This is a genomic window from Paenibacillus sp. SEL3 (genome assembly GCF_054602585.1).
Map to the genome: position 1 here is coordinate 1,500,172 of NZ_CM137725.1, position 57,671 is coordinate 1,557,842.

Consider the following 57,671-nt stretch of genomic DNA (forward strand, 5'->3'; position numbering starts at 1 on the left):
CTTGTTATAGAAGAAGGTATGGTGCGGAATGCATAGACAAAACCGCAGGCGTATTCCCTGCGGTTTTTTGATTTATATACTCCCCCTCCTTCTAGCTCTTGCCCTGACATGAAATACAATTTCATGAAGGAGTGTTTGAACGTGCAACACAGAGCAACATCTGACGGAACCTTGCGTAAAAGTCTCAAAGCCCGCCATATGACGATGATCGCCCTCGGCGGTTCTATCGGAACAGGTCTGTTCCTCGCCAGTGGAGGCGCAGTTGCCGAAGCTGGACCCGGTGGTGCCCTGCTGGCTTATGCAGCAGTTGGCCTCATGGTCTACTTCCTTATGACCAGCCTCGGTGAGTTGGCTACATTTATGCCTGAATCCGGCTCTTTTAACACCTATGCAGGTCGCTTCGTCGATCCGGCTTTTGGTTTCGCCATGGGCTGGAACTTCTGGTACAACTGGGCGGTGACGATTGCTGCCGAATTGGCAGCAGCGACCGTGCTGATCAAATACTGGTTCCCGGAAAGTCACTCTGCCTGGTGGAGTCTGTTATTCCTGGCCGTAATCTTCGCACTGAACGCGTTGACCGTCAAAGGCTACGGTGAGTCTGAATACTGGTTCGCCATGATTAAAATTGTGACTGTGGTCATCTTTTTGACTGTAGGTGTGCTGATGATCTTCGGCATTATGGGTGGTCCTGCGGTCGGCTTTGCCAACTTCACGGTAGGAGACGCCCCGTTCCATGGTGGATTCTTTGCTGTACTGGGTGTATTCATGGCAGCGGGCTTTTCCTTTCAGGGAACGGAGCTGATTGGGGTAGCCGCAGGAGAGAGCGAAAATCCGCGTGAAAATGTGCCGCGCGCCATCCGTCAAATCTTTTGGCGCATCCTGTTCTTTTATATTCTCGCAATTCTCGTGATTGGATTGATCATTCCGTACACCAATCCGAATCTGCTGCGTGGAGATATCAGTGATATCGGGGTCAGCCCGTTCACGCTCGTATTTGAAAAAGCAGGGCTTGCGATTGCTGCCTCTGTTATGAACGCCGTTATTTTGACTTCCGTATTGTCGGCAGGTAACTCGGGTATGTACGCGGCCACTCGGGTACTGTACGCTTTGGCACGAGAAGGTAAAGCCCCGCGTTTCCTCGGACGTATCAATAGACGCGGCATTCCTATGAACGCGCTGCTGATCACGACCGCTGTCGGTATGCTAGCCTTTCTCGCCTCCCTGTATGGAGACGGTGTAGTCTATAACTGGCTGCTGAATGCTTCTGGAATGTGCGGATTTATTACGTGGGTCGGAATTGCAGTCAGCCATTATCGTTTCCGCCGTGCCTTTAATGCACAGGGTCACAGTCTGAGTGAGCTTCCATACAAAGCCCGTTGGTTCCCATTTGGCCCGTTGTTCGCCTTCGCTCTGTGTATCATTGTCATTATCGGGCAAGGGGCGGATGCCTTCACCGGACAGGAGATTGACTGGAAAACGATGATCGCTACGTACATGAGTGTGCCGCTATTCCTTCTGCTGTGGCTCGGCTACAAATGGACCAAACGTACTAAAATCGTGCCATTAAAAGAATGTGATTTGAGCCCGGATGCTTCTTCGGATAAATAATAGAAGACATTAAAAAAAGCCCGTCTCCACATATCAGGGAGAACACGCTGGTAAACCTGGTCCAAGACTGTTTATCCGCATGTTCACCTGTATATGCCCGGAGACGGGCCTTTTCTTTTTCTATTTCTTTTTCTGTTTATTTGGAAGAAGCAGCTACTTCAGCTGATAAAGACATAGATAAGGCACGACGACTAAAAATACCGTATATGACAGCAATCAGCGTCAACCCTGCTGAAAACAAGTACAAATTAACGATACCCAAATGATCTGCAATCCAGCCCATTAAAAGCAGCGAAATACAAAACGTTAGGCTTGTCAGCGTAGCCTGGGCGGACAGCACCTTAGGCAAATCATGTACAGACACACTCATTTGCATCATCGTACGGCGGGATACGACGGACATTTCCGCAGGTAGTCCCATCAACAGCACGATAAGCAGCGTTAGTGGCGGTAATGTGTTCAGTGCATACCAAGCTGTCAGCAGCCCATAACCTGCCATCCCCGCCAACATGGCGGGCAGCAGTCTGCGCTGCAAATACTTGACGCAGGCGAGGACCACGATACCGCCGCCAATCGCTCCTGCAAAATACGCTGCATTGATGTATCCCCACCATGCCTCACTTTTGTGCAAGACCTGCTGAGCGAAAGCAAGCGTGAACGCGCCTACCCAAACCGAACCCCCTAGAAGGTCAATCATATCCATAAAAATAAGAGCTTTCAGTCTGCGACTGGCTCCGATGAGGCTCCAGCCTTCACGAAGTATTTCCTTTTTACGCTTGGGAGGTAGTGTGGGGCTCTCAGATTCCGGGCCATATAGTGTATCTTCCAACTGTGCAGGAGGCAAGTCATGATGCCCTTGCCCGGGTTCAGTTAGAGCTTCGAAAACTGAGACATCTCCACCTCGCACCCTTGTTCCAGGTTGCAGCAAATAATGAGCTTTGCCCTCTAGTGGATCTCGAATCAGGCTGGTGAAGATCATGGCTATCATATATAATCCGCCAGCAACCAGTAGTGTTTTTTCCGAACCTAGCATGGCTACGAGCACACCACTAAGCCCCCACCCCGCTAATTGCACCGTCTGATCGCTGACCGATACCAGACTGTTTGCCCGCATAAGTCCTTCCCCGGACGCAAGGCGAGGAATCAGCGCATTACGCGCAGGCGTAGTCCATCCGTCCAGAAAGGACATGGCTGCCACCAACGTAAACACAATCACCCATATCGGCTCCGTGCCTGCTGACCACAAGTGGCCCAGCAGAACAGCAAAGAAAGCCAGTTGCCCGAACTGAGAAACGAATAAAATAAAAGGAAGCTGGAATCGGGCCAAAATGAGCGGTGCTAAAAAGCCGCTGATCATCTGTGCCCCCATTCGCAGCAACGGAACGAGCACCGAAGAGAAGATGGAGTCTGTTTCATGAAAAACCAAAGACACAAGTGCCATAATATAAAGAATGTCGGCCGCATTGGACATGGTCTGCGTGCCAAGCAAATAGGTAAAGGAACGCCTGTGCATATAAATAAAATACTCCTTTGTTAATGTAGCTTTTTACAGCAGATGATTAGGTCCATTTCAGGGTTACCCGAAGATTGCCGGTACTTCCAAGGTCCGTAATCTGATAAGAAATGGATTTTAAGCCGAGTTGATATAAGGACTGTAAATCCTCCTTGAGACTTCGCTCTGTTCCCTGATAGGCGAAGGTAAGCGTCGTCCCTCCCTTATTTACAATCTTACGCACCTGTTCCTTGATGTCGGCGGATGATTTAACCAGACCCTTACCATCTTGCAGCGGATATTCGAGGGTATTGTACAGTTTTTGATACACAGCAGCCTTTGATCCTCCGGCAGCTACCAGTGCTGATAAGGTTTCCCGATACGATGTATTCGCCTGAGGATACGGTTTCACCCATGAGTGATCCCGCCGCATTTCGGTATCCGTCAGCAGATAATATGAAGTGCTTACTTCGTTCGCGCGATCTGGGGTTGGATCATCCCATGTCGTATCCATGTGATACCATCGACCATCTAATAAAACAAGATTCCATGCATGCAGCTGTCCCCCTGCTCTACCTTCCACAATCCGATTCGTAATGCCTGCACGTTCCAGCATTTTATAGGCTAGCAGTGAATAACCCTGGCAGACCGTGCTTCCCGTTTTCAGGCCATCGTAGGCTGTGTACTTTTGCTGTGCTTCATCATACTTCAGGCGAACGACGATCCAATCATGGATGGCCTTCACCTTCTCATGATCCGTCATTCCCTTCGTAATAATATCCCCCAGCACCGCTTTAACTGTGCTATCCACATAAGCTGTCTGTTCCTTCGTCTCCCGGTAGCTTAAACGAATCGTAACCTGAGCGGAGGTCGTTGTGCCTGTATAGCTGAATGCGTAGCTTTTGATCGTATAATTCACATACGGATCGCTCTCCATGGCCTGTTGGATGGCCGTCTGTAATTGCTGTTTGAGACCGTTCACTCGCCCTTGATATGTAAAGGTCAGCGTTTCACTCCGCGTAGCCATTGCCTGTAAAAGCTTGTTCTGAAGCTGCTGCGATGATACCGATGGAGCCGGCTTGATCGACGCCGCATACACATTGCTGCCCCACTCCACAGCCTGCGGCAGCAACACAGCCAGCGCTGCACCCGCAACCAGACATTTTACAAGCCTAACCCCGATTTTTCTGTTCATACAGAGCGTTCCTGCCCTTCTTAGCATAGTTATAAACAGCTCTATCTTACCATAAAAACAGTTGCCCCAAACGCTCTAGTTTTGTCGGTTGCAGACGAGTAATGGGACCGTTAAAAAGACAGGTTGCGACACACATACTCGGCGATATAACAGATGGGAGCAAGGGGCAAACATGTCGTTCGCAGCGAATTTTATCACAGCAATCTAAGTATCCTCATGATATGGTACTGGCATCGGAAGTAAATGATATTGATTCTCATTCTAGATCAGAAAGGCTGAACACCATGCCAGAATGTATTTCACTTCTTCGTACGCCACTAGGTCAGACTGTGCGTTTGCAATCCCTTGACCCTCTTCATCCCTCATTGCGCCGCCGCTTGACAGACATGGGCATCAACGAAGGTTCCATCATACGCTTAAAAAAAATCAGTTTATTGGGCGGCCCGATCGTCATTGAATGCAACGGCCAACTGGTCGGCCTCCGTCAAAATCAAGTGAAACAACTGGAGGTCGTTCCGACATGGACATGATCGCTCTATTTGGCAATCCCAATACAGGAAAAACCTCATTATTCAACAAGCTGACTCGTACGTATGCAGAAGTAGGGAACTGGTCCGGCGTCACCGTGGAAAAGAAAACAGGGCTCCTGCGTGACAAGTCTGCCGTATTGGTGGATTTGCCAGGTGCCTACTCTTTACTCCCTCTTTCGCTGGATGAAGGTGTCGCAACCCGATATTTGCTGGAAGAGCCGCCTGCGGCCCTGATCAATATCGTGGATGCCTCCCAGCTCCAGCGTAATCTCTATCTGACCGTACAACTACTGGAATATGGCCGTCCCCTTGTACTTGGCTTAAACATGACTGACGTAGCTGATGCCACGGGTCTTCGCGTAAACAAGGAATTGTTGGCTGAACAATTGAACGTTCCCATCATTCCTATGGTGGCGCGCACAGGTAGTGGAAGTAAGCAAATGCTCGCATCTCTTCGAGAAGTAAGACATGCATCCAATACTTTTCAACTGGATTACGGCCCTGCCGTCGAAGCGGCTATTCATGATATTTGCAACTTACTGCCGGATGCATCTGTACCGCAACTCCGGTGGGCCGCACTGCAATGTCTGGAAAACAATCCTGTCGTCATGGAATGGATGACAGATGAGGTGCAGCGTGAACAAGTAACTGCGCGTATTCGCCATTGCGAAGAAGACCTGCTCAGTGAAGGCTGTGCCATCACGCCTGCTCAGCATATTCGTTCTGTACGAACAGCATGGATTGCTGATCTGTGTACCAAGGCACTCGACACCTCCAAGCTCAAGCCGCACAGCCTAACGGATAGGCTAGATGCACTATTAACTCACCGGTATCTGGGGATTCCGATCTTTTTGCTGCTGATGTACGCTACCTTCAAGTTCACCTTCGATTGGGCGGGTACGATCCTTTCAGATATGCTGGATGGATTTTTTTCAGGTGCACTCAGCAGTTGGATTTCTGAATTACTCGTTCACTTGAACGCGTCTGCCTTTACGCAAAGTCTAGTCGTGGACGGCATCGTGGCTGGAGTCGGGGGTGTGCTTGTTTTTCTGCCTCAAATTGCTATTTTATTTCTGATTATCTCGGTGATCGAAGACTCCGGGTATATGGCACGGGTCACGATACTAATGGATCGTCTGATGCAAGCCGTGGGCTTGAACGGGAAAAGCTTCATTCCCTTCATCATCGGATTTGGCTGCAATGTCCCTGCGATTATGGCAGCACGCACCATTGAACAGCCCAGAGAGCGTCTCATTACCACGTTGCTGGTGCCCTTTATGTCGTGTTCGGCCCGCCTGCCGGTATATGCGTTGTTTGCGGGTGTGTTTTTCCCAACACATGCGGCAAGCATCATCATGCTGATGTATGTGTTAGGAATCGTCGTTTCACTTATACTTGCCAAAATTTTTTCCAAAGTATCCATTTTGTCGGGTGAGCCCTCCCTCTTCATCGTGGAACTTCCTCCCTATCGAGTGCCGCAGGCTCTTACACTATTCCGCAGCACATGGGAGAAGGTTAAAGGCTTCGTCCGTAAAGCCGGAACCATTATTCTTGCAGGTTCCGTTGGCATCTGGCTCTTGTCCAATTTCGGTCCGCAGGGCTTCGGGGTAGAAATGGATGACAGCCTGCTTGCCACCGTTGGAGGTTGGTTCGCTCCATTACTGGCCCCTCTCGGTTTTGGCACCTGGCAAGCAGGCGCTTCCCTGCTCACAGGCTTTATGGCCAAGGAAGTTGTCGTATCAACGATGAATATTATTTACCACGTTCCTGATATGCAGGGACTTGAACTACAAGTCAGACATGCCTTTACACCGCTTGCCTCTTTTAGCTTTATGGTGTTCATTCTGTTGTATGTTCCGTGTCTGGCTACGGTAGCGGTCATTCGTAAAGAAACCCTTTCGTGGCGTTGGACCGCATTTTCTGTGATCTATCCTTTGACCGTCGCATATATCATCGCCGTCTTGATCTATCAGTGTGGCAGATTATTAGGTTGGGGTTAAGTCAGGCCCTACAGTAAATAAAAGGAAGTGGATTTCATGATCAATATCATCATTTTATTGGCGATCCTCGGTTATAGTGCGTGGGTGCTGGTACGATTTTTGCGAAAAAGCCGTCAAGGCGCCTGTGCGGGGTGTTCGTCGAGCAAGTCATGTCCGGGTTGTGCGGCGAGCTCTATGCATGAAGATTATGCGAAAATCAAGAAAAGTATTTAATTCCAACTCATCATCACATGAAAAGCGGCTTCGGGGGTTTCTTACACCCGAAGCCGCTTCTTATTTACGCTTAAAGCTCACCGTATTCAGCGATACACTGCCAAATGCTCATTTAGCTCTCGCGTGTGCAAGTAAACTTCACGATACAGCTCGTATAGGCCTTCATACTGTGCCACACGGTCCGGGTTCGGCGAATATCTCGCTGCTTCACGCAGAAATGCTTCAGCACACGCTTGCAGAGATTCAAACCAGCCACTACCATAAGCAGCCAGCATGGCCGCCCCCAAGGCAGGTCCCTGCTCGCTTTCCAGCTTGATGATATCCGCGTTAAGAATATCTGCCTGCATTTGCAGCCATGCCTCATTACGCGCACCGCCGCCGATGGAAATCACTTCATTCACCGTTTTGCCCGTCCCTCTAAGAATATCTATAGATTCCTTGAGCGAAAACGTTATTCCTTCCAGTACCGCTCGTGTAAAATGCGCAAGCTTATGCCCCGCATCCATCCCGATAAAGCTGCCTCGAATGGTTGCATCTGGATGAGGTGTACGCTCGCCGACGATATAAGGCGTGAACAGTAGCCCTCGGCTGCCTGGCTCAATAGAGTTCACATCTGCCAATAGTGCATCAAAAGAATGCTGTGGTGCAAAGGTATCCTTAAACCAAGTCAAGCTGTATCCGGCCGCGAGCGTAACCCCCATAATATAATAAGCATCCTGCTCACTATGATTAAAAAAATGCGCCCGCCCCTGCACATCAATATCCTTGCGTTCCTCATAAGAAAGTACAACCCCTGAGGTGCCGATGCTGCATAGGGTGCGGCCTTCACTCAAAATGCCGGCACCAATCGCGCCACATGCGTTGTCCGCACCACCTGCAAAGACCTTCGTTTCAGGCGAAAGCCCGCTCTGCTCCGCAATCTCCGGCAATAGCGTACCCGTCTGATCAAAGGATTCCACCAGCGATGGGAACAGCGACAACGGAAGATCAAACGCGGCAGCGATCTCTTCGCTCCACTGCTTGTTCGCTATATCCAGCAGCAGCGTGCCCGCCGCATCCGAATACTCCGTCGCCAGCTCTCCTGTCAGACAGTAGCGCACATAATCCTTGGGTAGCATAAAATGTGCCGCACGGGCCAGCACGTCTGGCTCATGCTCCTGCACCCACAGCAGCTTGGGCAGCGTGAAGCCTTCCAGCGCGCGATTACGTGCGATATTCAGCAGGTCCGACCCGAGCTGTTCTTCAATACGACGGCATTGTGCTGTCGTACGCGTGTCATTCCACAGAATAGCCGGACGAAGCACTTGGCCTTCCTTGTCAGTCAGCACAAGCCCGTGCATCTGTCCCGAAAAGCTAATACCGTCTACGGCATCTGTGCCGCCGATTCCGGCCTTCTCCACAAGCTGTTTCAGTGATGCTAACGTGCCACTGACCCAGTCCTCAGGATGCTGTTCGCTATATCCTGCCTTCGGCTGATGGAGTGGATAAGACTGGGAGGTTTCATAAGCCACCTGACCCTTGAGGTTAACCAGCACCGTTTTGACCGCGCTGGTACCCAAATCTACGCCGATGACATAGCGTTCCTGCTCCTGATTTAGCTTCTCCTGCATCGGAGTTCCTCCTTCCCTGTTATCGTGTATTCCTTATTTTATATATGCTTAGTCAGCCAAAATGTATTGATTTAATGTTGCTTTCAGATATTCCTGGCGACCGGATACGTTTTTACGTGGTGTTTCGTTCGCCAGAGCATATTCAGCCAGAGAAGCAAGCGTTGCTTTTCCGGATACGATGTCTGCTCCAATACCTTCTTTAAAGCTGCTGTAGCGCTTCTCAATAAAGTCCTCAAACACACGATCCTCGATCAGTTTGGCAGCTACCTTCAGCCCCTTCGCATACGTATCCATACCTGCGATGTGCGCGAGGAACAAGTCTTCTGGCTCAAACGATGCTCTGCGTACCTTGGCATCAAAGTTGATACCACCACGGCCCAAGCCTTCATTTTGCAGCACTTCATACATCGTCAGGGTCGCATCATACAGATCAACTGGGAATTCGTCCGTATCCCAGCCCAGCAGCAAATCTCCCTGATTTGCATCCAGTGATCCCAGCATGCCGTTAATCCGTGCTACACGCACTTCATGATCAAAAGTATGACCCGCCAAAGTGGCATGATTAGCTTCCAGATTAAGCTTGAAATGTTGATCCAGATCATATTTTTGCAGGAAAGCAATCGTCGTCGCAGCATCAAAATCATACTGATGCTTCGTTGGCTCCTTCGGTTTTGGCTCAATCAGGAACTGAGCGTCAAAGCCAATTTCACGCGCATAGTCTACGGCCATATGGAACATACGTCCCAAATTGTCCTGCTCCAGCTTCAAATCCGTGTTCAGCAGTGTTTCGTAGCCTTCACGGCCTCCCCAGAAAACATAGTTATCTGCGCCCAGACGTTTGCCCACTTCCAGTCCTTTTTTAATCTGAGCAGCTGCGTGTGCGTATACATCTGCATTGCAAGTCGAGGCAGCACCATGCAAATAACGTGGATGGCTAAACATGTTCGCCGTGTTCCACAGCAGTTTTTTCCCCGTAGCTTTCATATGGTCCTCAATCAGATCCACGATGGTATCCAGATTGCTGTAAAATTCCTTCAATGACGCGCCTTCCGGTGCAATATCCACATCGTGGAAAGCGAAATAAGGTAAATTCAGCTTATCCAGCAGTTCAAAGGCAGCTTCCACACGTGCCTTCGCCAAATCCAGCCCGGTAAACTTGGACCATGGACGTTCCGCTGTTTCTACACCAAAAGGATCGGAGCCGCCTGCAACCAGTGTATGCCAGTAGGCCATGCTAAAACGTAAATGCTCCTCCATCGTTTTTCCCGCTACAATTTCCTGTGGATTATAAAATTTGAACGCAAAAGGATTGTCGGATTGCTTGCCCTCAAAGTTAATTTTAGATACCTGTTCGAAATAAGCCATTATAAGTTCCTCCTTTATAGTAAACGTTTACAAAAACGATTCTAGCACAGCCAAAAGACTTTGTCTATTGCTTAAACTAAGTTTGTTTTTATGATATAATATCAGGAATTACACCAACAGGAAGTGAATGAACCATGAATGTCACTGGCGATCAGGCGCTTGTCAAAAAGCTGAATAAATCCATTGTGCTGGAGCGTATTCGCCTTCATGCTCCGCTATCCCGGGCACAGTTATCCAGTCAAACTGGATTAAACAAGGCAACCGTTTCCAATCTGGTGGCAGAGCTCATTACCGATGGATTGGTGTATGAGACAGGATTAGGAGAATCCAGCGGTGGGCGTAAGCCTTTAATGCTGCTGTTCAATAGCCGTGCAGGCTTTGTACTCGGTATTGAGGTCAGCGTACAGTACATCAAGGGCGCTCTGACCGATCTGGCAGGTACCATTGAAACGGAGCTTACCTTTTCTCTAACCCAGCATGATCCCGCCTTTGTTATGGAACAGATTCGAAAGCTCGTTCAGGAGCTTATGCAGGTCACTCCTCCCTCCCCTCATGGTATTGTCGGCATTGGACTGGGGGTACCGGGTATGGTGGATGAGACCGGAACCGTGCTGTTCGCACCCAATCTGGGCTGGGAAGGGGTTCCGCTGCGGCAGCAGCTTGAGGCTGAGCTAGGTCTGCCCGTCGTAGTAGATAACGAAGCCAACGTCGGCGCGCAGGGCGAGTTGTACTATGGTATGGACGGCGATCACCGACAGCTGGTGCGGGATCTGGTCTACATCAGTGCAGGGTCTGGAATCGGGGCCGGGATTATCATTGACGGCAAACCGTATCAAGGAGCTTGGGGGTACGCCGGAGAGACGGGTCATATGACTATTGATTGGAACGGACGACTCTGCTCCTGCGGTAGTCGCGGTTGCTGGGAGCTGTATGCTTCAGAGAAGGCGTATGTAGCATCCACATTGAAACTACCTGCACATAATACAGCGGAATTACTGCCGTTTGCTCAGCAAGGTGAAGTAAGTACATTAAGCGTCCTTGATGATATTGGGCGATATTTGGGTGTGGGTATTACCAACATTGTGAACAGCCTCAACCCCGGAATGCTTATCATTGGCGGTCCACTGGCGGAAGCCAGACCTTGGTTGGAGCAAAGTATGCGTGAAGTGATTGACGAACGTGCCTTGCCCTATCACCGTCGGCAACTACAGATTCGTTTCTCCACGCTTGGCAGCCGTTCGACGATGCTAGGCGCCGCCTATGCAGCAACCGCTCCTTTTCTCGGGCGTGTACGCGTGTCCTTATAAGTAAAAAGGCCCCCATTGCAGTATGTAGCTGCGATAGGAGCCTTTTCTTAACCATATAACGATCATAGGACCGTCGTCTGCTGTTAGGTTGGATTAAGCGTTCAACACTTTTTCAAACTTGGTTTTGTTCATACCGGAAATACGTTCTTCCCCGATCAAAGTCAATGGAACGGCACGAATGCCCATATCCCAAACCTCTTGAGCAAAAGCTTCATTGGTTTCAATGTTGCGTTCTTCGTACTCCACGCCTTTTTCACTCAAGTAGCTTTTTACTTGACGGCAATGCGGGCAGTTTGTAGATGTGTATACGATTGCTTTTTCCATGAATATCACCTCATCATTTATTTTGTTACATCATATTTATTCAAACTTGCGTGGATCATTACAGGGCCAGTGCGCTGTGCTCCAGGCTTTCGATGTATTTCTCGCTGTCCATAGCAGCCATGCAGCCACTACCTGCTGCGGTAATTGCTTGTCTGTAGCGTGTATCCTGTACGTCGCCACAAGCGAATACGCCAGGCACGTTTGTTTCGGAAGTACCCGGATTTACGACGATATAACCGTTCGCATCCGTTGTAATTTGTCCTTCGAGGAAGCCCGTATTCGGATGATGACCAATCGCCACGAATACGCCGCTAACTGTAATGATTTCCTCTTCACCTGTTGCATTATTCAGTACTTTCAAGCCAGTGACTCCGTTCTCGTCCGCAATCACTTCTACAGGAGTACGATTAAGCGCCCATTCAATTTTGTTGTTCGCACGAGCACGATCCTGCATAATTTTGGAGGCGCGCATTTCTTCACGACGATGCACCAACGTTACTTTAGAGGCAAAACGAGTCAGGAAATTGGCTTCTTCCAGTGCAGAGTCTCCGCCGCCGATGACAACAATTTCTTTGCCACGGAAAAAGAAGCCGTCGCATGTTGCGCAAGTGCTTACGCCACGTCCGATATTATCCTGTTCACCGGGAATACCCAGGTACTTGGCAGTCGCTCCTGTGGAAATAATCAGCGTATCGGTAACCAGTTCACCCAAACCCTCTACATCCAAAGTAAATGGACGAGCAGTTGTGTCTACTTTGTTTACCCAGCCTGTGCGGAATTCAGCGCCAAAACGCTCCGCTTGCTTACGCATATTATCCATCAAATCGGGTCCCATGATTCCTTCCGGAAAACCTGGGAAATTTTCAACTTCCGTAGTCGTAGTTAATTGTCCGCCTGGCTGTGGTCCTTCGATCACCAGTGGGCTCATGTTAGCGCGTGCCAGATAAATTGCAGCGGTCAAACCGGCAGGGCCGGTACCTATAATAATGGACTTGTACATATCTTGGTTCCTCCTAAAATATCATAAGTATTATATAACGAGTTTTCGGAACCGGGCGCTGGGCAACTGCATATACTCTAAAAGTAATTCCGCCAGAAGCTTATCCCAAAATGTGGACACCCGGATATTACAAAAACGAATCACTTGTTTTGTAGCTTTTTATGACTTAGACTGATTCTAAATCCTAATTTCATTATGCGGAAATAGCTGTAAACAGTCAAATGAAGTTTTCATGAAGCGAAGCTTAAAGATAAATCAGGTATGGAGGGATTATCCCGATTATGAATGACGTTTTTGTAGGTAGCTTTATTTCTGCCCTGTCCACTGGACTCGGCGCCGTGCCCATACTGTTTATGCGTAATATCACGCATCGGCTTCGCGATGTTCTGTTGGCTTATGCCGCAGGAATTATGACCTCTGCCTCCGTGTATAACCTCATTCCCGAAGCGATCCAGCATTCCAATTGGTTCGTGCTGACTGCGGGAATTCTGCTCGGCTGCCTCGTATTACTGGTGATGGAGATGTACATTCCCCATGCGGATTTGGAGGACCCAGATTCCAAGACCTTTCAACTGGAATCCAAATCTTTTCTCATCATCGCAGCTATTACATTGCACAATTTACCGGAAGGACTCTCTGTTGGGGTCAGCTATGCGAGTGAGACTCACAATCTCGGCAATCTGATCGCCTTCTCTATCGGCCTGCAAAATGCCCCGGAAGGCTTTATCGTAGCGTTGTTCCTTGTGAATCAAAACATCGGCCGTTTCAAGGCCTTGGGCATTGCTACCCTCACCGGAGCTGTGGAAATCATTACGAGTCTGATCGGCTTTTATTTGAGTAGCTGGGTGAACGGACTGGTACCTTACGGCCTTGCTTTTGCCGCCGGAGCCATGATGTTTATCGTCTACAAGGAACTGATTCCCGAGAGTCACGGGGATGGCAACCAGCGGATCGCCACATTCTCTTTTATTCTCGGCTTAATTACGATGATTGGGCTAACCGAATGGCTATAGCCGAGCAACACAAAAAGGCCGCCTTCTGCCTGTAATCCAGACAGATAAGCAGCCTTTTTGGCGTGTTCACATGGAGATACCTCATTTTTTTTGGTTCATGGAGCGCAATGCTTCACGATACTGCTCGTCCTCACTTTTGTGAGTCTCCTTCTCTCCATTGGATATTGGGGAATGTCTTTCCTTTTCTTCGTCCTTTTTGGCAAAACCACGTAAAGCCGCACGATAATCCTGATCTCCGTATGCATCTTTAATATTCTCGCGATCTTTTTCCACCTTCTTATCCGTCTGGATATCAGGCACCTTGTGTTGTTCCTCCGCATGATGCTCTTCGACATCGATATCCTTAGGAGGCGTCTCTTGCGCAGGATCTATCCATTCACGCGCCTCGGGTTCCACCTGTACAGGATAAGGACGTTTGCTTCTTTGCCGTGAGTCCTCTTCGGTAGAGCGAGTCTTGGAAGAGGACTTGCGCGTCATCTTCGTATTAAATACCAGCAAAAAAATAAAGGCAACCGCAGCTACTACGATAAAAGCAATGGTCATCGGTAGCCTCCTATTCTCTTTCAGCGCTACGGTACCGTCCCGCTATTTCAGCGACCCGTTTGCCCAAAGAGCGGCCTAGTGCAAGATCATCACCCGTTGGAAGATTAGGTGGTCCATTGGGGTCAGTCTCCACCGGACATGTTATCCCTACGCCGTAATAGGAGCCGTATAATGCATTTTCCGTAATATTGGCGGGCAGTCCTACAATAATCATGCCTTGATGAAGCATTGGAGTAATCAAATTCAGAAGTGTGGATTCCAATCCACCATGAACGGTAGCGGTTGTGCAAAACACAGCGCCGATTTTGTCCACCAGCTTGCCCTGCGCCCACAGATACCCCAGCTTATCAATCCAGCTTTTCAGACCGCTGCTGATCGTACCAAAATGCCCCGGACAACCCCATAGGATCGCATCCACACTCACTAGCTCATTCACATCGGCCTCATTTACATGCTTTAACAACACTTCCGTGTGCTCAAGGTGTGCTCCTTCTGCAATTGAGCGTGCGAGACGTTCGGTATGCCCATTTTCACTGTCATATACAATCATGATTCTGGTCGTCGTCATTATGCGCATCATCCTTTGTCAGCAAAATCATCCTTTTCGCATGCGCTCTTAACCTTGCCCAAAATCCATCTGAATATTATGAATCGTTTGACGCATACTTTGAAAATCCAAGAACTAGGGAGGCATGTTAACACATGAATTCACGCGCCATATTAGTCAACTTGCTAGTTATTATCATTATTCTGGCAGGAGGTGGAGCCGCCGCCTATTACTACAATCAATCCGCCAACTACATAAAAACCGATAATGCCCAAGTGAGTGGACAAGCGGTTACCGTTGCCTCTCCAGGCGCTGGCAAGCTCACAGGCTGGAATGCTGAAGTTGGTAAAACCTACACCGCTGGAAGCACACTGGGTAATGTAGAAGGAGGCGGAAGCCGAATTAGCGTTACGATTCCAACCGATGGTACCATCGTGCAGCAATCTGCGGTCAACAACTCAATTGTTGGGGCAGGCACGCCTTTAGCGAAGGCTTTTGATCTAAACAATTTATGGATTACCGCCAATATAGACGAAACGGCTGTACAGGATCTTCAAGTAGGACAAACCGTAGATGTATATATTGATGCTTACCCGGATACGTCCCTGAGCGGTAAACTCGAAAAGATCGGCCTGGCGACCGCATCGACTTTTTCACTACTGCCCACTTCCAACACCACTGCCAACTATACCAAGGTGACGCAGGTCGTGCCTGTCAATATTTCCATTCAAGGTTACAAGGGGCTGGGTATTATCCCGGGAATGAGTGCGACTATCAGAGTTCACAAGTAGGGGGCTGTCATGGATCAAAAAATGTCCGTCGGACGTATTCTGTCCGTGCTGCTGCTAGGCGCCTTCATTTCGATTTTGAATCAAACGCTGCTTAACGTGGCCATTCCACACTTAATGAATGATTTCAATGTGTCTGCCACAACCGTTCAATGGCTTTCCACCGGATATATGCTAACCAACGGGATTTTGATTCCTATCACTGCTTTTCTGATTGAGTCCTTCGGAACACGTGCGCTGTTCATCTCCGCGATGGGGTTATTTACTGCCGGGTCTGTCGTCTGTGCTGCCAGTACCGGCTTTGCGCCTATGCTGGTTGGACGTGTTATCCAGGCCAGCGGAGCAGGCATCATCATGCCTGTGGTGATGAACGTGTTCCTGACTGTGTTTCCTCCAGAAAAACGGGGCGCTGCCATGGGTACTATGGGAATCGCCATGATGTTTGCCCCGGCGATTGGACCAACTTTATCCGGCTATATTGTGGAGCATTACAGCTGGCGGCTGCTATTTTTACTTGTTATTCCGCTGGCGGTCATTGATATTCTGTTTGCCATACGCTGGCTCAAAAATGTATCCAAGCTAACGAAACCGAACTTTGACCTGCTGGGAACCGTCTTTTCCACCCTTGGGTTTGGCTTCCTGCTGTATGGCTTTAGTTCAGCTGGGGACAAAGGCTGGGGTAGCAATACAGTAATACTCACACTCGCTGCCGGGATTGTGTTTATTGTATTGTTTATCGTGCGCGAGCTGAACATGCTACAGCCGATGCTGGAGTTCCGTGTGTTTAAATATGATATTTTTACTGTATCAACCTTAGTCGGGGCTACCGTCAACATGACGATGTTTGGCGGTATGCTGCTGCTGCCAATCTATTTGCAAAATATACGCGGCTTTACACCGTTGCAATCCGGTCTGCTGCTGTTGCCGGGTGCACTGCTGATGGGTGTGATGTCACCCATATCAGGGGCAGTATTTGACCGTATAGGCGCAAGGCCGTTGGCGATCATTGGGCTGATCATTACGGCAGTCACGACATGGGAGTTCAGTCTGCTAACCGACGCCACCACCTACGGACATATTATGATCATCTATACGATTCGCAGCTTCGGAATGTCACTGCTGATGATGTCCGTCCAGACGGAAGGGCTAAACCAGTTGCCTCCCCATCTCGGTAGCCATGGTACAGCCATGTCCAATACAGTACGGCAAATTGCCGGGTCTATCGGTACCGCTTGGCTCATTACTGTAATGAGCAGCCGGACCACGATTCATGTAGCGGATTATGCGAATGTCGCTACCACCGCCAATGTTCCTTTAACCGAAGGGGTAGCACAGTTGGGACAAACCCTCGCGCAAACGGCGGGTATTTCAACAGAAAGTGGTTCATCGTTGGCGCTACAACAGGTGTACCGAAATGCTGTTACGGAATCGACGATCCATGGCATTAATGATGCCTTTATCATTGCTACAGGGATTGCGCTGGCAGGGCTATTGTTTTCCTTGTTCTTACGACGGTCTACGCCACGCCGAAGATAGACGTACAGCGTTGCGAGGCTGCAAAAGAAGGAGCATTCACCCCTTGAATTTTTAAGAGGATGAATGCTCCTTCTTGTGATTATTAGCCCTATGACCGTAATAAGCGCAGGCCATTCAAAATAACCAGTAATGTGCTACCTTCATGCCCAATAACCCCAAATGGCAGGGCTATATCTTGCACAAAGTTGCTGATCACAAGCAGCAAAATGACACTTACCGCAAAGATCATATTTTGTTTAACCACCCGCTGCGCCTTGCGGGCCAGTGCTACCGTCGGAGCAATCTCCTCGATTCCATCGTTCATCAGCACAACGTCTGCGACCTCCAGTGCGGCTCCGCTGCCATGCATCCCCATGCCTAGTCCTACGGTTGCCGCTGTCAACGCAGGAGCGTCGTTCACACCGTCGCCGACCATGACGACATGCCCGTACTGCTCCCGCAGCATGCGAATATGGCTGACTTTGTCCTCCGGCATTAAGCCAGCATACACGGCGTCAACTCCGGCCTGCGCCGCGATCACAGCGGCCGTTTCTGGACGGTCCCCGGTTAGCATGACAACCCGGATACCCTGCGCTTGCAGTCGTTTCACGGACTCTTGGGCCTGCGGACGCAGCTCGTCGCGTAGTGCCAGCATTCCGGCAATCCGATCATTCGCGAGGATGATGGATACGGTTTTGCCCTCAGCTTCCAGCCGGGCCCGACTCTCCATCCACTTTGGCTCTGCCAGAGAACCAGGTTCATCCAGTACATTTGTACGCCCAATTTTCCACTTCACCCCACCTATGATGCCTTCCATTCCCCATCCGGTGAGTGCCTGCACTTCTTCGGTTGGAAGAAGATCTCTCTGTCCCAAATCAGCTTCGGCTTTGGCTACAATCGCTCGCGCCAGTGGATGCAAAGAATAGCTTTCAATTGTGGCGACCATATGCAATAACTCATCGGCATCGTATTCTGCGGCGGTAATCCAATCCGTGACGACAGGTGACCCCATCGTTAACGTGCCTGTTTTGTCAAAAGCAACAACAGAAGTCAATGCCATATTCTCCACATGTGCACCACCTTTGAACAGGATGCCCCGTCGGGCACGGTTGGAAATGGCCGATAGCATTACTGGCATAATGGATGATACGAGCGCACAGGGGGAGGCCACGACGAGGAACACCATAGCCTTGTAAAACGCTGCTGCCCACGTCCAGCCTAATGCTATGGGTGCACCGGCAATGACGATCAGCGTGACAGCAACAACAATTCGAGCGTACACCGATTCGAACGTTTTAATAAAACGCTGGGAATCAGGAACTTCGGTCTGAGCCTCTTCCACCATACGAATGATTTTCGAAAATAAAGTGTTCTCTGAGGACTGACTAACCTCCACATATAGCACCCCTTCTCCATTAATGGTGCCCGCATATACCTCGTCACCTTCCACCTTATTTACCGGAATAGATTCACCGGTAATCGATGCCTGATTCACTGCCGAAACGCCCTTAGAGATTCGGCCGTCCGCCGGAATCAGTTCGCCCGGCTTCACCAGCAGCAGGTCGCCTGGCAACAGCTGCTCAATGCCGACCGTTTCGGTCCCCTCGCGAGACAAGCGCAAAGCCGTTTCCGGCTTCAACGCCATAAGCTCAGAAATATCCTTACTACTACGCTCGGTGGTATAGCTCTCCAGCGCACCGCTGAGTGCAAAAATAAAGATCAGCATGGCTCCTTCATTCCAATAGCCAATGGCCGCAGCTCCTAGGGAGGCAGCAATCATGAGCAGGTTAACATCCAGATCATGTTCTCGGATCAGTGTTTCGACTCCTTCCCTGGCTTTGGACCAGCCCCCAAGGGCATAGGACACCACATACAGAATGACCGATAGCCATTGCCACCAATGTGAGACTCCCCATGCCATCAACATCAGCAATCCACTACCTAGAGCAGCTTGCATCTCCTTGTTTTTCAGCATACTTTTAAGCTGAAATTGCGGCTTACGATTCGGACCGGGTCGTCCGCTGCCACTGTTTTTTGAAAGGGTTCGGTTAGAGGGAGACAATGTATCTTGTAATCGTTGAACAGCTTGCATCATGTCACGTTCCTTTCCATATTTTGTTCCTTGTACTAGCATCTCATTGAGAATGATATCCATTGTTAAGTGCCTTAAAATAGCACATGCTGCTTCGGGAAGCCCGAAGCAGCATGTTTAGCAAATGAGAATGATAATCATTTTTGCATCTATACAATTATTTTGGTTTAGAGAAACTTTTGTTTTATTATATACCTTTTCTTTTCCACTTGTAAACCAGCAATAGTCTAAATAAAAAAAGATACCCGCGCAAACACCACAGGTATCCTCCATATTTAGAGCATCCGATTCAGGATTTGCAAAAATCGATTCCAGTCGCTCCAAAGTGCAATATATAGACGAACTAGACCATTTCGATCTATATTTTGTTCCTTGAAAATCGCTTATTGGATTTTTGCAAAATCCTCTATTACATGAATTCAGGTTATCTTCAGGCTAAAGGAAACTTCCACGCATGGTTGTGTGCAGTCCCAGAAGTGTGCTGACGATCTGCGGGCTGTTGCAGTTCCAAACGCGCAGCTGCAAGGCGTGCGGCGGGAATTGCTGTGTCCGGGCAAATGACCCCCGTCAGCTCATTCTCCCAGATCGAAATCCCATCCAGAGACTGGTTAATTTCATCTATTGCTATCCATAAAGGAAGCTCGGGCTTTACACGTCGAACAGCTTCCATTATGCATTTTATCGTATCACTAGTATTCTCATGACCATCGACACCGGGTGGAATCAACTGATCCTCAGTCCTAATATCATCGGATGGAGTTGGCATGACTTCTAAAATGACCGTATCGGCAAAACGTGTCAGATCTGCAGCTTGAGCCACCTGCTTGATCTGTCGTGCACCCACTTTGGATATGTTATTGGGGTTGGCTGACTCCTCCGACCGCGCGGCTTCCTTGTTCCATGTTGGGCTTATGTTAGGCACCAAAGACGGGGCAACTGTCAAAAGCACGCCTACCCGATATGGAATGCACCGAAGACGTCCGCATAAGGTCTGCTCCGCAACGCCGTCAATCCAGTCTCGGGTTGCCCGGAATTCGTCCACGTCAGCCGGATTGCGTACCATAATCTCCAGCTTGGGTTCTCCCCCCTGCCGCACGCTCCGCAACGCCGCACGCAGTAATGCCTCCAGCTGCATATCTTGCAAGCTGCCAATACCCACTGCATTGTTCTGCTCCATTAGGGCGACAGTGAGTGGCGATCCGTTCAGAGACTCGAATAAGCCTTCATACTCTGTTTCCAGCAAGCTGATGATTCGGCGGGACAAATGCTCACACAATCCAGGCAGGCCAGATGCCTGGTTAAAGGTTTTGTACGTGTCAGATGCACGAGAGCCGGGAATAAGGATGGGGTCGGGCTCCCCGTCAGGGGCATGAATCGTCTGTCCAGACTCAGCTACGTCCAGATAGGCATAGCATAATTCCCCCACGCGGCCAGAGGCCTGTGACAAGGGGCCATGCAGAAGACTATAACCGTCGAAACTGCCTATTTCTGTTGCTGTCTCTGTACTTATACGACTCATACTTGTAGGAGCATCGGCATAAATCCGTATGAAGGTACGTCTGTATTCATCGCTCCATTTTAGGAGTGTACCCATTGCTTGCCCAATATCGTTGCCGCTATTCAGCATCGTTTCCCCAAGTAATTCGGGATTCGCAGCCATCAAAGCCTCCGCTCGGCTGATTACGCCCTGCTCAGCTAAACCAACCAGCCAGCCCAACGGATCTTCCTCCTGCGTAGCAGATACTTCATGGCTGCCTGCCCTTAGCGTCTCCATAGCCAACCTCTGTGCAGCAGTCTCCATACCCGACTCTGGATCTTTGAGATCCCGGCTGTTTTTGCCGCCCAACAGCTCTGCGAATACATGCATCAGTTTAGCCTCCATGCTATTAATCCATCCTTTCTTCCGTCAGCAAGTTGGCACACACGAATTTGAGTACCCCTCCAATTAAGGAAAACGCTTACTCATAATGGAGCAACCGAATCTTACATGGGCCTTACTTGTAAAGCCCCTACCTTAACGTATTAGGCACGCCACACATTTATACATCTGGGCACAGCTACCCTACAACCCACAAGTAATCTCTATACTGCTGGTACAAGACCACTCGAAAAAGGAACTTATAAAATAAACACCCCCGGTTTTCACAGGATGCCTACATCCTATGTTAACCCGGGGGTACTTATTTTTACTCGTAAGAACGAACCTTCAATACACGCATCACATTCAATACGGCTAGCAATGTTACACCTACATCGGAAAATACAGCCTCCCACATCGTAGCAATACCGAATGCTCCCAGCGTAAGAAACACAGCTTTGACACCTAGTGCAAATATGATGTTTTGCCATACGATACGACGCGTGCGCTTGGCGATATGGATGGCCGTAACCAGCCTTGAAGGCTCGTCGTTCATGATTACGATATCTGCCGCCTCAATCGCAGCGTCCGAACCCAAGCCACCCATCGCTACACCGACATCTGCCAGCGCCAGTACGGGTGTATCATTGATTCCATCGCCCACGAACAAAATTTTGTCGCTCGTTTTTTTACTTGCAGACAACTGCTCGATGGCTTCGGCTTTGTGCTGAGGTAACAGCTCTGCCCTTACTTCATCCAAACCCAGCTGTCGTCCTACAGCCTCGGCAACTGTCCGATTGTCACCCGTCAGCATGATGGTTTTCACCACACCCAACTTTTTCAGTGAAGTAACCGTTTGGGCTGCGTCTTCCTTAACCTCATCTGAAATCAGAATGCACCCGGCATACGTTCCGTCTACCGCCACATGTACGACCGTTCCTTCATCCAGCGTCCCTGCTTGCTGCGCCACGTTAAAAGCAACATGTTCCCGCTCCATCAGCTTGGCGTTCCCGGCCGATACCAGACGACCATCTATTTGTGCCTGAATCCCGTGACCGGATATTTCACTATACTGCTGAACCCGTTCTGCTCTGAGTTCTTTACCGTAGGATTCACGCAAAGATGCAGCAATAGGATGTGTCGAATGCAGCTCCGCCAAAGTGGCGGTTTCGAGCAGGGTTTCGTTTGTAAAATCCCCGGCAGGATAAATCCCTGTTACACGGAAAACACCTTTGGTGAGTGTGCCTGTTTTATCAAAAACAGCGTATTTTACATGATTCAGAGCTTCAAGATAATTCCCGCCCTTGATCAGAATACCTGAACGGGAGGCTGCCCCGATTCCCCCAAAGAAGCCCAATGGAATAGATACTACCAGCGCACATGGACAAGAAATAACGAGGAAAACAAGCGCACGGTACACCCAATCTGCAAATTGTGCACCTGGCACAACAAGCGGTGGAACAACCGCCAACAACAGCGCTACAATAACCACTACGGGAGTATAGTATCTGGAAAATTTCGTGATAAACTTTTCAGTCGGCGCTTTTTTGGCACTCGCATTTTGCACTAATTCCAAAATTTTAGAGACCGCGGATTCACTAAACTCTTTGCTAACCTCTACCGTTAGAAGTCCGTTCGTATTGATAAATCCACTCAACACGTTGCTTCCCGGCTCTACGGTACGAGGCACGGATTCACCAGTCAACGCAGAGGTATCCACATGCGATTTACCATCTACAACTTTACCGTCCAGCGGGATCTTCTCGCCCGGCTTAATTACAATCAAATCCCCAATGCGAACGTCTTCTGGAGACACTCTCCGTACGGACTCAGCCGTCTTCAAGTTCGCATAGTCCGGTCTAATATCCATCAGATCACTGATGGACTTACGTGAACGGTTAACTGCGATGCCTTGAAACAGCTCTCCGATTTGATAAAAGAACATGACAGCTACGCCTTCCGGGTATTCCCCAATCGCAAATGCACCAACAGTAGCCAGCGTCATCAGGAAGTATTCGTCAAAGGCCATTCCACGCACCAGACTGCGTGCAGCCTGCAAGACAACATCACCGCCAACGATGATATATGCCAGTAAAAATAAAGCCAGCTTGCCTACACCTTCAACAGGTAACCACCAGGCAACAGCCGCAACGACCGCACCAATAGCCAAACGCGCAATCATGCGGCGCATACCGTCCGTACCGTGATCATGCGTATGCCCAGCGTGGCTATCATCTCCATGCGAATGTGAATGAGCATGGGTGGATTCACCATGTTTGTGCTCTGCATGGTGGTTGTGATGCTCGTGTGTATGCCCTTCACCTTCATCATTATGCTCATGACCGCATGCACAATCCTCTACGCTATCTGATTGTACTGCACCAGCATGGCTTCGACTGTCTTCATGTAGGTGGCCACGGGCACTTTTTACCACCATCCGAACATGTGGCTCAAGTCTATGAACCTTCCGTTCCGTCTGGCGAAAAACCTCTTCTTTTTGATCCGAACTTGTGGTCATCGTCAACGTTTTCGTAACAAAATTGACCGAGCAATCCATAACCCCTTCTATTTTACTGACTCCATTTTCAATCTTGAGCGCACAGTTGGCGCAATCCAAACCTTCCAAAATCCATTCATGCCGTTCCGTTCTTTTTAGAGCATCCATAATCATTGGCCTCCAATTAACTATATATGAGCAACTGTTCATATATTATTTATTAAGGTCATTATATTCAGGATCAGGGTCAAAAGTCAATGACATCTAGCCCTTTTTAACAAAAAAATCGACTTCAACGGACAAACGCCAAAAGAGCGCCAATCGCTTGGCGCCCTCTGTTGTTTTATCCCAAAAGATTATTGATGTGATATGTGTTGATGGGTTTGCAAAAAGATCTGCTCCACATGATTATCATCCAGTGAATAAAACACCGTTTTGCCTTCTTTGCGTCGTTTGACAATACGCAGGTTGCGCAAATAACGAAGCTGGTGGGATACCGCAGATTGTCCCATATTGAGCACCTGGGTCAGATCATGAACACACAGTTCTTTTTGTGCCAGGGCATAAATCAGCTTGATTCGTGTCGGGTCACCCAAAGCTTTAAACAGCTCCGACATTTTGTATGCGATGGAATCCTCAACAAGGGAAGATTTTATGCGCTCGATTTCCTGATCTGAACCGTGACAAGCCGGCTCGCAATCCAAAGCTTCCGTTTCAGAATTCATCCTTTTCACCCCGTGTATTTCGACTTGATGCTCCTATTATAGCAAATTCGTAGAGTTTACGAATAGCTTATATTACAGCTTGCCCTGTAACAGAAGACTTCCAAGTCTCAAATGCTTGCCTAACGCTATAGCTTTACACTACATAGAGCTTAATAAAGCTTAATTCAACGTTTTTAATACTTCATCACTGTAAGGAATAATTTCTTCTATTTGTTGATCACGTAACTTCATCGCAAACGCTGGATCAACCAGCAAAGCACGCCCAACCGCAACCAGATCAGCTTCCTCTCGTTCTACTTGCCCCACGAGTTGTTCTAATCTTGCCTCTACACTACTGGATTGTTCGGTTTGACGATTATTATTTTTTTCAAAATCACTCAAAAATGCCTTCTCCAAGCCAATGGAGCCTACGGTAATAACTGGCTTACCTGTTACCTTTTTCGTCCAAGCTGCCAGGTTTAGATCGGACCCTTCAAATTCCGGTTCCCAAAAACGGCGGCTTGAGCAATGGAATACATCCACTCCTGCCTTCACTAATGGAGCGAGAAACTGTTCAAGTTCCTGAGGTGTCTGTGCCAGCTTTTCTTCATAGTGGTACATCTTCCACTGGGAGAATCGCAGTATAATTGGGAAATCCGGCCCTACTGCACGCCGACAAGCCTCAATGACCTCCACCGCAAATCGAGTACGCTGGACCAAATTGCCTCCATATTGATCGGTACGCTTATTCGTTTTGTCCCAGAAAAACTGATCGATTAAATAGCCATGTGCCCCATGAAGCTCAATGCCGTCAAAACCCACTCGCTGGGCATCGGCAGCAGCCTGAGCATAAGCGGAGATGATATTCGCAATCTCGGTCTCGGTCAACGGCTCAACTACCTTTTCACCGGCAGGAGAAATACCGGACGGACCGACAGGCAATGCCTCGGGATTCGGTTGGTTATCCGCACCTATTTGGCGAGCTGTACCCACATGCCAGAGCTGCGGTATAATCTTGCCACCTACCGCATGAACCTCCTCGACTACCTTGGCCCACCCCTTTAATCCCTCACCATAAAAATTAGGAATGCTGGTGTGCTCTACAGCTGCGGGATGATTAATAGCAGTTCCCTCCGTAATAATCAAACCAACCGCATTTTCTGCACGCCGACGATAATACATCGCCACGTCAGACCCTGGGATACCTTGAGGAGAAAAATTTCGTGTCATTGGCGCCATAACAATCCGATTGGGAAGAGATAAATTACCTGCCTTAAAAGGTTTAAACAGTAATTCTGTGTTCATTACTTTTCCCTCCGCTCTCCACTAGTATTATCGTTTTCACTCTACTGTTATACAATTCCATTTTACACATACGTAAACTTGAGTTCAAGAAACCACAGTTTTAATTTTAATAAGCTACACAAAAAAAAGAAGAAGCGGTTCTAAGTCCGCTCCTTCTTTCCTAATTAGTTTGTACTTGTGTGATTTTTAGTGTGCTACCATGTTGTATTCCATAATCCATACTGAACCACCAACGACGGTCAACAGGATCACTACACCAAGAATCAAGGTCATAACATTCCAACGTGGTCCATTGCTTTCACGGATGTGCATGAAGAAGAAAAGCTGAACCAGAAATTGCAGCACTGCCGCGGCTAAAATAACAACCATGGTCGAAGTGCGGCTCAACATATGATTCATCACCACGAAGAGAGGAATGATGGTCAGTACGATGGACAGAATAAACCCGATAACATAGGATTTCACTGAACCGTGAGAATCATCATGACCATGCGAACCCGCTCCTGATTGATGCTGTGCCATCTACATCACCCCCATCAAATAGACGACTGTCAGCAAGAAGATCCAGACAGCGTCCAAAAAGTGCCAATACAAGCTCAATGCCGAAACTTTCCCCTTCGTCTCTGGTGTAAGCCCGCGTTTTTTCAACTGGAACATGAGTCCAATCATCCAAACCAGACCTAACGAAACGTGAAGTCCGTGCGTTCCGACTAGAGTGAAGAATGCCGACAAGAACGCACTGGTTCCAAAATTGGCTCCTTCGTGTACCATTTCAACAAACTCGTAAACTTCAAAACCGATAAAACCAAGACCCAGGATCGCTGTTACGATTAACCAGCTGATTAATCCCTTCATGCTTCCTTTGTTCATAGCCAACACAGCCAGACCACTTGTGAAGCTGCTCGTGAGCAAGAGGAACGTTTCAATAATAACGCCCGTCATGTTAAACAGCTCTGCGCCACCTGGTCCTCCGGCTGTGTTATTCCGAAGGACAACGAAGGTTGCGAACAAGGTACTGAACAGGATTACGTCCGTTACGAGGAAGATCCAAAAACCAAGCATCTTCAGCTCTTGCGGATCGTGATGCCCGTGGTCATGATCATGGCTGTGATGTGCTGCAGCTTGTGCCATTATACAGACCCCCTTATTGCCGCTTCCGTGCGTTTTACTTCATCCGCAGGGATATAGTAGTCGCCATCATAGGAGAAGAACGAACGGCAAATCATACAAATTGCCACACCGATCAGCCCTGGAATATAGAAGAACGACCATCCGAATACGAAACCGAAACCTGCAATGAAAAAGAATACCGACATAATGAATGGAATCGCCGAGTTTTTCGGCATATGAATCGCTTCAATTGGCGGTTGCTTTCTGAAAATACCTTTTGCACGTTTATCTTTTTCTGCCCACCAGTCATCACGTTCTTCTACTTGTGGAATGGTAGCAAAATTGTATTCCGGTGCAGGTGAAGGAATCGACCATTCCAACGTATGGCCACCCCAAGGGTCACCTGTTGTATCCTTCAGCTTGCGGTAATTCTTGATGCCCAGAAGAATTTGAAGAACCTGGAACAAGAACCCAATCCCCATCAGGAATGCCCCAACGGTCGAAACGAGGTTAAGCGGCTGCCAGCCGGTATCCCAGCCATAAGTGCTCAGACGACGCGTCATACCCATCAGACCGAGAGAATATTGTGGAATAAAACATACATAGAAACCGATGTTCCAGAACCAGAAAGCCCATTTACCAGGCGTTTCAGGCAATGTGAAACCGAACATTTTAGGCCACCAATAGTACAGACCTGCCAAGTAACCGAACACTACACCACCAATCAGAGCGGAGTGAAAGTGAGCGATCAAGAAGTAACTGTTATGGAACTGGAAGTCAGCAGGCGCTACAGACAACATGACGCCCGTTAAACCAGCAATCAAGAAGTTCGGAATAAAAGCAATTGACCACATCATAGGGGTTTTGAATGTAATCTTACCCCGATACATCGTGAACAGCCAGTTAAATACTTTAACCCCTGTCGGTATAGCGATAACCATCGTCGAAATCGCAAAGAATGCATTAACATCTGCGCCTGATCCCATCGTGAAGAAGTGATGCGCCCAGGTGAAGAAGGACAGGATCGCAATCATGAACATAGCGTAAACCATGGATTTGTAGCCAAACAATTTCTTTTTGGAGAATACACTGATGACCTCGGAATAAATACCGAAGGCAGGCAAAACTACAATGTATACCTCAGGGTGACCCCACATCCAGATCAAGTTGATATACATCATCGGGTTACCGCCGAAATCAAGCGTAAAGAAGTGTCCTCCTCCAAAGCGGTCAAGGAACAGCAATGCCAAAGTAACCGTCAGAATCGGGAATGCGAAAATGATAATAACACATGACGAAAATACGGACCACGTAAAGACAGGCATTTTCATCCAAGTCATACCAGGTGCACGCATTTTAATAATGGTCACAATAAAGTTGATCCCCGTAGCCAATGAACCTATACCAGAAATCTGAATACCCCAGATATAGAAGTTCTGACCGACGCCTGGACTAAATTGCAGTTCTGAAAGCGGTGGATAACTCAACCACCCTGCATCTGGCGAACCGCCGATAACAAAGGACAAGTTGAACAACATCGCTCCCATAAAGAAAAGCCAAAAGCTCAATGCGTTCAGGAAAGGAAACGCAACGTCGCGCGCACCAATTTGAAGGGGTACGGCGATATTAAACAAACCAAACATCAACGGCATCGCCATAAACAGGATCATGATCGTGCCGTGAGTTGTGAAAATCTGATTGTAATGCTCAGGATGCAGAAGTGTCACATCCGGTGTAGCCAGTTGAACACGCATCAATAATGCATCCACGCCTCCGCGGAATAACATCAAGATGGCCGCAAGAATATACATAATACCGACTTTTTTATGGTCAACAGTAGTCAACCAGTTTTTCCAAAGCCAGCCCCATTTTTTGAAATAAGTGAGCACAAACACGATCCCGATCGTCGCTAATGCGATGGAGACGTCCGCTCCATAGATCATTGGGTCTCCAGTAACGAAGAAAGTGGATGCAAACTCTTTTATTTTGTCAAGCATTGGGGGCCTCCTTCCTTATAATCATTTAATTGTGTCCGCTCATATTCATATGACTCATGTCCATTCCAGCATGATCTTCTGTGCCGGACTTGGTTGAATCTTCTGTGGATGTAGCTCCGCCATGTCCAGCATGGGGGTTAGGAGCCCCTTCCACTACATACTTGTTGACAATCTCTTTGAACAAGCCATCTGGAATCGAAGAATACTCATCAGGCTGGGACAAACCTGGTTTTGCAAGCGCCAAATAGCCGTCTTTCGTCAGCGGCTTAGACTGCTTCTTGATGTCAGCGACCCAGTTTTTATACTCTTCATCCGACTGGACCTCTACATCAAAACGCATTTGTCCAAAATGCTCACCGCTAAAGTTTGCACCCGAACCAAAGTAAGTTCCTTCGTGATCGGCCTGCAAATGCAGTTTCATAGCCATGCCTGACATGGTGTAGATTTGTCCGCCCAATTGCGGAATCCAGAACGAGTTCATCGGTGCGTCAGCAGTCAGTTCAAAACGGACTGGAACACCTTTAGGAATGTGAACTTGGTTAACTGTAGCTATACCTTCCTCTGGGTACATAAAGAGCCATTTCCAGTCCAGTGAAGTCACTTGAATGGTTACTGGCTTTTGCGTACTTGCCAATGGCTTGGAAGGCTCCAGCAAGTAGGTATATCTTGCAGTAATAACCGCAATAATACAGATAACGATAATTGGAATAGCCCACCATGTGGTCTCCAGCTTTTTGCTGTCATCCCAGTGGGGTTGGTACTTCACCTTATTTGTCGGTGTATCACGATACCGCCAAATGATGAAGAAAGTCAAAATCATGACCGGTACAATTATTAGCGCAGACAATGCCGTTGTAAGAATGATCAGCTCTTTTTGTGCTTGCCCAATGGGTCCTTTCGGATCGAAAACAACGTATTTTCCGCCAGCATAAAAACACGTCCAAATGAGCAATGCTACCGTGAGCACGGTCAAAACCAACGCAATAATCGCTTTTGGTTTTTTGTTCATGTTGTTCCCCTCTCCTTAAATAATAAATTACTCAAAACTTAACGAACTCCTGTAATGTTGCCCCTATATAAGATAGCAGAAAAGCGACCATTTTTTTTATTGTTAACAGAATTGTCGATTATTTGTCCGATTTTTGTGAAAAATATCTCTAAAAATAAAATTTCTCTTGCAAATTCAAAATATATTATAATTCAAAGATGACATATTAAAAACGTTATTTGTGTATCTTAAAGAAGTTATATTAAAGAAAAAAGCGGGACTCCCTACAGTTATCATCCTACACTGCTCGAAGCCCCACGTTGTTGTTTTCAGTATATATTTGCTTTAAATCATTTTTAATTTTATTAACTGCGACCGTTTTCCTGGTCTTCCTTCTTGCGTGCAATGACAAATGATTTCCCAACGAGAAAAATAAAAATCCCGGCAACAACGCAGCCAATGCCTGTCATTAAATATATATTTCGATCAGTCAAATTTCCTATATCAAGCAAAATAAGGATAATACCTGCAATACAAGCGATCAAAGCGATAACAGATACCGTACGGCTCATCTGCCCGTCAGTTGATCCTGATTTTCTAAAATTTGCAGCCATCCCCTCCACTCCCTTCGGTCCAAAATAATTTTAACGCCCTCGTTCGGTATTTTTGTCAGTATGCACACATCTTGCTTCTTTATTCCCTTTGGTCTCTACATACCTGAAACAACCCTCTGCATATCCTGACTATTATTACCCCGGAAGACCCAGTATTCAAACAAAAGGGAATGAAGACAGATCCGTCTTTGCTATATTTTTTAAAAAAATTGCTCTTCGTTTAACGTCTGGTCTCCAACCAGTTATTACTTACTATATTTCGATACCAATAGTAACTTTCCTTCGGGGTGCGGACCTGTGTGCGAAAATCGACATGAATCATGCCAAATCTCATATTATATCCCTCTGCCCACTCAAAATTGTCCATAAGTGACCATGCCATATATCCTTTGACATGAAGGCCGTCATGAATCGCCCGGTGTACCTGCACCAAATGCTGCTGCATATACGAAATGCGACGGTCATCCTGAACCTTGCCATTCACGACATCATCGTTGATACAAGCCCCATTCTCTGTGATATAAATATCGAGGTTACCGTATTTTTGCAAATAATGCAGTACCTCGTACAGCCCACGCGACTCCACTGGCCAGCCGATATCTGTTACAGGTAGCCCCATATTGATTTCTTCAGATTGAAGAAACCCGGCTTCAGGATTAAAGCGATTAACCGACATACTATAGTAATTAATACCGATCATATCAATAGGCTCGCCAATAATATCCATATCACCATCCTGAATAGGCACGGTAGCTCCCTGCTCCGCGAACCAGTCTACCAAAAACTGAGGATACGAGCCTTGATAAATAGGTTGAAGAAACCAGTCACTGTGCAGGGAAATGGTGCGCGCACAAGCAGCTTTATCTTCCTCAGATGTACTGTAAGGGACAGCCCATGAGACATTGGGAGCGATACCGATCTGGCCACTGGTGCCCAGCTCACGGAAGCGGCGCACAGAAAGACCATGTGCAACTAGCAGATGATGTCCTACATCAATGGCTGTCTGAAGATTTGTCAGACCTGGGGCATGAACACCCAGCATATTGGATAAAAAGGCGATACACCACGGTTCATTGAATGTTAGCCAATGGTGTATTTTACCGTGGAACTCGCGGAACATCGTTTCTGCATACTGGACAAATGCTTGAATCGTGTGACGATTCTCCCATCCTCCAGCATCCTGAAGCGCTTGAGGCAGATCCCAATGGTACAGTGTACAAAACGGTTCAATCCCGTTTTCGTTCAACAAATCGACTACGCGATGATAATAGTCCAATCCTTCTTGATTGACTTCACCGTCACCATTGGGAAATATACGCGGCCAGGACACGGAAAAACGGTATGTACGAATGCCCAGCTCCTTCATTAGGCGGATATCTTCCTCGTAGCGATGATAGCTGTCACAAGCTACATTGCCGTTATCACCGTTGAATACTTTGCCAGGCGTATGGGCAAAGGTATCCCAGATCGACAAGCCTCTCCCATCCTCCTCATAAGCTCCTTCGATTTGATAGGCTGCCGTCGCGGTGCCCCACATAAAGTCCTGCGGAAATTGAAAAATGGTCATATTGTCTATTCCTCTCCTTCAATTATAATCGTATGTCCGTTCGTTATTTCCTGCTCTTTGGTAAAAATCCATGACAAAATAAATCCTCCGTGCTCAGGATCAGGCAGAGCCTGACGAGCATCTGCGCTAAATGGATGTGCACTGCGAATCGTGCAGCTTCCTGCTGAGATGGATGTGGCCAGTTCTGCACGGACAAGCCGGGAACCGGACCATTCCATGCCGACCGTCATCCCGCCATGTCCCTTCAATCCACTGACCCGTCCCTCCGGCCATGCCGTTGGCAGGGCAGGCAGTAACGTCAGCTCTCCCGGACGGCTTTGTAGCAGCATTTCTGCGATCCCCGCCGTCGCACCAAAATTACCGTCGATCTGAAAAGGCGGGTGAGCGTCAAATAAATTAGGATAGGTCGATTGCGACAGCAACGTGCGAACATACCGATGTGCGGCGTCGCCATCTTCCAGTCGAGCGTACAGATTAATCAACCAGGCACAGCTCCATCCGGTATGCCCACCACCGTGATCAAGCCGTCGACGCAACGATATGCGAGCCGCCTCAGCTAGCTCCGGGGTATCACGGATGTGAATTTGTCGACCAGGATATAACCCATATAGATGCGAAACATGTCGATGCCCAAGCTCCGCTTCCTCAAAATCGACAAACCATTCCTGTAGCTGACCGTGGCGACCAATTTGATAGGACATTAATCTGTCTCGTGTCTCCTCGCAGCGGTTGCGGAACTCATCATCTAGTTCCAGCAGATCCGCAGCTTGAATGCAGTTACCCAACAGCTCTCGAATCAGCGTCATATCCATGGTAGAGCCCATAGATATGCTGCAATCCTCGCCATCCGTCGTTTTGAATTTATTTTCAGGTGATGTGGATGGGGACGTCACAAGCTGACCCTCCGGGCCTTCTACGAGCCAGTCCATGCAAAAGGCTGCCGCCCCCTTCATGAGCGGATAAGCTTGTTCTGCCAAATAGGCTATATCCAAGGTAAACAGATAGCGCTCCCATAGGTGAGCAGTTAGCCATACACCTCCAAGCGGCCAAAATGCCCAGCTGGCATGTCCCCCTGAAGGTCCGGCGTATCTCCACACATCTACATTGTGATGAGCCGCCCATCCTTGAGCACCATAATGGATGGAGGCTACCCTCCGTCCCGTACGAGCCACTTCTCCAATCATGTGCAGCAAGGGTTCATGGCACTCGGCAAGATTGCATACCTCTGCGGGCCAATAGTTCATCTGAGTATTAATATTGGTTGTATAATTACTGTTCCACGGCGGCTGCACCCAGTCATTCCAGATGCCCTGAAGATTGGCAGGCTGACTCCCCGGACGCGAGCTACCCATGAGCAAATAGCGGCCATACTGAAATAACAGCACTTCCAGCCCCGGGTCGGCCTGACCTTTCTGATAACGTTCTAATCGCAGATCGGTCGGTAGAACGAATTCGTCGGGTAGAGTATCACCTCCCAGTTCTAATGCAACGCGGTCAAACAGCTTTCGGTGATCCTGTTCATGGCGTTGCCGCACCTGCTCAGTTCCCAGCGAAATTGCTCCGTCTAAAATGACTTGACATGCTTCTGCTGACTCCGTTGCATCACTATTCGGCATAGCGTGAAATCCCCTAAATCCAGTAGCTGCTGCCAAATACACCGTGATTTTATCCGCGCCTGAGATGATCAGCGCACCATCAGTGTCCTTCGTCAAGGTTCCTCCCTCGGGAATAACCCTCGCCTGAACTGCAAAAGCCATCCCCAAATCATTTTCATAAACGACAGACTGTGGATGATCACCGTGATAATTAGATTCCACATGACTGGGCGCTCGTCCAGTCAATGTCATAAAGTCCCCGGATGGCTCCTCGGATGGATCATCCTCTTTATCGCTATCCCATTTGGATGAATCACCAAAATGTACATCCTCTCCAACCTCGTCTTCACAAGGATGGGGGGAAGTGATGCGCACGGATGCTTGGATCTTCCCAAGCTTATTCGCAGTCAGTGACACCATGATGATTCCATCTGGCGCACTGGCGATAACTTCACGGGTATAGCGGACTCCATCACTCTGAAAAGTGACCGCTGCGGTTCCGGTCAGCAAATCCAGTTTCCGTTCATAATGTGCAATTTCCCCTAGGCCCTCCTGCGTAATCCACAAATCTCCCAAAGGCTGATAGGCTTCCGTATCGCGACCTAGCATATTCGTATTAATCAGTTGTTCCGCTTCCTTGTATTTTCCATCTGCAATCAACTTTCTGGCAGGCTGCAAATATCGCAATACATCATACTGAACGCCATCTCTGGGAAACCCGGACCAGAGCGTATCCTCGTTTAATTGCAAATGCTCCTCTCTGATTCCGCCAAATACCATAGCTCCCAGCCTTCCATTGCCGACTGGCAATGCTTCCTCCCATACCTCAGCAGGCTGGCGATACCATAAACGCAGGGACTGTGGCCTTTCGCCTTTCGTCACATCAAACCCTCCCCCATCAAGATCAAACAGAGCGCTAATCCCGTATGGACCTTAAGGACAAGCGCTCTGTCATTCCGGCATTTAAAATTTCGTTAAAAGCAGTCAGCTATTTAGAAGCCTTACCGCTCCATAACTCCACTCTGTCCTTCACCAGTTGCGTGTATTGCTGTTCCATTTGGACAGCTCCGGCGGCATCCAGTTCTTTAATCATGTTGTCGTATACCGTATCAAAATTGGAAGCTGGTGCTAAAATAGCTTCGGGTATACGTTTGCGGATAATGTCGGTCGTTTTTTTGAATGTAACGTTATAGTTGGATTCATTGTCTGTTGTCAGGTTATAGGCTGCGCCCCAAGGCTTTACATCAAATTCTTTTTTGTCTGGGAACAGATCTTTCCACGTTTTTACGCCATATGCTTTAAGGGATTCTTTCTCCGGCTTCGAATAAGCCGCGATAATTTGCTCCGGGAATTTGGCAGTATAGTAGTTACCCGTAGGGTCCTTCACGCCGTCACCATAGTGTCCGCTGATGAGCGTGTACAAATCTATACCCGTGGATTTGCTGAAGTTGGTTGCATTGTTCGTTTTTTGCTCCAGCACATCAGCCGGAATGATGCGTTTGCCATCTTTGATCTCATAATGCTTGCCCTCGATCCCCCAGTTCACTAGCACCTGTCCTTCATCGGAAGCTAAATAATCAAGGAATTTTATAGCCCGCACCGGGTCCTTGCAATTTTCCGTAATACCTACACCATAACCGGACACGAAGCCCATATCCTGAAAGGAACGATCCTTGTATTCCTCCGAAAGTGTAACTGGAAAATGCGCGTAGCTGGCATCAGCCTTACCTGACGCTTTTAATGCATTTTCAGCATCCTGATACCCCCACTCCTGGTCAATCAGACCGAGGACACGGCCGCTGGCAATTTTGGATTTGTATTGATCACTTTTTTGCACAAACGAATCTTTATCGAGCAGCCCTTCATTGTACATGTGGTTCAACCAACGAAAATATTCCTTTTCTTCTGGACGTTTGTAATGAAGTTTGGCTTCAAATGTTTTGGGATCAATAAAATATTCACCATCATCCGGCGCTCCAGTCGTCTGGAAGGCAGGATTCGTTACGGTAATCATAATTCTCCAGTCATCTGCATCCAGCGTGAGTGGGATTGTTTTTTTGCCATTGATCGTCGGATGCTTGGCAGTATAGGTTTTGAGTACGTTTTCATAATCCTGTAGCGTTCTTACCTTTGGATAACCTAACTCCTTGAGCACCTTATGCTGAATTTCAAATCCGCCTGTTGCGTCAAAACTTTCCTGTCCCACACCTGCATACGTAGGAAGGACATAGATGGATTGATCCTTATTACTGTATTTCAAACGATCCATATAGGGTCCATATAGCTTTTTGAGATTAGGTGCGTGATCGTTGATCAGATCTGTCAGATCAATCATGGCCCCCGCATCCACAAGCTTATTAATATTCGCTTTAGGAGAAACCAAGTCCGGGTATTCTCCACTTGCTGCCATCAAAGCAATTCGGTCATCTCCACCTCCACCGCTGACATCAAATTCCGCATTCAAGGTTACACCTGTTTTCTTGGTGATTTCCTTGCCTATTTCATCCTTCATTCCGTTCCATTGTGGGCTTGTATCTGCTCCGAAGAAGCTAAACGTAATCGGGTCTGTACCGCTGGATGTGCTCTCCTTCGCTGCTTTATCGCTTCCCCCACAACCTGCGAGTGCGGTAAGTGACACCGCGAGGAAAGGAATCAGTGCAAATCTGGACCAGTGTTTTTTCATGTATAAATCCTCCTATATTCTTATGATGACTTCTCCTGCAAATAACTACTATTTACTGCCAGAATCCTGGCTTTTATGATTTCACTGCCCCCAGCGTCATACCGCCTACAAAATACTTTTGCAAGAACGGATACACCATCAGGATGGGGAGCGTAACCGTAATCGTGATTGCCATTTTGATCGACTCTGGTGAAATTTGAGCCATTTGTTTAGCCATGTCGTTGCTATTCGTCATACTGGAGCCGCCTTGCTGCGTACTTTGCAGTATTTTCATCAGCTCATACTGTAACGTCGTCCATTGCGACGCCCCACCGTTGTATAAATACGTATCAAACCAAGCATTCCACTGACCTACTGCCAGAAAAAGAGCAATCGTTGCCAATACTGGTTTGCACAGCGGCAAAATAATTCTCCAGTAAATCGTAAAATCATTTGCTCCATCGAGTTTGGCAGACTCCTGCAACGCATACGGCAAACCATCCATAAAGGAACGAATGACAAACACGTTAAATGCACTGATTAAGCCTGGAAAAATGTACACCCAAAACGAACCTAGCAGATGCAAATCCCGCATCAAAATAAACACGGGCACCATCCCGCCGGAAAAATACATCGTCAACGCCAAAAACGTAGAAATAAACTTACGAGCACGAAACTCGACCCGACTCAATGTAAAAGCAAGCATAGATGCGCAGATCAATCCGAGTACCGTCCCGACCAAAGTACGAAGAATAGATATTTGCAGTCCCTGAAGAAGGCCATCGTACTGGAAAATCGTTTTGTAATTTTCGAGCGTAAATTGGCGGGGCCATATATAAATACCACCACGAACCGTGTCCGTTGAATTGTTCAGGGAAATCGCAAGTACGTTCAGAAATGGGTACAGCGTCAACACCACGATCAGAGCCATGAGGATATAGTTAAATAGGTCAAACAGCTTCTCAGACCGGGTAGCATTAAATGCCTTATTCGTCATTTCGCTTCTCCCTCCCTACATGATGCTTTCTTTGGTCAGTTTTTTGAATATACCGTTCGCCGTAAACAACAGCAGAATGCTAACCAGCGAGTTGAAAATACCAATTGCCGTCCCGTAAGAGAAGCGACCCAAATTAATCCCGTAATTGAGCGCGTACAGATCCAGCACCTCGGAATAATCCGTCACAAGACTATTGCCAAGCAAGAACTGCTTTTCAAAACCGTTGCTCACCAGATGTCCAATCGCCATAATGAACAGAATGGCAATCGTCGAGCGGATACCCGGCAGTGTAATATGCCACATCTGTCTCCAACGACTCGCTCCATCCACGCGCGATGCTTCATACTGTTCTTGATCAATTCCGGTGATTGCAGCTAAATAAATAATCGTATTCCAACCTGTCTCCTTCCATATGTCGGAAGCGGTTACAATATACCAGAACCAGCTCCCCTTTGCCATGAACTGAATCGGTTCATCCACAATATGAAGCGCTACCAATACATCGTTGACAATGCCTCCGTCAATGGACAGCATCTTGGTGACCAAGCCGGCCACAACTACCCAGGATACAAAATGCGGGAGGTAGGATATTGTCTGCACAAACCGTTTGAACAGCATACCACGCAGCTCATTTAACAGAATTGCAAAGAAGATCGGTACGACAAAACCAAATACAATCCCCATCAGGCTCATCGCTAGCGTATTGCGTAATACCAGATAAAATCGTTCATCCTGAAATAGCTCAATAAAGTTATCCAGCCCTACCCATTTCTGGTCCGTAAAAGATTTGGCTGGCTTATAATTTTGAAACGCCATCGTCCAGCCCCAAAGCGGAAGATAGCTGAAAACAAACACCCATATGACGAAAGGAATGGACATAAAATAAAGATACTTTTGCTGCTTCACACTGTCCCACAAGCCTTTTTTACCACGGTCAGGCTTCGGGCCGCGAGCCTTGCGTGGTCTTCCCCTATTGGATTCAGGAATCAAAGCACTATTGTTGGAAGCGGTTTCAGTTGAAGATCCCATAACAAGCTCCTCCTCATCTCTAGATACTATTATCATACTTTGCTGGCTTGGAAGCGGATACCCGACGAATTAGGAGAAAAATCAGTTCAAAATTAGATATATGGGATGAAAAAAATTACATTCGTGCCACTACGCATGCGGATGGTGCTTCCCATCGCTGTTGTCCCCGGATTTCTTGAATAAGCACACAAAGGTAGAAAGCCGGGGACAGTTTATGCTTGCGATGCGAGCTTTCCTGCAGAAAGCTTTAAGGCGACCGCTTCGCTTGTCCAGCACATTCCGCCTGTTCCGTTCTAATGTAAATTCCCTGAAAGAAGTCTTGTAAAAAACAAAAGATCAGCAATGTAAGCTGATCAGAGGTAAAGGGTAAAGGATAAAGCATAATGCAAAAAGGATAATGCATACTGCACCACAGGTGGTGGATGATATATACACACTGTCGCAATTAACCTAATGATTGATTGAAGGAAAAAAAGCTTTCTGGCATCAATGTGCCAGAAAGCTTTTTTGATTTATTTTACTGTGATGGTCCCGTAGTACATGTACATACCGCAATTGTACTCATATACGCCTGGTTTCAAGTCCTGGACGGTAAAATAATTATTTTCGTGATCCAGGTAAACGTCCATTCCGATCTTCAACGACTGCACTTCATCAATGCAAGTGAAGGATGTCATTTTCTTGAAATTGATTTTGGTTGGAACGCCGGCTTTCACTTCAATATTTTTAGGATAGAAACCGTCCCCTTTTACACCCACTGTAACAATCTCATATTTAGTTTTGTCTGGCTCTTCCTGAGCTTGTTTAGGTTGAATGGCCGGAAACGACGACACGCTCCCCTGAAAATAAAACAAGACAAACCCGCCCATGCTCAGGGCTACAAAACCAATCAGCATCAAATGCCAATGCTTAGAGATTAGTGTTTTCATTCATATCAGCCTCTCCAGTTGAATGTCTGCATGTGACGCATCAACTCTAACCAGTATATAAAAGTTAATCAAAATTTTAAATACCTCATTTCACAGGCTCGGATGATCCAGCTCATACAGATTACGGTAACGAGACTGCTCCTGCCACAGCTGCTCATGACTGCCGCGCATGGAAATGGTGCCCTGCTCCATAAAGATCACCTCGTCCATATGCTCCATTCCTGTGAGATGATGCGTGATCCAGATCAATGTTTTGCCCTTCAGCACACGAAACATCGTCTGCATGAGCTCATGCTCTGTCAGCGGGTCAAGCCCCACTGTCGGCTCATCCAGCAAAACAATCGGGTGATTTTGCAGCAAAATCCGCGCCAGTGCAATTCGCTGTTTTTCTCCACCGGAAAAACGAAGGCCCGTCTCATGCATTCGGGTATCGTAGCCCTCCGGCAAAGAATCAATTAGAGTTCCAAGCCCTACCTGCTTCGTCACTGCACGCACCTCATCCAGCGTAGCATCGGGTCGTCCCAGCCGAATATTGTTCGCTACCGTTGTATCGAATAAATACGGCTGCTGGTTCAGCACCGCAAATAGATTGGAGTATGCTCCACCTGTGTATACGGGAATCCCTGCGACAGTGACGCTCCCTTCATCAGGCTGCAATGCTCCCTGAATCAGATTCAGTAGCGTGGACTTGCCCGCACCACTGCGACCAAGCAATGCAACCTTGCCCCCCTGCGGTACGTGCAAGGAGATACCACGCACGCTCCATTCCTGCGTTGCCGCATAGCGGTAGCTTACGTTGTTCAGCAGCAGGTCTCCTCCGTGGCCCAATCCCAGAGCGGCAGCCTGCTCATCTATAGTGTCAGCTGTGCCGCCTGCTGCTGGGTGTCCTGCATCCACAGTAACCGGAAGCGATGATGACACAGGTGTAGGTGTGTCTTTCTCCGAATCCTTCAACCGTCGAAGGGAATCCTGATACTCCGGTGCATGCACCACTGCTTCTCCAGCGCGAACGAAGGCATCCAGCAACGGAAAAGCCACAAGGGCAAAGGATGCCAGGCATGTGGCTTCTATACGATTCTGTGCTACTAGGCCTCCGGCCCACACAGTCATAATCACAATCCCACCGCCTACAACGCATTGTGCCATCCAATGAGAACGCCACTCGCCCCGGCGAAGTGAATTTTCCATCACGGCAGCCCTATTGTGCCGTTGTGTAAAGGTACTCAGGAAATGCCCAGTCCGTCCGCTCAGCACCAGATCACTCATGCCGAACAGAGCATCCGTCAGGTCCTGATAGGCTTTACTCCGTTCCTGCTTGAACATTCGCCGTTTGGCGAGTGAGGTCCATAGTGAGATAGCTGGGGCAATAAAAAGCAAAAATCCTCCATATAGCGCCATAAGCAAGGCAAAGGTTCCGTCCATCCGTCCGAGCGCCGAGATGCCTGCTGCATAAATCAGCAAAGCCGATAGCGCAGGCAGAACTAGCTTCAGATAGATGTTTTGAAGCTGCTCAATATCCTCTGCCAGCAACCCCAATAAATCCCCTGTACGGAATTTGCTGCGGATCATCAGCGCCTGCGGTTCTACTGCCCGATATAAGCGTACCCGCATACGGGACACCAGACGCAGTGCGGCATCATGTCCTACCAAGCGTTCCAGGTACTGAATAACCGCTTTACTAAAACCAAATGTTCGCACAAGCACAATTGGAACGTACACCATTAATATATTTTCCGGTTTTAAGGCCGAACGGGTAATCAGATGACCGGACGTAAAAAGCAACGCGCCCGCACATCCAATGGCCAGCGCGCCTAAAAGAGCAGCTAGCAGAAAGGCCCAAAAATATTGTCTCAGATACGTCACAAACCAGCCTTGTCTGCTATTATCCGTTACTCTCATATCGTCCGTTCCCTCCTTCCGACATCCCCGTCAGCAATCGGTAATATGCCCCCTTACGGGCAATCAATTGTTGATGGGAACCTACTTCTTCCAGACGACCTTGATTCATCATCCAGACACAGTCCATATCTGGCATCCAATGTAGCCGGTGGGTGGCAAGAAACACTCTTTTGTGTTTCAAAACCGATAAAATCGTCTGTTTTAGCTCCCACTCTGTCTCAATATCCAGATGCGCCGTAGGCTCATCCAATAAAATGACCGGACGGTTACTGAGCAACGCCCGCGCCAATGCAATCCGCTGCGCCTGTCCTCCGCTCAACGTCCTACCCGCTTCACCAATGGACTCATTCATTCCACCCGGAAGACCGTCTACCAGTTCACGCAGTCCAACCGCGTCAACCGCCCACTCCACCTGCTGGTTGGATGCCTCCGGTTCATAAAAACGAATATTATCTGCCAGAGAAGCGCTAAACAGGTATGGATGCTGTGGAATATACGCAATATGCCGTTGCCATTCAGCTTTTGCATCCCCAGCCAATCTGCATCCATTCAGGAGCAGTTCGCCCGAAGTGGGATCAGCAAAACCGCCAAGCAGGCTAAGCAGCGTCGTTTTACCTGCACCGCTAGCTCCAACGATGCCGATCATGTTCATGTGCGGTTCAACATTGGCAGACACATGTTCAAGCCGAGCCGAACCGTCTTCATTAAGGAGGCACACATCGGACAGCTCAAGAATGTCCTGTCCCGTGATGTCCAATCCTTTATCGTTAGCTGCCTGTTTATTCGGCTCGGTAGCGTCATCTTCTTTACTGAGAATGGAGCGGATTGCTCCCCAAGCCTCCTTACCATCCAGTGAAGCATGATAGTCTGATCCCAACTGGCGTATGGGCATAAAATATTCTGGGGCCAGAATAAGCACCGCAAGCGCTGCCTCCAAACCCACCGAGCCACTAATCAGGCGCAAACCCAAGCCTACCGCAACAAATGCGACCGATAGCATACTAAAAAAATCAAGGGCAAATGAGGAAAGAAACGCTACCCGCAGCGTGCGCATCGTTGCCGTGCGGTATTGGTCGCTGACCTTCCCAACTGTTTCCCCATGCTCTTGGCTACGACCCAAAAACCTTAATGTCTGAAGTCCACGCAGCGAATCCGTGAAATGGTGAGATAACAGACGATAGGAACGCCACTGCTTGTCTGCCTGCTTCCGCGCCGCCAAGCCGAGTAAAATAAAGAAGCCTACCAGAATCGGCATCGTAGTCGTCAAAATCACACCTGAAATGACATCCAATGTGAAAACATACACAAGTACAAGTATAGTGACAGCCATCATGTCAATCATACGAGGAATGGACAGTTCCAAATATGTGCGAAAACGATCCATGCCGTCCAGCGCTAGCGTCACCAACTTGCCGCTACCTTCCTGCGCTGCAAAACCCGGTCCCCGTTCGAACAAACGTGCAAGCAGACGCTCCCGTAAGGAAGCGCCTGAAGCTTCAGCAAAACGGCCTGCTGTCCGGCGTTGCAGCCAGATCGCCGTATGCCTCGTTGCAAAAGCAGCGAAAAACAACGCCAGCGACGGCCAAGCCATCACCAGCGGATTTTGTTCAAACAAAATCGTAACAGCCTTTGCCAAGAAGACTGCTTGTGCAATCACTGCGGCCCCCTGGAGCAGGGAAAGGGCAGCCAGTAGCAGCATCACTGGCCGAATGCCCTTTAATTCAAACCATGCCTTATCCATTAGTATTCCAAATGATCCTTCTCACTGAGACGCTTATGGAAAACAAAATAGCTCCACGCCTGATAAGCCAGCACAAAGGGTAAAAGCGTTGCTGCAACAATCGTCATGGCTTTCAGGGTGTAATGACTGGAGCTTGCATTATAAATCGTCAAATCAAAAGCACTGTTAATCGAGCTCACCATAAATCTTGGGAACAAACCGACGAATAACGAAACGAAGGTCAGCAAAATCACTGCACCTGTCATCCCGAAGGCCCATCCTTCACGGCGCTGCTTCAGGAAGTACCACGTCAGCACATAGGCGACAATTCCGACTGCTACCGCAGCATACATAAAGGGACCGCGACGCGCAAATAAATCCGTTGCAAAATAAGTCCATACCACCATGCCAGCGAGTAAAATGCCCAATACCGGAAGAAATTTGGATGCCATCACGCGAGCACGATCCCGTACTTCTCCAATCGTCCGCAGAGAAATAAACGTCAGTCCGTGCATTAGGCACATTCCGACCACTGTCAGTCCAATCCATACGGTATATCCATTGAATACATCGGAAAATCCAGCTTTCAAATCCATGTTTTGCTGAATAGGTACACCTTTCACCAAAGCCGCAAAAGCCATACCGAACAGCATCGGCGGTAGAAAGCTGCCAATCAGAATGCAGGCATCCCACGTTCCTGTCCACCATTTTCCTTCAGCCTTTCCGCGGAACTCAAAAGAAACTCCACGCAAGATCAAACCTAGCAAAATAAACACAAATACGAGATAATATCCGCTGAACATAGTCGCATAAAAATGCGGAAAAGCGGCAAACATTGCACCTGCTGCTGTAATCAGCCACACTTCGTTGGCATCCCAGAATGGACCAATCGTATTGATCATCAAACGTTTTTGTTGGTCATTACGCGGCACCAATCCTGTGGCCATTCCTACGCCAAAATCAAAGCCCTCCAGAAAAAAGAAGCCCGTAAACAGCACAGCGATCAATAAGAACCATAAATCATTTAGCGACAATGGTGTCACCCCCTTGAGCAAAAGGATCATGAATTACCGTTTGCTGATGTGGCTCAATATCTGGACCTTTGCGAGCCGTACGGTAAAACAGAAACGCCAGCACACCTGTTAAAATTAAATACAATGTGGTAAATGAGATGAACGAGAATAGCACTTCTCCTGCCACAACTGTAGGCGAAACAGAATCTTTCGTTTGAAGCAAACCAAATACCGTCCACGGTTGGCGACCTATTTCAGTCATGATCCAACCTGAAGTATTCCCAATGAATGGAAGGGATATCCCCCATATCATCAGACGGAAGAACCAGCGATGTGAACCTTCCAGCTTTTTACGGAACGTCAGGTAAGCCCCGTATAAGGCGAGTGCAATCATGCCACATCCAGCCGCAATCATAATGCGGAAGCTCCAAAACGTGGTACGTACTGGCGGGATATAATCGCCCGGACCATACGTTTTTTCATATTGGGCTTGCAGCTCATTCATACCAGGCACAGAGCCGGTAAATTTACTATAGGATAGAAAACTCAAAGCAAAAGGAACTTTAATCTCAAAGGTATTTCCCTTGTTTCCAGGATCAATCCATGCGATAACGGTCCAAGGAGCGGGGTCACCACTGTTCTCCCATAATCCCTCACTGGCAGCCATCTTCATCGGTTGTGTTTTCACCAAATATTGAGCCTGTCCATGACCAAACAAAGGAATAGCAATGGCACTGATTAAGGCAACAATAATACTCAATTTAAAAGAAGGTTTAAAAAAGTCCATATTCTTTTTGTGCATCAGCTTCCATGCACTGATACCCGCGATCAGAAATGCCCCCGTTGCAAAAGCAGCAAACAATGTATGTGGAAATTCCCATAACAGTTGTTCGTTTGTTAACAAAGCGGCAAAATCTTTCATTTCTGCACGTCCATTTTGAATCTCATATCCTACTGGACGTTGCATGAATGAATTAGCAGCTAGAATCCACAATGCCGATAACATCGTACCGATCGATACCAACCACATACAAATTAGATGGACCGTTTTGGACAATCTTTCCCAACCGAACACCCATAATCCGATAAAGGTCGATTCTAGGAAAAATGCAAGCAGTGCTTCAATTGCCAGCGGCGTACCGAATACATCACCCACAAAACGGGAAAAGTCCGACCAGTTCATCCCGAACTGGAATTCTTGCAAAATCCCGGTGACTACGCCCAGTGCAAAGTTAATCAGCAGAAACGTTCCCCAGAATTGAGCCATTTTTTTGTACAAGTCATTTTTCTTGATAACATACATAGTCTCCATAATTGCCACCAATAACGACAATCCAATGGAGATCGGCACATAAACAAAGTGAAGAATCGTTGTGGTTGCAAACTGCAACCGTGCCAAATCCAATACGTCCATGATGTTGCTCCTCCCCCTACACTTCTCTTAACATTGATTTATAGTGTCTGTAATCTGAAGTCTTCTACATTTGTGATAGTATTCACATTCTTACATATGCAGCGGTCACTTTTTTAGAAAATGAATCACTCAACTACCTTCACTATGGTTATCATGATCCGGCTTCAGATTATCCCCATTATATAGAATAAATTTAAATGAAATAGAATCAAAAATGTGAACATCGTGTCAAAGTTGTGTCATAACGATGGCGATTTGATGAAAACGACCTAAACTCCATAATAAATGTGACATTTTCGATTGATCTATCTGTTTTTTCACCATAAAAAAGAGCCCCTCTTCGTTCGAAGGTTGTACCTCCGACATCTGCAAGAGAGACTTCATAGCGTTATACCTAGGGATTCTATCAACAGCCATCTGTTCCTCCGTTCTTTTGAACCCGATTACGATAGGAGGAAGGTGACATTCCAGCATACTTTTTAAATTTACTATGAAAATAATCTGCGTTCGCATACCCTACGCGTTCCGCCACCTGGTGTACCTTAATTCCTTGTGCAAGCAACTCCCTTGCTCGCTCAATCCTCACCTTATCCAGGTAGGCATTAAAGGCCTCGCCAGTATGACTTTTGAACAATTTGCCCAAATAGCCACTATTGTAATTAAACATATCTGCCAGTAACTCCAATCGCAAATTTTCATCATAATGACTATGAATAAAGTCAATCATTTGTTTCATGATGATGTCCTTGCCACCGGGATCAGTCTGTCCAATCCATTGCAACACATGCTCCAGCGAGTGATCCACCAGCTCGCCCAATGTGGAATAAGCATATACATCGGTTATAAAGCTGGAGTGCTCCTCCAGCACGGTTCGGCTGTGATCCTGTCCGGCTGCATACTTGTTCAACGCCAGTGTGAATGTTTGGGCGAACGCCGCCTTGATTGCGGATTCTGTACGATAAATACGTGGAAATTGGCCTTCCATTTCCTTAATGACACGGGTTGCAGCTGCACTATTAGCCATATCTAGCGCATAGTACAGCTTTTCTGCATAACGTATGGGATCATCTGTGACACTATCAGACGTTCCACTCATCTCAGTCTCGACTGTCTCCAATTTGTGTAGGTCTCCGGAAAGCATGACTCTTTCTGCCCGGAACAAAAACGTACGCTCTAACAATCGTAGTGCCTGCTCAAAAGATCTGGGAATGTCGCTAAGACTGGCTACAGGATCACCGGCAGCCACATAAATTTCCGTAGCCCACGCCTTTAGCTCCTGTCGCCAAGCAGCCAGTAACTGAACAGCATCTCTCTCCGTTTTTAACGTGGCGGGAAGCAAAAGACCCACATATATTCCAGCCTCAAACACGATACCTCTGCCTTGCTCATGGCACATTTCTGTTAGTCGCTGCTTTGCTGCCGACTGCCGGGCTTGCCGATCCCAGTCAGGTATACGTAAATCTATCAGAATAATCTGATAGCTACTCCAGTCCAATGCTGGTAACGCTGGCTGTTGTCCATGTTTTCCGTTACCGCTTTGATGTTCAGCCTGCTTGGATGCTCTGTGCAGAGAATTGCTGCTTTCTACAGCATTACGAGTATACTCTCGATGAACCGGAAACAATAGAGCTTCGATCCAATTACGCTCATGAGAAGGCGGACTTCCCCATTTGCCGACTTCTTTCTCATCCTCAATGTTTTGCCGTACCCGCTTCAACTCTGTCGTCATTTCTTCCTCATCAACTGGCTTCAGTAGATAGCCATCTACTCCGAAGCCCATGGCTTGCCGTGCATAATCAAAGTCTGCATATCCGCTTAATATGAGAAAATGATACGGCTCCCCGTTCTTTTCACGTATACTACGTATAACCTCCAGTCCACTCATCCCGGGCATACGAATATCTACAATGACTAGCTCCGGCCGATGCTCTCCGAACTTATCCAGAGCCTCGCGTCCATTCCCTGCCGTATCGACAATACGGAAGCCACAATCCCCCCAGTCAATAATGGAGGACAATCCTTCACGAATCGCTGGCTCGTCATCTACAATCATCGCTTTATACATTCGACTCTTCCTCCCTTGGTATGGAAAAGTATACGGTTGTTCCTACTTGTAATGCGCTTTCAATATGCAATCCATAACGTTCACCATACATCAATGTCAGACGTTGATGTACATTACGCAGGCCAATACTGCTCCCTTCTGGCTCATCCGTCCCCCTGATCCGAGCTAGCAGACGGGTCAGTTGCCCAGCTTCCATGCCGATCCCGTCATCTTCTACTTTAATTTTCAACTTTCTTTGTTCTATTGCAATATTTACCTTCACGGTAACCGGCTCTTCCTTATTTTCCAGTCCATGAATGACCGCATTTTCCACCAGCGGTTGTATGATTAAGGGAGGAATCGACATGTCCGTCGCATCTTCTTCCAAATTCACTTCATAGATCAAGCGATTTCCAAATCTGAACTGCTGAATTTGCAAATAGGATCGCACCATATCCAGCTCCTGTAGTACCGTCGTTTTACCACTGCCAATCTCCAGATTCCGGCGCATCAGCCTGCCAAGCAAACGCACCGTCGTTGCAATTTCCGCTTCCCCATTCAGATGTGCTTTCATTCGAATAGATTCTAATGCATTAAACAGAAAGTGTGGATTAATTTGGCTGGCCATCATTTTTAACTTGATATCCTTTTGTGCCAATTCCAGCCTGTTGTTGTGCTCACTCGTCTCATAGACCTGCGCCATGAGTTGGCGAATACTACTCACCATATAGTTGAAACGGCGGGATAAATCCCCGATCTCGTCCCTTCCCTCCACACTCGATACCACATGAAAATCGCCCGCGGCTACCTTACCCAGCTCATAGCTCAACCGCTGTAGGCGTTTGGTAATCAGCCAGGAAATGATGGTGATCAGAATCAGTGCCATAACCAGCACTGCAAGAACACATAAAGCACCAATCAGGCTGATTCGGTTGGCTCCCTGTACAATATGCTCCGTCGAAAACACTGAAATAATCGTAAATCCGCTCACACTGGAGGCGGGCAGCAGCTCATCCACGATGATGTTGGAGGGCATTCCGTTGATTTTCGCTTCATATATCCCCTTACCCGCACGCTGGACATCAAAGCCCAAATGTAAATCGCCCAACGTCTGCCCCACCGACTGCGGACGAGTAGCTGCGACCACAATCCCGTTACGATCCGCAATCAATGTTTCAAAAGGCTCCTTGCTCAGCATATGATTCAACTCGGTCTGGCTCAGCGATATCATCAGAACTCCCTTGGTATTGTATTCGGGAAATGGAATTTGCCGTACCAGGCTTAAGCGATTAACCGGGTTATCCTCCTTATCCTGAATGTAAAACCAGTTAATCGCCGTCCCCTTCAAAGCCGTCTGGAACCACTGCTGCCGCTCAATGTTAGAGTCCACTGGAATAAACTCCAGATTATTGACAAGCGTCGGATTGTACGAATAGAACCGGATGGTAGCAACTTCTCTATATTGCTGAGTATACTCATTAAAATCCTTGTATTGATGATACGCATTCATCAGCTCTACCATACCCGGATACCGTCGGTTCGCCATCTCCCTCAGCCTTTTATCGAACATGAGCCCATTTGAAATATCCGTTGGCACACGCAGTAAATTTGCCGTCTGGCTCTTGATCTTTTCCACATTGTTTACCGTCTGGGCAATTGCACTATTCAATGCCTGCTCTCGCAAATAAAAAGTTACGCAGCCGCCAACCACCAGCACCGGGATCATGACAATCAGTACGTAGGAGAACAGCAACTTATTCCGCATACGCATATTATTCATCAGAAGCCGTACTCCACGATTCATGCCATCCCCCCTTAAAATAAGCGCTTACATTTTTGTGTATTTTCACATCCTCCATCTCGATCAACATGTTTTCAGTTTAATGCTTCGTAACCTCTATATCTATATTTTTAGAAAATTTAAAAAATGTGGCGAACAGAGTCACCACACTTTACGATTCCTAAACTATTTACGTACAAAAGGTTCGATATGCACTCCCTGCGGTAGCTTGTGCGGATCTTCCGGGTTGATACGGTCATAGAACATAATACCATCCAAATGGTCCATTTCATGCTGTACAACAATCGCTGCATAACCTTTGAACGTCAATAGCTCCTGTGTTCCGTCTGGTAAAGTGGCCTTAATACGAATTTTTTCGTAACGCGGTACATATCCGGCTACGTACCGATCTACCGACAAGCACCCCTCACCCTGCTCCAAATAAATCATGGACGTGGAGTGGCTGACTAACTTCGGATTAAACAACGCATACTCTACCGTTTTGTCTCCATCTTCATAATAAATAGCGCACATTCTTTTGTTCAAACCTACCTGGTTTGCAGATAACCCCACACCCGGGCGCAGTTCATAGCGGGTAGCCAGCTCTTCATTTTGGCTATTTTTCAGATAATCCAGCATCCATTGCATCTGTTGAAGATCCTCTTCAGATAGTGGCAAGCATACCGGATCAACCTTCGTACGCAAAATAGACTCCCCTTCACGCACGATATCCTTCGTGAGAAGCATGTCCATCGATTGATTACTCATTCGTCAGCCTCGATTCATTAAAATAAATATATTTTCATGTGATGTACTGCCATGTAATATATGATGCGATGCAAAAACTGGGGAATTCCCCGGTTTTCTGCAAGTTTTATCCCATAAATTATATCTATTCATGAAATGAATTGTCAAAATAAAGCGACGTTTTTTTTGGGGGAAATTGGCGCAATAAAGACCTCTACGGGGGCGTCCTACTCTTTTAGATTAAGTCATTAAATATACACTGCCTTTATTATTTATCACATTAAATGATTTTGTCTCTATATAAAAGCCTCCTAAATCATTTCAATGATCAGGAGGCTTTTGAAAATAATTTTTCTTACTATTAAGATGGCTGCTCCAACGCACTTGGAGCTTCACTAAACAGCTTCGCCTTTGGATTCGGGTGTGTCCAGGTATTATAATATTGCGAGTTCTTGCCGTAGGAATTGTCAATGACAACGTGCGGCATATCAAGCAGGCAGGCCAGAATGTGACCGTGTAGCCGTGAAGTGCGAACCTCGCGATAAGAACTGAACAGCGTAACCGCCTTGTTCATGAGATGGTCTGTGTACTTGTACCAGAATGTACGCGTAGGCAACGGGCCACCGATTTTCTTATCCAGTCGGTAAAACTTCTGGAAATAGACGATTCCCTTCACTTCCAACGGAGTGAACAAAGTATCCCAGTCCAGCCGGTGAGCGGCATCTGCCTCGTCATCGAACTTCTTTTGTCCACCCACCGTTTCAATATCCGTACGCAGGAAATACAATACATCCTTCACGGTTTCCGTAGTCGGCTTCAATGGCCAGAGCTGGTGCGCCATATCAGGACATAGTGTGATACTGCACTGGTTCAGCTTGTCCTTAGCCCACTGATAAGAGCGTGTATCCCGCACAAACATATGTAGATCCGGGTGAGCATTAAACAGGGCAGCGACCTCATTAGCCTTCTGTTCAGATTGGAAGTGGATCGTTTGCGGCATAATCACAATTCGGTGGTCAGGGAAATCGCGAACGATGCGTTCCCGCAAATTTTGGTGATTTGAATAGAGATCGCCGAAGTTGCCGCCGCCGTGGCACACGATAATCCAGTCACCCGGAATTTGAAGCTGATCGGGAATATCCATGGCGCTATAACGAGCACGGACACGGATGCCATTATCCTTGAAGAACGCCTCGGTGCCTTTCATGATGAGTACATCCCCACCGTTATTATAGACGGGATAGTCGACATAAATGATATTCGAACCTTGGGGGACTACGTCGAGAATGACGCTCAGCTTATTTTTCAGTTTAGCCATGGGATGCAAATTCGGCATCTTTCAGTTCTCCCTTCCTGCGCTTCTTTTGTATAGTTTGAATGACAAATGTAATATCACTTTTATCAAAAATGATCCGTGATAGCGGAACATTGAAAAACATGGGGAACGAGAACAGTGAGAACGCCAACCGAACACAAGCGCCTACAAGCAAAGCAATCGCAATGCCATCCAGACCGAAGATCGGTGTACAAATAAAAAACAGACCGACGGTGATCGCATAGGCTACAATTTGCCGGAACAATACCAGTCCCGGACGCCCCAGCGCGTTAAAGGCCGAAGCCAGAATCCATGAGCCGCCACCAATGATACATTCCAGTGACAGCAGGTAGAACGTTAGCGATGCTTCCAGAAAAGCGGGGCCGTACAGCAAACCCAGCATGTATCGTCCAATGAAGAGAGCAGGCACAATGACGATTAGCATCGCAGCCATAGAGATGCGAAAAGCACGTCCTACCGTTTCGACAATCTTGCTGTGCTCCATTCCCGTAACCTTTGGAAAGGTAACGTTAGTGACGGCATTTTGCACTACATTGAACACACGAGACAAGGCGTAGACGACAGAGTACAGGCCGAACGCTTTGGGTGATAGCAGTGCCACAATAACGATTTTGTCCGTTTGTGTGGACAGCGTCCCCATCAACTCCATCCCGTAAACCCTCGCTCCATAGCTATAATAAGGACGAAGCACTTGGCGGCTGGTAAATGGGCGGAAAGTACGCAAATTCATATACTTGCGCAAACGGAGGAACGCCCACACTAGTGCAAGGAAACTCGCGGCAAAATTCACTGCTCCAGCCAGTTGCACATTGAGCAAGCCCATCAGCCACAGTGTCACCAGACCGATGAAATTCAGTAGTGGGTAGTAAAACAACAGGCCGTTATATACGCTAAATCGATCCAGCCCTTGCGACAATGCTGTCGTCAGCGCTGTAAGCACTGCCAGCGGTATGGCTGCCGCACAATAAAGCTGGGACAGTTGGATGATGTCCGCACCATAACCATTCAGCCACAGCGGCATGCATATCCAGGCCACCGCTCCTGCCAACAAGCTGGCAGGCAACTGAATCCAGAGCGACAACGCCAGCAATTCTTCCGTCGTGCCTGTTTTCTTCTTGATGTTATAAATTAACGACGTTGGTAACCCGAAGCTCAACACACTGCCGATCAGCGTAGGCCAGAACAGAACTGCCGCCAGTTCTCCTTTCCCCTCCACTCCGAGCATACGTGCGGTCAGGATGGAAGTCAGGGTCGTGACGATTAGCACAAAAAAATTGTTAAAGCTCGTGCGCATGATCGTTTTGGCGAGACTGTCACCCGTGAATACTTTCCTTGCTGCTGTCCATGTGCTCATGTTACGTCCAACTCCTGTTCCTTATTAAGCCTCTCGTCTCTATGCTCGCATCGCGTCTTTTGACGCACCTCCATCAGCCTACCGTTTTTTTGGAATTGCGTTCAGGCAACTGCCCCCCGCCAACAAGCTCCTTTGGACTTGAAAAGATTGCTTTCAACGCTCTTCTATAGCCTTGAATGGCAGTATGATTTTTCTTGGGCTTTTCTCTCAAAATCTGATACAACGTCGTCCAGTATAGCGCTGCATAACCAATCGGCCCAGATCCCTCATCACGCAGTAAATGAATATGATTCATCACACGCATATAAGTAACCTGCTCCATATTGTCGCGTGAGGACGGCGATTCGTGATGAAGCAGCGTAAGCGCCGGGTTAATGTATAACGGACCGCTTTTCATTGCGATGCGCGAAAGTAACAGATCCTCGCCTACGCTATAGCTTTGCAACCAAGGTACCGGCTCCAGACTGCGAATCGCCTCACGGCGAAATGACATATTGCAGCCATGAAAAAACTGGGTTCTAAACGTCTTCTTGGCCTTATGCCAGTTATACATCGAGCCGGACTGACCGCTGAGGGACAACCTCCCTTTGGACAAAGACTGCTGGAATGACAGCAAGCATCGAATCGTTCCCATGAAGCTGTTACTCATTCCCTGTGCAATACCGCCGACACCAGCAGCCTGCGGGTAAGCTTCATAGGTACGCATCAACTCATTTAAATAGTTGCTCGGCAACTCAACATCATCGTCAAGGAACAAAATAATGTCACCCTGCGCAAGTTCAGCTGTCTTTACACGAGATAACCATAATCCCGGCTGCTCCTTACGATGATATCGGTAGGTAATTCCTGCTCTGCCCAACTGACGCTCATAGCGTTCCAGCACATGCTTCGGCAGTTCTCCGTCATCAATAATCCATAGCTCGGTTTCACATGCCTCCGGTGCTCCCCCAATGGCAATTGAATTGATGCATCGGGTCAGATCGTCAACCCGATTTCGGGTGCACAGAGCAATGGACAAGCTTAACATCATACTCCCCCTTTATCCTGTCAATGTGTAAAAAAACAGATTACTGAACCGCCGGGCCTAAATATTCGTTATATTTTTGCTTGCGCGGGTTCAGAATGAACAACACCCCCTGCTTGTATCCATCTGCGGCATTAAAATTGCGACGCAGCGTTTCTTTGAGCATCAAGTAGGATAAGGTCCATAAAAGGGCTCCATACTGAATCACTCCAGCCTTTTTCAAGGCAAGAAAATAATAGTGGTTAATCGCTGTAGCCTTGGCTACTTTGCCCGCCTTATCGCGCGAGCTTGGAGATTCATGATGAATAATGGTTAAGTCAGGATTGATAACCAATTTGCCGTAACGGCTCGCCAACTGGCACATGTACAAATCATCAGCCACAGCATAACTGGTCATCCACGGATACGGCTTCATATCCCGAAGCGCATCCCTACGAAAGGACATATTGCAGCCATGAAAGAATTCTGTATCGAAAACCTCAGTTGCTTCGCCCCAACGCAGCAAAGAACCTGCCAGACTACTAGGCGAGAGCTTGCCGAGGGATGAAGACATCTGAAATGTCAAAACGCCCAGCAGCTTTCCTGCCCGGCTCGAATGTAATCCCTTTGCAATCCCTCCAACACCCACAATCGTTTTATCCTGATCATAGGTATCGAGCAAGCGCCGGATATAGAGTTTATCGTCCAGTTCTGCATCATCGTCAAAATACAGCACAATATCATACCGCACAAGGGACAAGGCCTCATAGCGAGATAACCAAACGCCGGGACGACTTTTTTTATAATATTTCAAAACGCTTTGAGGCAATCCGGATACCATGTGACGGTACTGCTCGATCTGTTGGTCGGAAATATCGCCGTCATCAACAATCAGCAGTTCTACAGCCGTATGCTCCAATTGCTGCTGTACTGCAATAGATTGTATACAGCGTGTCAGGTCTTCGATCCGGTTGCGGGTACAAATGATGATGGAGACATCGGACATGCCATTACCTCCTGTGTGTGTATCCAGATGCTTTGGAAGAGATATTCAAAGTTTTTCCAATTGCTGGATTATATATGTTTATTGTATCTTTGACAGCGTTTTAGTGTATATACCTCTTTTGTATACTTTTTCAGTCTCCAAAAGGGTAGACAATCCTCTAAAAAGAGCAAAAAAATAGGATTGGCTTCTAGTGCCAATCCTTATTTACCCTTGGAAGTCCAGAAACAACGTCGCATTCACATACCGACGTGCCATGGACAAAAAATAACTATTTTGCACCGCTACTGCTGCCACCAGCAAAGTATTACGCACTGCTTCACACTGGTTAGGGGTCAAATGCTGTAAACGACTGGTGTATTGATCAGCCGCCTGAACCAGCAACTCCTCTGTCGCACCTTCCTGACGCTGCTGTACTGTAACGGAATCTCCGTTATCCTTTACATAGCCTGCACCAGCAACATCGAGCAGTTGGTCTCCGTTCGCATCCAGCTCCTCAAACAAAGTTGAGTAGGCAGCGTACAAATCGACCGGCTGAATCAGATCGTCCGTATCATCTTCGGGCTGTTGGAACAGGATATGAAATAGCTGACGAATGGATTCAAAATCAAGACATGATTTTAAATCTTCTACAATGAGCAATATAGCTGCCTGGTTGACCGAGTATTTTTTGCCGATCTTCGGAGCGCCGAGAAATTCCTTGAAGTCGCGTTTGACCCAATTTTGCATAGATGCTAGTGACACATGGCTGTACTCGACTAGTTGCCCCAGGGAAACAATCTCTTGCAGCGAAAAGGCTGCGCTGTGCTTACCCTTGATGATTTTATCTAGCACAGGTGTCACATCGGTGTATAAAAATGTCGGCATCGCGCTCCCGGAGCGGGCGAGATGGCTATGAGTGCGCCTCCAGGCGTCCTGCAGAACGGCCAAAGGCTGCAATTCGCGGCGACCTTCCATGGCCAGCAGCAAATGGGCCATATCACGACGAGTAAGGGTAAAAGACTCCATCTGCTTTCCTCCCTTTATTACATTTCAAGTTCATTTGAACTCATCATACGCCCTCAAACTAGGCTTGTAAAGTGAAGCAATGAGACGTGCGGGTTCTATTATGCCTTATTTTCTGTGTAAATTGGAGGTAGGCGACCTGCTACGATTCCATATGAACCTTGTATATTTTCTTTTAAGTTCTTAAAATAAGTTCAAGTGAACTTAAAATGGAGTTCCTTAAAAAAATTGAACGAAAAAGGGATGAGTGAAAATTATATGGGTATAGGTGTCAGTCTATTTTTGTTTGCGGTGTTGATTTTATTTAGTGCTTTCTTCGTGGCTACCGAGTTTGCGATTATTAAAATCCGTTCCAGCCGGGTCGATCAGCTGGTTGTGGAGAACCGTAAAAACGCACTGGCGCTACAAAAGGTCGTCAATAATCTGGACGGCTACCTGTCCGCCTGTCAGCTTGGTATTACGATTACAGCGTTGGGACTCGGCTGGCTCGGTGAACCGACCGTAGTCAAATTGCTGGAGCCTCTCTTTCAACAGCTCAACATCAATGGGGATTTTTCACATATCCTGGCCTTTATTATTTCATTCGTCATTGTAACTTACCTGCACGTGGTGATCGGCGAACTGGCTCCCAAAACATTGGCGATCCGCAAAGCGGAAGCTGTCAGTTTGTTAACCTCTCCAGTCATCGTGTGGTTTAACCGGATTATGTATCCGTTTATTTGGCTCCTTAACGGCTCGGCCAATCGTCTGGTTCGTCTGTTTGGTCTTCAACCGGCTAGTGAGCATGAAGAAGCGCACTCTCAGGAAGAAATTCAGATCATTTTGTCCGAAAGCGTGGAAAGTGGTAAGATCAATAACACCGAATATGGCTACGTAAATCGTATCTTTGCTTTTGACGAGACCGTTGCCAAAGAAATTATGGTGCCACGTACAGATATGGTATGCTTGTTTACGAATCGCTCGCTAAAAGAAAACATGCTGACTATTCACGAAGAGCAGTATACCCGTTTTCCGGTGGCGACAGATAGCAAGGATCAGATCATTGGTATGATTAATACCAAACAGCTATTCCTTGAGTATGATCGCAATCCCGAGCTTGTTTTCGACAGCCTGATTCAACCGATCTTGACCGTTCCGGAAGTTATCCCCGTCAACACACTGCTGAAACGTATGCAGAAGGAGCAGGTTCATATCGCTCTCCTGGTCGATGAATACGGTGGAACCTCCGGTCTCATTACCATCGAGGACATTTTGGAGGAGATTGTTGGCGAAATTCGGGACGAATTTGATAAGGATGAACGGAAGGAAATCGAGAAACTGACGGAGAACAGTTATTTGATGGATGGTAAAGTGATGCTTTCCGATCTGAGTGATCTGACTGGCTTGACATTGGACGATGAAGACGTGGATACTGTCGGAGGGTGGGTGTATAGCCGGGTTCCGGAACCTAGACAGGGCAAGGAATTCATAGAAGAAGATGTGAAATTTATCATTCGTGAAATGGGTAAAAATCGTATTCGTCGGGTGGAGATTATTTTACACTACACATCCCCCGCATCTGAATTGGAAGCAGAATCGGACACTTCTTCCCGGGAATGAACCGTGTGACCTGAGCGTTTATCTTTGCACTTGACACTTGTGTTCACTCCTACTGAAATGACATATCTCCAGGGCAAACGGCTTAGGTCGTTTGCCCTGCACGCGTGTAAGGAGGAGCTAGTAAAGTGGATATTTTATCTTCTATTATTATGGGAATTATTGAAGGGCTGACAGAGTTTTTGCCGGTCTCTTCGACGGGTCACATGATCCTCACGGCTGATCTTCTAGGATTAAACACAGAGAATGATACGGTCAAAACGTTTGAGGTTATCGTGCAATTAGGTGCTGTGCTGGCAGTCGTCGTATTATACTGGCGCAGATTCCTGAGCCTGTTTGATTTCAGACGCAAAATCTCGAGTCAGCCACGTCTAAACCTGCTACATATTATTTTAGCCATGATCCCAGCTGGGCTAATTGGCGTACTGTTCCGTGATGTAATTAAGCAATACCTGTTTGGTCCTGAAACGGTTCTCTATAGTTTGGTCATCGGAGGCCTGTTGATGATTGCGGCCGAGAAATTTCATCCGCCCATTAGATCACATACGTTGGATGAGATCACGTACAAACAGGCTTTTACCATCGGTCTGTTCCAAGTCCTAGCTCTATGGCCAGGCTTCTCCCGTTCAGGCTCAACCATGTCTGGGGGCCTATTCGCACGTGTAAGTCATACGGCAGCCGCGGAATTTACATTCCTCGTATCGGTTCCGGTCATGCTGGGTGCATCGGGTATTGATATGATTAAAAGTATGGATCATCTGTC

Annotated in this window: 47 protein-coding genes and 1 riboswitch (2 of these 48 only partly in view); of the genes, 11 read left to right on the top strand and 36 right to left on the bottom strand. The window is 47.6% G+C overall.

Going from position 1 to position 57,671, the window contains the following annotated elements:
- A riboswitch (Lysine riboswitch) is annotated at nt 1–7 on the top strand (it extends 196 nt beyond the left edge of the window).
- A 134-nt stretch (nt 8–141) separates the two neighbouring features.
- Nucleotides 142–1,608, top strand: coding sequence for an amino acid permease (locus tag ACYCS5_RS07220; protein ID WP_029519205.1), 1,467 nt, complete (start codon nt 142–144; stop codon nt 1,606–1,608).
- 136 nt (nt 1,609–1,744) lie between these two features.
- Here ACYCS5_RS07220 and ACYCS5_RS07225 read toward each other — a convergent pair whose 3' ends face one another.
- On the bottom strand, nt 1,745–3,121 hold the full coding sequence (locus tag ACYCS5_RS07225) for an MFS transporter (RefSeq protein ID WP_029519207.1): 1,377 nt from the start codon (nt 3,119–3,121) through the stop codon (nt 1,745–1,747).
- Between the two features lie 46 nt (nt 3,122–3,167).
- Nucleotides 3,168–4,295 (bottom strand): transglutaminase domain-containing protein, encoded by a 1,128-nt coding sequence (locus ACYCS5_RS07230; RefSeq protein ID WP_029519208.1) that lies wholly within the window; start codon nt 4,293–4,295, stop codon nt 3,168–3,170.
- Between the two features lie 101 nt (nt 4,296–4,396).
- On the opposite strand from ACYCS5_RS07230, the gene ACYCS5_RS07235 reads away from it, so the two are divergent.
- The 3 genes from ACYCS5_RS07235 to ACYCS5_RS07245 are packed head-to-tail and all read left to right on the top strand — an operon-like array spanning nt 4,397 to nt 7,038.
- Nucleotides 4,397–4,825, top strand: a complete 429-nt coding sequence (locus ACYCS5_RS07235) for a FeoA family protein (protein WP_459761002.1) — start codon at nt 4,397–4,399, stop codon at nt 4,823–4,825.
- Nucleotides 4,816–6,825, top strand: a complete 2,010-nt coding sequence (feoB, locus tag ACYCS5_RS07240; protein WP_340886380.1) for a ferrous iron transport protein B — start codon at nt 4,816–4,818, stop codon at nt 6,823–6,825. The genes ACYCS5_RS07235 and feoB overlap by 10 nt, the downstream gene beginning before the upstream one ends.
- A gap of 36 nt (nt 6,826–6,861) precedes the next feature.
- On the top strand, nt 6,862–7,038 hold the full coding sequence (locus ACYCS5_RS07245) for a FeoB-associated Cys-rich membrane protein (RefSeq protein WP_080658679.1): 177 nt from the start codon (nt 6,862–6,864) through the stop codon (nt 7,036–7,038).
- Between the two features lie 86 nt (nt 7,039–7,124).
- Here the strand turns inward: ACYCS5_RS07245 and xylB are convergent, their stop codons facing one another.
- Complete coding sequence (gene xylB, locus ACYCS5_RS07250) at nt 7,125–8,648, bottom strand: xylulokinase (RefSeq protein WP_340886382.1); 1,524 nt, start codon at nt 8,646–8,648, stop codon at nt 7,125–7,127.
- Nucleotides 8,649–8,696: 48 nt separating this feature from the next.
- A complete protein-coding gene (xylA, locus tag ACYCS5_RS07255; RefSeq protein ID WP_039273722.1) occupies nt 8,697–10,013 on the bottom strand; it encodes a xylose isomerase in 1,317 nt (438 codons plus the stop codon).
- A 134-nt stretch (nt 10,014–10,147) separates the two neighbouring features.
- On the opposite strand from xylA, the gene ACYCS5_RS07260 reads away from it, so the two are divergent.
- Nucleotides 10,148–11,320, top strand: a complete 1,173-nt coding sequence (locus ACYCS5_RS07260; RefSeq protein ID WP_459761003.1) for an ROK family protein — start codon at nt 10,148–10,150, stop codon at nt 11,318–11,320.
- 93 nt (nt 11,321–11,413) lie between these two features.
- Here the strand turns inward: ACYCS5_RS07260 and ACYCS5_RS07265 are convergent, their stop codons facing one another.
- Nucleotides 11,414–11,644: a glutaredoxin family protein gene (locus ACYCS5_RS07265; protein ID WP_007432162.1), complete on the bottom strand. Its 231-nt coding sequence runs from the start codon at nt 11,642–11,644 to the stop codon at nt 11,414–11,416.
- A 58-nt stretch (nt 11,645–11,702) separates the two neighbouring features.
- Nucleotides 11,703–12,644: a thioredoxin-disulfide reductase gene (gene trxB, locus ACYCS5_RS07270; protein ID WP_023990316.1), complete on the bottom strand. Its 942-nt coding sequence runs from the start codon at nt 12,642–12,644 to the stop codon at nt 11,703–11,705.
- Between the two features lie 281 nt (nt 12,645–12,925).
- Between trxB and ACYCS5_RS07275 the strand changes: the two genes are divergently transcribed.
- Entirely contained in the window at nt 12,926–13,657 is a 732-nt protein-coding gene (locus ACYCS5_RS07275) for a ZIP family metal transporter (protein ID WP_013311970.1), read from the top strand.
- Between the two features lie 81 nt (nt 13,658–13,738).
- Here the strand turns inward: ACYCS5_RS07275 and ACYCS5_RS07280 are convergent, their stop codons facing one another.
- Both ACYCS5_RS07280 and ACYCS5_RS07285 read right to left on the bottom strand, forming a co-directional pair.
- Nucleotides 13,739–14,200 (bottom strand): hypothetical protein, encoded by a 462-nt coding sequence (locus tag ACYCS5_RS07280; RefSeq protein ID WP_209949905.1) that lies wholly within the window; start codon nt 14,198–14,200, stop codon nt 13,739–13,741.
- Between the two features lie 10 nt (nt 14,201–14,210).
- A complete protein-coding gene (locus ACYCS5_RS07285; RefSeq protein WP_165149444.1) occupies nt 14,211–14,768 on the bottom strand; it encodes an NAD(P)H-dependent oxidoreductase in 558 nt (185 codons plus the stop codon).
- Between the two features lie 134 nt (nt 14,769–14,902).
- Here ACYCS5_RS07285 and ACYCS5_RS07290 point away from each other — a divergent pair, with 134 nt between their 5' ends.
- Both ACYCS5_RS07290 and ACYCS5_RS07295 read left to right on the top strand, forming a co-directional pair.
- Nucleotides 14,903–15,538 (top strand): HlyD family secretion protein, encoded by a 636-nt coding sequence (locus tag ACYCS5_RS07290; protein WP_025724158.1) that lies wholly within the window; start codon nt 14,903–14,905, stop codon nt 15,536–15,538.
- A 9-nt stretch (nt 15,539–15,547) separates the two neighbouring features.
- Nucleotides 15,548–17,071, top strand: coding sequence for a DHA2 family efflux MFS transporter permease subunit (locus tag ACYCS5_RS07295; RefSeq protein ID WP_029519221.1), 1,524 nt, complete (start codon nt 15,548–15,550; stop codon nt 17,069–17,071).
- A gap of 88 nt (nt 17,072–17,159) precedes the next feature.
- On the opposite strand, the gene ACYCS5_RS07300 is transcribed toward ACYCS5_RS07295, so the two are convergent.
- From ACYCS5_RS07300 to ACYCS5_RS07370, 15 genes are all read right to left on the bottom strand, one after another.
- On the bottom strand, nt 17,160–19,142 hold the full coding sequence (locus ACYCS5_RS07300; RefSeq protein ID WP_049817084.1) for a heavy metal translocating P-type ATPase: 1,983 nt from the start codon (nt 19,140–19,142) through the stop codon (nt 17,160–17,162).
- A gap of 430 nt (nt 19,143–19,572) precedes the next feature.
- On the bottom strand, nt 19,573–21,024 hold the full coding sequence (locus ACYCS5_RS07305) for an aldolase/citrate lyase/malate synthase family protein (protein WP_340956856.1): 1,452 nt from the start codon (nt 21,022–21,024) through the stop codon (nt 19,573–19,575).
- A 304-nt stretch (nt 21,025–21,328) separates the two neighbouring features.
- On the bottom strand, nt 21,329–23,665 hold the full coding sequence (locus ACYCS5_RS07310; RefSeq protein WP_459761004.1) for a heavy metal translocating P-type ATPase: 2,337 nt from the start codon (nt 23,663–23,665) through the stop codon (nt 21,329–21,331).
- 188 nt (nt 23,666–23,853) lie between these two features.
- Nucleotides 23,854–24,222, bottom strand: a complete 369-nt coding sequence (locus ACYCS5_RS07315) for an ArsR/SmtB family transcription factor (protein WP_007432172.1) — start codon at nt 24,220–24,222, stop codon at nt 23,854–23,856.
- Nucleotides 24,223–24,381: 159 nt separating this feature from the next.
- On the bottom strand, nt 24,382–25,506 hold the full coding sequence (locus ACYCS5_RS07320) for an NADH:flavin oxidoreductase (protein ID WP_459761005.1): 1,125 nt from the start codon (nt 25,504–25,506) through the stop codon (nt 24,382–24,384).
- Between the two features lie 186 nt (nt 25,507–25,692).
- Nucleotides 25,693–26,028 carry a cytochrome o ubiquinol oxidase subunit IV gene (gene cyoD / locus ACYCS5_RS07325; protein ID WP_029519230.1) on the bottom strand — a complete coding sequence of 112 codons (336 nt, stop codon included), beginning with the start codon at nt 26,026–26,028 and terminating at the stop codon, nt 25,693–25,695.
- Nucleotides 26,029–26,637, bottom strand: a complete 609-nt coding sequence (cyoC, locus tag ACYCS5_RS07330) for a cytochrome o ubiquinol oxidase subunit III (RefSeq protein ID WP_013373104.1) — start codon at nt 26,635–26,637, stop codon at nt 26,029–26,031. It lies immediately after the preceding gene.
- The gene (locus ACYCS5_RS07335) at nt 26,637–28,613 is read right to left on the bottom strand and encodes a cbb3-type cytochrome c oxidase subunit I (protein WP_025723659.1); all 1,977 of its coding nucleotides are present in this window, start codon (nt 28,611–28,613) and stop codon (nt 26,637–26,639) included. Before ACYCS5_RS07335 ends, cyoC begins: the two co-directional genes overlap by 1 nt.
- Nucleotides 28,614–28,638: 25 nt before the next feature.
- The gene (gene cyoA, locus ACYCS5_RS07340) at nt 28,639–29,622 is read right to left on the bottom strand and encodes a ubiquinol oxidase subunit II (protein ID WP_029519232.1); all 984 of its coding nucleotides are present in this window, start codon (nt 29,620–29,622) and stop codon (nt 28,639–28,641) included.
- Nucleotides 29,623–29,966: 344 nt separating this feature from the next.
- The gene (locus tag ACYCS5_RS07345) at nt 29,967–30,215 is read right to left on the bottom strand and encodes a hypothetical protein (protein ID WP_029519233.1); all 249 of its coding nucleotides are present in this window, start codon (nt 30,213–30,215) and stop codon (nt 29,967–29,969) included.
- 220 nt (nt 30,216–30,435) lie between these two features.
- Nucleotides 30,436–31,782: a GH1 family beta-glucosidase gene (locus tag ACYCS5_RS07350; protein ID WP_029519234.1), complete on the bottom strand. Its 1,347-nt coding sequence runs from the start codon at nt 31,780–31,782 to the stop codon at nt 30,436–30,438.
- Nucleotides 31,783–31,787: 5 nt separating this feature from the next.
- Nucleotides 31,788–34,259, bottom strand: a complete 2,472-nt coding sequence (locus tag ACYCS5_RS07355) for a glycoside hydrolase family 95 protein (RefSeq protein WP_459761006.1) — start codon at nt 34,257–34,259, stop codon at nt 31,788–31,790.
- A gap of 106 nt (nt 34,260–34,365) precedes the next feature.
- A complete protein-coding gene (locus tag ACYCS5_RS07360; protein WP_459761007.1) occupies nt 34,366–36,060 on the bottom strand; it encodes an ABC transporter substrate-binding protein in 1,695 nt (564 codons plus the stop codon).
- 73 nt (nt 36,061–36,133) lie between these two features.
- Nucleotides 36,134–37,036: a carbohydrate ABC transporter permease gene (locus ACYCS5_RS07365; protein ID WP_029519239.1), complete on the bottom strand. Its 903-nt coding sequence runs from the start codon at nt 37,034–37,036 to the stop codon at nt 36,134–36,136.
- Between the two features lie 15 nt (nt 37,037–37,051).
- A complete protein-coding gene (locus ACYCS5_RS07370) occupies nt 37,052–38,065 on the bottom strand; it encodes an ABC transporter permease (RefSeq protein ID WP_029519240.1) in 1,014 nt (337 codons plus the stop codon).
- 175 nt (nt 38,066–38,240) lie between these two features.
- Between ACYCS5_RS07370 and ACYCS5_RS07375 the strand changes: the two genes are divergently transcribed.
- On the top strand, nt 38,241–38,390 hold the full coding sequence (locus tag ACYCS5_RS07375) for a hypothetical protein (RefSeq protein ID WP_340886406.1): 150 nt from the start codon (nt 38,241–38,243) through the stop codon (nt 38,388–38,390).
- Nucleotides 38,391–38,577: 187 nt separating this feature from the next.
- On the opposite strand, the gene ACYCS5_RS07380 is transcribed toward ACYCS5_RS07375, so the two are convergent.
- From ACYCS5_RS07380 to ACYCS5_RS07440, 13 genes are all read right to left on the bottom strand, one after another.
- Nucleotides 38,578–38,994, bottom strand: coding sequence for a cupredoxin domain-containing protein (locus ACYCS5_RS07380; RefSeq protein WP_209949899.1), 417 nt, complete (start codon nt 38,992–38,994; stop codon nt 38,578–38,580).
- 90 nt (nt 38,995–39,084) lie between these two features.
- Complete coding sequence (gene cydC / locus ACYCS5_RS07385; RefSeq protein WP_069011657.1) at nt 39,085–40,893, bottom strand: thiol reductant ABC exporter subunit CydC; 1,809 nt, start codon at nt 40,891–40,893, stop codon at nt 39,085–39,087.
- On the bottom strand, nt 40,877–42,634 hold the full coding sequence (gene cydD, locus ACYCS5_RS07390) for a thiol reductant ABC exporter subunit CydD (protein WP_322252658.1): 1,758 nt from the start codon (nt 42,632–42,634) through the stop codon (nt 40,877–40,879). Before cydD ends, cydC begins: the two co-directional genes overlap by 17 nt.
- Nucleotides 42,634–43,647, bottom strand: coding sequence for a cytochrome d ubiquinol oxidase subunit II (cydB, locus tag ACYCS5_RS07395; protein ID WP_080710733.1), 1,014 nt, complete (start codon nt 43,645–43,647; stop codon nt 42,634–42,636). Before cydB ends, cydD begins: the two co-directional genes overlap by 1 nt.
- Nucleotides 43,634–45,040, bottom strand: a complete 1,407-nt coding sequence (locus tag ACYCS5_RS07400) for a cytochrome ubiquinol oxidase subunit I (protein ID WP_069011655.1) — start codon at nt 45,038–45,040, stop codon at nt 43,634–43,636. Before ACYCS5_RS07400 ends, cydB begins: the two co-directional genes overlap by 14 nt.
- Before the next feature lie 406 nt (nt 45,041–45,446).
- Nucleotides 45,447–47,105, bottom strand: a complete 1,659-nt coding sequence (locus ACYCS5_RS07405; protein ID WP_459761008.1) for a response regulator — start codon at nt 47,103–47,105, stop codon at nt 45,447–45,449.
- A complete protein-coding gene (locus ACYCS5_RS07410; protein ID WP_459761009.1) occupies nt 47,098–48,888 on the bottom strand; it encodes a cache domain-containing sensor histidine kinase in 1,791 nt (596 codons plus the stop codon). The genes ACYCS5_RS07405 and ACYCS5_RS07410 overlap by 8 nt, the downstream gene beginning before the upstream one ends.
- A gap of 162 nt (nt 48,889–49,050) precedes the next feature.
- The gene (def, locus tag ACYCS5_RS07415) at nt 49,051–49,632 is read right to left on the bottom strand and encodes a peptide deformylase (RefSeq protein WP_023990342.1); all 582 of its coding nucleotides are present in this window, start codon (nt 49,630–49,632) and stop codon (nt 49,051–49,053) included.
- A 340-nt stretch (nt 49,633–49,972) separates the two neighbouring features.
- Entirely contained in the window at nt 49,973–50,947 is a 975-nt protein-coding gene (locus ACYCS5_RS07420) for a polysaccharide pyruvyl transferase family protein (protein WP_340933206.1), read from the bottom strand.
- Nucleotides 50,922–52,301 carry a lipopolysaccharide biosynthesis protein gene (locus ACYCS5_RS07425; RefSeq protein WP_029519252.1) on the bottom strand — a complete coding sequence of 460 codons (1,380 nt, stop codon included), beginning with the start codon at nt 52,299–52,301 and terminating at the stop codon, nt 50,922–50,924. The genes ACYCS5_RS07420 and ACYCS5_RS07425 overlap by 26 nt, the downstream gene beginning before the upstream one ends.
- Before the next feature lie 73 nt (nt 52,302–52,374).
- Entirely contained in the window at nt 52,375–53,328 is a 954-nt protein-coding gene (locus ACYCS5_RS07430; protein ID WP_029519253.1) for a glycosyltransferase family 2 protein, read from the bottom strand.
- A 40-nt stretch (nt 53,329–53,368) separates the two neighbouring features.
- The gene (locus ACYCS5_RS07435; RefSeq protein WP_029519255.1) at nt 53,369–54,310 is read right to left on the bottom strand and encodes a glycosyltransferase family 2 protein; all 942 of its coding nucleotides are present in this window, start codon (nt 54,308–54,310) and stop codon (nt 53,369–53,371) included.
- A 204-nt stretch (nt 54,311–54,514) separates the two neighbouring features.
- Nucleotides 54,515–55,315: a DUF1836 domain-containing protein gene (locus ACYCS5_RS07440; protein ID WP_039273781.1), complete on the bottom strand. Its 801-nt coding sequence runs from the start codon at nt 55,313–55,315 to the stop codon at nt 54,515–54,517.
- A gap of 255 nt (nt 55,316–55,570) precedes the next feature.
- Here ACYCS5_RS07440 and ACYCS5_RS07445 point away from each other — a divergent pair, with 255 nt between their 5' ends.
- Together ACYCS5_RS07445 and bacA are read left to right on the top strand one after the other, a co-directional pair.
- Nucleotides 55,571–56,911 carry a hemolysin family protein gene (locus tag ACYCS5_RS07445; RefSeq protein ID WP_176715730.1) on the top strand — a complete coding sequence of 447 codons (1,341 nt, stop codon included), beginning with the start codon at nt 55,571–55,573 and terminating at the stop codon, nt 56,909–56,911.
- Between the two features lie 149 nt (nt 56,912–57,060).
- Nucleotides 57,061–57,671, top strand: partial view of an undecaprenyl-diphosphate phosphatase gene (gene bacA, locus ACYCS5_RS07450; protein WP_049817085.1) — the 5' portion only. 163 nt of this gene lie beyond the right edge of the window; 611 of the gene's 774 nt are visible here — the first part of the coding sequence; it begins with the start codon at nt 57,061–57,063; the stop codon falls past the right edge of the window.

Bases quoted from the DNA above. Each gene is read 5' to 3' on its own strand.
- ACYCS5_RS07225 (WP_029519207.1), bottom strand. From the start codon at position 3,121: ATGCACAGGCGTTCCTTTACCTATTTGCTTGGCACGCAGACCATGTCC.
- ACYCS5_RS07230 (WP_029519208.1), bottom strand. From the start codon at position 4,295: ATGAACAGAAAAATCGGGGTTAGGCTTGTAAAATGTCTGGTTGCGGGT.
- ACYCS5_RS07235 (WP_459761002.1), top strand. From the start codon at position 4,397: ATGGGACCGTTAAAAAGACAGGTTGCGACACACATACTCGGCGATATA.
- feoB (WP_340886380.1), top strand. From the start codon at position 4,816: ATGGACATGATCGCTCTATTTGGCAATCCCAATACAGGAAAAACCTCA.
- ACYCS5_RS07245 (WP_080658679.1), top strand. From the start codon at position 6,862: ATGATCAATATCATCATTTTATTGGCGATCCTCGGTTATAGTGCGTGG.
- xylB (WP_340886382.1), bottom strand. From the start codon at position 8,648: ATGCAGGAGAAGCTAAATCAGGAGCAGGAACGCTATGTCATCGGCGTA.
- xylA (WP_039273722.1), bottom strand. From the start codon at position 10,013: ATGGCTTATTTCGAACAGGTATCTAAAATTAACTTTGAGGGCAAGCAA.
- ACYCS5_RS07260 (WP_459761003.1), top strand. From the start codon at position 10,148: ATGAATGTCACTGGCGATCAGGCGCTTGTCAAAAAGCTGAATAAATCC.
- ACYCS5_RS07265 (WP_007432162.1), bottom strand. From the start codon at position 11,644: ATGGAAAAAGCAATCGTATACACATCTACAAACTGCCCGCATTGCCGT.
- trxB (WP_023990316.1), bottom strand. From the start codon at position 12,644: ATGTACAAGTCCATTATTATAGGTACCGGCCCTGCCGGTTTGACCGCT.
- ACYCS5_RS07275 (WP_013311970.1), top strand. From the start codon at position 12,926: ATGAATGACGTTTTTGTAGGTAGCTTTATTTCTGCCCTGTCCACTGGA.
- ACYCS5_RS07280 (WP_209949905.1), bottom strand. From the start codon at position 14,200: ATGACCATTGCTTTTATCGTAGTAGCTGCGGTTGCCTTTATTTTTTTG.
- ACYCS5_RS07285 (WP_165149444.1), bottom strand. From the start codon at position 14,768: ATGACGACGACCAGAATCATGATTGTATATGACAGTGAAAATGGGCAT.
- ACYCS5_RS07290 (WP_025724158.1), top strand. From the start codon at position 14,903: ATGAATTCACGCGCCATATTAGTCAACTTGCTAGTTATTATCATTATT.
- ACYCS5_RS07295 (WP_029519221.1), top strand. From the start codon at position 15,548: ATGGATCAAAAAATGTCCGTCGGACGTATTCTGTCCGTGCTGCTGCTA.
- ACYCS5_RS07300 (WP_049817084.1), bottom strand. From the start codon at position 19,142: ATGCAAGCTGTTCAACGATTACAAGATACATTGTCTCCCTCTAACCGA.
- ACYCS5_RS07305 (WP_340956856.1), bottom strand. From the start codon at position 21,024: ATGGAGGCTAAACTGATGCATGTATTCGCAGAGCTGTTGGGCGGCAAA.
- ACYCS5_RS07310 (WP_459761004.1), bottom strand. From the start codon at position 23,665: ATGGATGCTCTAAAAAGAACGGAACGGCATGAATGGATTTTGGAAGGT.
- ACYCS5_RS07315 (WP_007432172.1), bottom strand. From the start codon at position 24,222: ATGAATTCTGAAACGGAAGCTTTGGATTGCGAGCCGGCTTGTCACGGT.
- ACYCS5_RS07320 (WP_459761005.1), bottom strand. From the start codon at position 25,506: ATGAACACAGAATTACTGTTTAAACCTTTTAAGGCAGGTAATTTATCT.
- cyoD (WP_029519230.1), bottom strand. From the start codon at position 26,028: ATGGCACAGCATCAATCAGGAGCGGGTTCGCATGGTCATGATGATTCT.
- cyoC (WP_013373104.1), bottom strand. From the start codon at position 26,637: ATGGCACAAGCTGCAGCACATCACAGCCATGATCATGACCACGGGCAT.
- ACYCS5_RS07335 (WP_025723659.1), bottom strand. From the start codon at position 28,613: ATGCTTGACAAAATAAAAGAGTTTGCATCCACTTTCTTCGTTACTGGA.
- cyoA (WP_029519232.1), bottom strand. From the start codon at position 29,622: ATGAACAAAAAACCAAAAGCGATTATTGCGTTGGTTTTGACCGTGCTC.
- ACYCS5_RS07345 (WP_029519233.1), bottom strand. From the start codon at position 30,215: ATGGCTGCAAATTTTAGAAAATCAGGATCAACTGACGGGCAGATGAGC.
- ACYCS5_RS07350 (WP_029519234.1), bottom strand. From the start codon at position 31,782: ATGACCATTTTTCAATTTCCGCAGGACTTTATGTGGGGCACCGCGACG.
- ACYCS5_RS07360 (WP_459761007.1), bottom strand. From the start codon at position 36,060: ATGAAAAAACACTGGTCCAGATTTGCACTGATTCCTTTCCTCGCGGTG.
- ACYCS5_RS07365 (WP_029519239.1), bottom strand. From the start codon at position 37,036: ATGACGAATAAGGCATTTAATGCTACCCGGTCTGAGAAGCTGTTTGAC.
- ACYCS5_RS07370 (WP_029519240.1), bottom strand. From the start codon at position 38,065: ATGGGATCTTCAACTGAAACCGCTTCCAACAATAGTGCTTTGATTCCT.
- ACYCS5_RS07380 (WP_209949899.1), bottom strand. From the start codon at position 38,994: ATGAAAACACTAATCTCTAAGCATTGGCATTTGATGCTGATTGGTTTT.
- cydC (WP_069011657.1), bottom strand. From the start codon at position 40,893: ATGAGAGTAACGGATAATAGCAGACAAGGCTGGTTTGTGACGTATCTG.
- cydD (WP_322252658.1), bottom strand. From the start codon at position 42,634: ATGGATAAGGCATGGTTTGAATTAAAGGGCATTCGGCCAGTGATGCTG.
- ACYCS5_RS07400 (WP_069011655.1), bottom strand. From the start codon at position 45,040: ATGGACGTATTGGATTTGGCACGGTTGCAGTTTGCAACCACAACGATT.
- ACYCS5_RS07405 (WP_459761008.1), bottom strand. From the start codon at position 47,105: ATGTATAAAGCGATGATTGTAGATGACGAGCCAGCGATTCGTGAAGGA.
- ACYCS5_RS07410 (WP_459761009.1), bottom strand. From the start codon at position 48,888: ATGAATCGTGGAGTACGGCTTCTGATGAATAATATGCGTATGCGGAAT.
- def (WP_023990342.1), bottom strand. From the start codon at position 49,632: ATGAGTAATCAATCGATGGACATGCTTCTCACGAAGGATATCGTGCGT.
- ACYCS5_RS07420 (WP_340933206.1), bottom strand. From the start codon at position 50,947: ATGCCGAATTTGCATCCCATGGCTAAACTGAAAAATAAGCTGAGCGTC.
- ACYCS5_RS07425 (WP_029519252.1), bottom strand. From the start codon at position 52,301: ATGAGCACATGGACAGCAGCAAGGAAAGTATTCACGGGTGACAGTCTC.
- ACYCS5_RS07430 (WP_029519253.1), bottom strand. From the start codon at position 53,328: ATGTTAAGCTTGTCCATTGCTCTGTGCACCCGAAATCGGGTTGACGAT.
- ACYCS5_RS07435 (WP_029519255.1), bottom strand. From the start codon at position 54,310: ATGTCCGATGTCTCCATCATCATTTGTACCCGCAACCGGATCGAAGAC.
- ACYCS5_RS07440 (WP_039273781.1), bottom strand. From the start codon at position 55,315: ATGGAGTCTTTTACCCTTACTCGTCGTGATATGGCCCATTTGCTGCTG.
- ACYCS5_RS07445 (WP_176715730.1), top strand. From the start codon at position 55,571: ATGGGTATAGGTGTCAGTCTATTTTTGTTTGCGGTGTTGATTTTATTT.